This window comes from Actinoplanes sp. NPDC024001 (assembly GCF_040638955.1).
Lineage (GTDB): Bacteria > Actinomycetota > Actinomycetes > Mycobacteriales > Micromonosporaceae > Actinoplanes.
This window is the reverse complement of record NZ_JBEZZB010000079.1, coordinates 1-46728: the sequence shown is the minus strand read 5'-3', so window position 1 is coordinate 46728 and position 46728 is coordinate 1. Positions and strand designations below refer to the sequence as shown.

The following is a 46728-nucleotide window of genomic DNA, read 5'->3' as shown; positions in this document are numbered from 1 at the left end:
CCGACCCGCCCGGCCGCCGCAGCCCGGCGCGCCGGGCTTCGCCTCACGGACCAGGCCCGCCGACCCGCCCGGCCGCCGCAGGCCGGCGCGCCGGGCATCGCCTCACGGACCAGGACCGCCGATCCGCCCGGCCGCCGCAGGCGCGCGAAAGCGCTGCAGGCGTTGCCTTGCGGGCCGGGCCGGGCCGGGCCGGGGCGGCCGGTCTGTTTGCGTGGCTACTTCTTCAGCGTGCCGAGGGTGACCTGGACGGTGCGGACCTCGCCGCCGCGGTTCACCACGATGTTGGCGGTTTGGCCCGGTTCGACAGCGCGCAGGGCGGCATAGAGGTCGCCGACGCCGGTCACCGGCCGGTCGCCGAAGCGGACGATCACGTCGCCGGTCTGCGCGGTCGCGGTGGCGGCCGGCCCGCCGGCCTGCACCTGCCGGATCAGTGCGCCCGAGTTCACCTTCGCCCCGAGCGCCTGCGCGACACCGGCGGTCAGCGAGGTGACGGAGACACCGAGGTACGGATGGGTCGCCGACCCGCTCGTCAGCAACTGATCGGCCACGTCGACGACGGTGCTCGCGGGGATCGCGAAGCCCAGCGACACGGCCCCGGCGGCGGGCGGGATGTAGGCCTCGCTGATCCCGACCAGCCGCCCCTGCCGGTCGATCAGCGCGCCGCCGGAGTTGCCCGGTGAGATCGCCGCGTCCGTCTGGATCAGGTCGACCAGCGGGCGGCCACCGGTCGTGGAGAGCGGAATCTGCCGTCCCACGCCGGAGATGATGCCGAGCGTGACCGTGTTCTCGAAGCCCAGCGGGCTGCCGATCACCAGCGCGGTCTCCCCCGTACGCGGCAGGTCCGTGCGCACCGTGATCGTCGGCAGGCCGGTCCGCTGTACCTTCACCACGGCCAGGTCGGTGATCGGATCGGCGCCGGTCACCTGCCCGGCGACCCGGCTGCCGTCGGCGAACGCGACGGTGACGCTGCGGGCGGCGCGGACCACGTGCTCGTTGGTGACGATGACACCGTCGGCCCGGTAGACGACGCCGCTGCCGATGCCGCCCTCACTGGTGTGGATGGTCACCACGGAGGGTTCGGTACGGGCGACGACCTCGGCCATCGGCGCGGTCGTCACGGCCGCGGGTGGGGCCGGCGCGGGTTTCTGCGGCGGCCGGCCGGCCGTCCAGACGCCGGACACCATCGCTGCCACGATCACTCCGGCCAGCGGCCACCCCGCACTACGCATCCGATTACTCCCCCATGAGCGACTAATCCCGACAGGGAGAACATAACGACACGTCAACGACCGCCGTGGCCACTCGTCGTCACACTCATCACTCTGAGTGATTGAGGCGGCCAAGGAATGCGGAGCGATCGAGGTGGCCGGGGAAGGTGGAGCGATCGAGGTGGCCGCGGAAGGCGGAGCGATCGAGGCCGCCGGGGAATGCCGAGTGATTCAGGTGGCCGGGGAATGCGGAGTGATTGAGGCGGCCAGGGAATGGATTCGCGCCCAGGCCGGGGACGACGCTTCGGCCGTCAGCGCGGCCAAGCGGCTGATCGCCGGGTCCGCAGGCAGCTCGGCCTCGACGCTGTCGTCGCGCCCGGCATACCAGCGGCGGGTGCGGGCGGCCAGCTCCGGCAGGCGCGGGTCGTCCGGCGACCAGTCGAAGGCGGCGTCGTAGTCGAGGTACAGCGCGCGAAACTCGGGGTCGGCGATGGCGGCCACCTTGTCCGCGGCCCACGCGGCCGCCTGCTCGGGGGCGACGGCCTGCAGCAGGATCCACAGGTCGCGTTCGAAGCGGACGGTCCGCTCGCTGACCCCGATCTCGCGCAGCCGGGTCAGATAGCCGGCGACCTGCTCGGAGACGAACAACCGGTCGCCGCCGTGCAGCTGGGCGATCCGCTCCCGGACCCGGCGGATCTCGGCGGCCCGCTCCCGCAGGTTCCGGTCGATCTCGTCGATCGCGGCGCCGAACCGCTCCGGGCCGGCGGCGAGCAGCTCCCGGATCCGGGCCAGCGGCACCCCGGCCTGCACCAGGGTCCTGATCTTGACGAGCTGGGTGGCGTGCTCCGCCCCGTACCGTCGATAGCCGGAAGCATCGCGCGGCGGCTCGGGCAGCAGGCCGCGGTCGTGGTAGGTCCGGACTGCCTTGATGGTGACGCCGGCGTAGCCGGCGAGCTGACCGATGGTCAGCAGATGCCGCCCACCGGCCGGCGCGTCAGTCATGGCCCGCATCGTGTCAGACCGATGCGCGGCGGGTCACCCGGCCACCGGAGCTTCGGTACGCACCCCCACCGTGGTACGACACCAGGTAGTGCGGCGGCAGCCCGTCGAGCGGCACACCGGCCGGGGCGAACAGGTTCCGGCCGACCGGCACGTACCGCATCGGCGGGACGCTGAACTCGCCGCCCACGAAACCGGTGAAGATCCGCTCCTGGGACTCGTCGGCCGGCTCGTAGGTGACCAGCTCCTCCAGCTCGCCGTCGACGACCCGGACCTCGACGCGGAGCTGGTTCGACCGGTAGACGCCCGCGTACTGATCGAGGTCGGTCTCCCGCGGTGTGTAGACCGGCGCCGGGACTTCTCCGGCCAGCCAGTGCAGCACCTCGTCGTGCAGGGCCAGCGCCTGCGGGTCGTTGCCGTAGGCGGCGAGAACCAGGTCGCGCTCCGGCAGGACCGCCAGGACCGCCACGCCGCCGGGTGACGCCCCGGACATGGTGAGCACCGTTGTACCCCCGAGGTTCTGCACCAGCCAGCCCAGGCCGACCGGCGAGGTGTTCGGCGTACCCATGTCGTGGTTGACGGTCCGCATGAGGGCGACCGAGGTCTCGGAGAGGACCCGCGCGCCGGAAGGCGCGAGGCCGGCGCCGAGATGGACGCGGCCGAAGGCCAGCAGGTCTTCGACGGTGCCGATCGGCGTGCCGCCGGCCGGCGCCCAGGTCGGCGGCAGCGTGAACATGCCGGTGGGGCGGGCGCCGGCCGGGCCCGGGAAATGGCCGATCGCGGTGGGGTGCAGGATGGCCTGCTCGGCGGAGGTGCAGGCGCGGGCCATGCCGGTGGTGGCGAAGAGGTCGCGTTCGAGCAGGTCGTGGTAGGACAGGCCGGTCACGACCTCGAGCAACCGGCCGGCGACGATCATGCCGCCGTTGGAGTAGCTGACCCGCTCGCCCGGCTCGAAGAGGACACCGCACTCGTGGCCCAGCCGCTCCACATAGCGCCGCAGCGCGTCGCGGCCGGCGTCGTCCGGGAAGAACAGGTCCGCGTCGATCCCGCTGGTGTGCGTGAGCAGGTGCCGCACCCGGATCTTCTCGGCCGCGCCCGGCACGGCCAGCCGGAACTCCGGCAGATGATCGACGACTCGCGCATCCAGGTCGAGGGCGCCGCGCTCGACCTGCCGCATGACCAGCGTGGTCGTCATGATCTTGGTGATCGAGCCGAAGAGGAAGCCGGTGCCGGGGAGCATCGGCGCGGCGGTGGTGAGGTTCGCCGTGCCGTGCGCGGTGACGGCCTGCTCGCCGGCGCGGTAGACGCCGGCGACGAAGCCGGGAACCCCGGTGGTCTCGCAGAACTCGGCGGCCCGCTTGCTGATGTGTGCGATCTCGTTCATGCCGTCGATCGTCGAACCTTGCCCCAGGGGCAAGGTCAAGCCCCGATCGCGGCTTCTCCCACGGGCAGGTTCTCCCCGCGGGTGAGCAGACCGGAAATGGTCACCGCGAGGGTCTGCCGCGTGTCGATCGCCGCCGGGCGGGGCTGACCTACGCGGCCGCCGCCGGGGCGGTCTCGGCCGCCACGACCCGGCCGGTCGCCCGAGTGCAGGCGCGCACCCCCAGCACCACCAGCGGCACGAACATCACGGCGAGGACCGTGGTGGGGATCCAGCCGACCGGCGGCGTCAGGAAGAAGCCCACGGTCGCCACCGCGTACAGGGCGGGGGCCCACCAGCCCAGCACGCCGGCCCGGGCGAAACCGATCAGCATCACCAGCAGGGCCGGGAACAGTAGGAACCCGGTCACCACCCAGGCGGCGGTGCCGCCGAGCCCGTCGGCGCTCTCGAAGATCCGCACCGCGTCGGCCACCGGCAGGCCCCGGTGCAGGGCGATCTTGTAGAAGTCCGAGTACACCTGCCCGGACACGGCGATCATGCCGAGGGCGGCCGGTACCGCGCCGGCCATCGCCAGGACGGCGCCGCGCGGGCCGCGCAGCAGCGACAGCGAGCCGGCGACACCGAGCGCGAGCAGGGCCCAGCCGAAACCGAGCAGGATCGCGGACAGTTGCGCCCGGCCGGGATCGCCGCCGAGGGCGGCCAGATAGGTCGCGCTCTCCAGGTCGGCCTGCGGTGGGACGGTGGCCCAGCCGGCCACTTCGACCAGTACGCCGGCCAGCAGGGCGAGACCGGCCAGGAACCGGCGGCGATCAGCGATGGGATCCAGCATCAACGACACTCCAGGTGGTGGCGCCGCCAGGTCGCGGCGAACAGGCAGGACCGTACGAACCGGCCGCCTCGCCGGGCCTCCGCCGTGGTGCGGAACGTCGCCTCCGCCGCACGACGGAGGCGCTGGTCGTGCCCGGTGCCGTATCGTCCGACGGCCGATGCCGCACCCCGCGGCGCGGGCGGGAAGGGTGAGCTGATGCGCGGTGCCGACAGGTGGGCCGCCCCGGCGCTCGGTCTGCTCCTCGGCCTGGCCGGCTGCTACGAGGCGTACGCGGACGACCTCTGGCGGGACCAGCGCACGGCCGCGGTCGGCGCCGCCGTGGCGTACGGTCTCGCCGTCGCCCTGGCCGGTTACCGGCCGTTACCGGCGCTGGTGCTGATCACCGTGCTCTACCCGGGCTCCAAGCTGGTCGGGCTGACCGACCTCGGCGGCGCCGGACTGGTCGCCATGCTGGCCGTGGTCGGCTGGGCGGCGGCCCGTGCCACCTCGGTCAGGTGGGCCGCCGGGCTGACCGCGGCGCTGGTCGCGGCGTTCGGGATGACCACGGTCAGTGAGGGCGCACCGGCCTGGGATCCGGTGTTCTTCGCGCTCGCCGCGGGCGCGGCCTGGGGCGCGGGCAGCCTGGTGCGGCGCGAGACCGCGCGCTCGGCGGAGCTGGCCGCGCTGGCCGCGCAGCTCGCCGAGGAGCGTGAGCTGCGGACCCGGCAGGCGGTAGCGGCCGAACGGACCCGCATCGCCCGGGAGCTGCACGACGCGGTCGCGCACTCGGTGAGCGTCATGGTCCTGCAGGTCGGCGTGGCCCGCCGTCTCTACGGCCGGCCGGAGGCGGAGCAGCTGCTCGACGAGGTGGAGCGGCTCGGCCGGGAGTCGGTCACCGAGCTGCACCGTACGGTCGGGATCCTGCGCGACGGTGACGAACCGGACGAGCACGCCCCGCAGCCGTCGCTGCGCACGCTGGACACGCTGGCCGAGCAGATCACCACGGCCGGCAGCCCGGTGCGGACGCACGTCGACGGGGAGCCGGTGCCGCTGCCGCCCGGGCTGGAGCTGTCGGCGTACCGGATCGTGCAGGAGGCGCTGACCAACGTGCTGCGCCACGCGCCGGGAGCGTCCGCCGAGGTCCGCCTGACCTACACGCGGGACGCGCTGACCGTGCAGATCACCAACGACGCCCCACCGGCGGCCGGCCCGGCGTCGACGGGCGGCGGTCACGGGCACCTCGGCATGCGCGAACGCGTCACCCTCTACGACGGCGAGCTGCGGATCGGCCCGCGGCCCGGCGGTGGATACCGGGTCACCGCCACGTTCCCGATCGGAAGGCGGCAGCCGTGACCGTCCGTGTGCTCCTCGCCGACGACGAGGCCCTGGTCCGGGCCGGCCTGCGGCTGCTGGTCGACAACGAGCCCGACCTGACCGTGGTCGGCGAGGCCGCGGACGGCGCCGAGGCGGTGGTGCTGGCCGAGCGGACGGATCCGGACGTGATCCTGATGGACATCCGGATGCCCGGGATCGACGGCATCGAGGCGGCCCGGCGGATCATCGCCGCCCGCCCGGGCTGCCGGATCGTCGTGCTGACCACCTTCCGCGAGGACCGCTACCTGCACGAGGCCCTGCGCTCGGGGGTGAGCGGCTTCCTGCTCAAGGTGTCCCCGCCGCAGCAGATGCTCGACGCGATCCGAATCGTCGCCGACGGCGGCGGGCTGATCGACCCGTCGGTCACGCTGCGGGTCATCGAGTCGTTCGCCGGCCTCAGCGCCCGCACCAGCCGCGCCGCGGACCTCGGCCGGCTCTCGCCGCGCGAGCTCGACGTGCTCACGCTGGTGGCGCGCGGCCTGTCGAACGCCGAGATCGCCGCCCGGCTGTTCATCGGCGAGGCGACGGTGAAGACGCACGTGGCGAACTTCCTGGCGAAGCTGGACCTGCGCGACCGGGTGCAGGCGGTGGCGTTCGCCTACGAGAGCGGGCTGATCCGTCCCGGCGAGTGACCGCCGCGCTCACAGCGACAGCAGTTCGGAGACCTGCGGCGAGTAGGTCATGTGCAGCACCAGCGCGGCCGCGCCGACCACGGCCGCGTCCGGGCCCAGCGGGGAGAGCTCGACCTGCACGGTACGGATCCGGCGCGCGAGCGGGCGGGTCGCCAGGGCTTGTTGCACCGCACCACGAAACCGTTCCTCCACGTGCCGGATCCCGTGCCCGCCGAGGACCACCAGATCGACGTCGACGATGTTGACGACGTTGACCACCGCGGTCGCCAGCCAGCCGGCCGCCTCGTCGATGACCGCGGCCGCCAGGGGGTCGCCGGCCGCCGCGGCGAGACGGATGGCGTGGTGGTCCGGCGCGACGAGCGTGGTTCCGGCGTGGTCGCCCGCGGCCAGCCGGCGCCGCGCCTCGGCCTCCAGCGCCGGCGGGTTGATCAGGCTCTCCAGGCAGCCCACGTTGCCGCAGTAGCAGTGCGGCCCGTCCGGGCGCACCGAGGTGTGCCCGAACTCGGCCGCGTTCATCGACCCACCCCGATAGACCTGGTGGCCGAGGATCAGGCCGCCGCCGATGCCCGCGCCGAAGAAGAAGTAGGCGAAATCGGCCACGCCCCGGCCTGCGCCGGCCCAGCGCTCCCCGATCGCCGCGGCGGTCGCGTCGTTGTCCAGGGTCACCGGCAGCCCGGTCGCCCCGGCCAGCATCTCCTTGATCGGCACCCGGCTCCAGCCGGGGAGCTGGGGCGGGTCGACCAGGATGCCCAGGGACTGGTCGATCGGCCCGGGCGTGGCCAGCCCCAGCCCGAGCACCTGGTCGCGCTGCACCCCGGCGGCGGTGAGCACCTCGTCGACCAGCCGGGCGACGGCCTCGGTGATCTCTTCCGGACCGGCCTGGGCGGGGGTCGGCCGCTGCACGGTGACCAGGGGCTGCCCGAGCAGGTCGACGACGACGCAGGACAACTCGTACGGATCGAAGTGGACGCCGATCGCCAGGCCGGCGCCGGCGTTGACGCGCAACCGGGTGCGCGGCTTGCCGCCGTTGGAGGCGCCCGCGCCGTCCTCGCGCACGATGCCCTCGTCGATCAGCCGGCGCACGATGCCGGACACGGTCTGCGGGGTGAGACCGGTGAGCTGCGCTATCTCGATCCGGCTGATGCCGTCGGCGAGCTGGATCTGGTCGAGCACCACGGCCCGGTTGTACTGGCCGACCTTCGGCAGGTTGGTCCCTGTTCGTCGCACGTGCTGAGTCTCCCTGACGGCTCGCAGATCTCGATGTCGCATCAGCGTTGACTTATTAAAACAATTGGATTTACAGTTCCGAAACATCGATCCCGGCCGCCCCTGGAGGCAACATGGGCAGCGCTGCGCCGTTGCTGGAGATGCGATCCATCACGAAGGAGTTCCCCGGCGTCCGGGCACTCTCGGACGTCAACCTGGTGGTCCGGCCCGGCGAGATCCACGCGATCTGCGGGGAGAACGGGGCCGGCAAGTCGACCCTGATGAAGGTGCTCAGCGGGGTGCATCCGCACGGCACCTACACCGGGTCGATCATCTATCAGGGCAGTGAGACCCGGTTCGGTGACATCCGTGCCAGCGAGCAGGCCGGCATCGTGATCATCCATCAGGAACTCGCCCTGGTCCCGGGCATGTCGATCACCGAGAACATCTTCCTCGGCAACGAGCCGCGCCGCTTCGGCCGCATCGACTGGAAGGCCGCCAACCACCGGGCCCTCGAGCTGATGGCGCTGGTCGGGCTCAACGAGGGCCCGGACACCCTGGTCAAGGACATCGGCGTCGGCAAGCAGCAACTGGTCGAGATCGCCAAGGCGTTCGCCAAGGACGTCCGGCTGCTGATCCTCGACGAGCCGACCGCCGCGCTGAACGAGACCGACTCGCGGCACCTGCTCGACCTGCTGCGCGGCTTCAAGGAGCGCGGCATCACCTCCATCATGATCTCGCACAAGCTGAACGAGATCGAGGCGATCGCCGACTCGATCACCATCCTGCGCGACGGCCGGACCATCGAGACCATCGACGTGCACACGGACGGCGCCGACGAGGACCGCATCGTGCGCGGCATGGTCGGCCGCGACCTGGAGAGCCGCTTCCCGGACCACACGCCGACCATCGGCGAGGTCTTCTTCGAGGTGCGCGACTGGACGGTCCGGCACCCGATCTCCACCGAGCGCCTGGTCTGCAAGAACTCCAGCTTCACGGTGCGCCGTGGGGAGATCGTCGGCTTCGCCGGGCTGATGGGCGCCGGCCGCACCGAGCTCGCGATGAGCCTGTTCGGCCGCTCGTACGGGGTGTACCTCAGCGGCCGGGTCATGAAGGACGGCCGGGAGATCGAGCTGAAGTCGGTGGCCGACGCGATCCGGCACGGGCTGGCCTACGTCAGCGAGGACCGCAAGGCGATCGGGCTCAACCTGCTCGACGACATCAAGACCTCGGTGGTCGCGGCCAAGCTGTCGAAGATCACCCGCAACGGGGTGCTGGACGAGGCGGCCGAGTACCACGAGGCCGAGCGGTACCGCCGAAGCCTGCGGATCAAGACGCCGACCGTCGACGAGGGCGTCACCAAGCTCTCCGGCGGCAACCAGCAGAAGGTCGTCCTGGCGAAGTGGATGTTCACCGACCCCGACCTGCTGATCCTCGACGAGCCGACCCGCGGGATCGACGTCGGCGCCAAGTACGAGATCTACGGCATCATCCAGAAACTCGCCGACGAGGGTAAGGGCGTCATCGTCATCTCCTCGGAGCTGCCCGAGCTGATCGGTCTCTGCGACCGCATCTACACCGTCTTCGAAGGCACCATCACCGGCGAGATCGCTCGCCGCGACGCCGACCCGGAACTCCTCATGAAGCAGATGACCTCGATGAAGAAGATGCCGACACGATGAGCCGACTCAAAGACCTACAGAAGAACCTGTTCGGGGGGACCACCTCCAACGCCCGCCAATTCGGCATGATCTTCACGCTGCTGGCGGTCATCCTGTACTTCCAGATCCGGACCGACGGGCTCGCCCTCACCTCCGGCAACCTGATCGCGCTGACCCAGCAGTACGCGTACATCTCGATCCTGTCCATCGGCATGCTGATGGTCATCGTCGCCGGCCACATCGACCTGTCGGTCGGCTCGGTGGCCGCCTTCGTCGGCATCGTGGTGGCCAAGGCGATCACCGAGCACGACGTGCCGTGGCTGCTCGGCATCCTGCTCGGCCTGGTCGTGGGCGCGCTGATCGGCGCCTGGCAGGGGTTCTGGGTCGCCTACGTCGGCATCCCGGCCTTCATCGTCACGCTCGCCGGCATGCTGCTGTTCCGCGGCGGGAACCAGTACATCGGCAACGCCGACACCGTCCCGGTGCCCGAGGGCTTCCGCGAGATCGGCGCCGGTTACCTGCCCGAGTTCGGGCCGAACACCGGTTACAACAACGCCACCCTGCTGCTCGGCCTGGTCGTCTGCCTCGCCGTCATCTGGCGCGAGCTGCGCGCCCGGCAGGTCCGCCAGCAGATGGAGGGCGCCGAGCCGTCACCGCTGTGGATCTCGGTCCTGCGCATCGCGGTGATGGTCGGCGTGATCGTCTTCGCCACGCTGCGGTTCGCCGGCGGCCGGGTCGGCACGAGCTTCCCGATCTCCGGGCTGATCCTCGCCTTCCTGGTGATCATTTACTCCTTCTACACACGCAACACCGCCGGTGGCCGGCACATCTACGCGGTCGGCGGCAACGCCCGCGCCGCGGAGCTGTCCGGCGTCAAACTCCGGCGGGTCAACTTCCTGGTCATGATGAACATGTCGATCCTCGCCGCGCTGGCCGGCATGATCTTCGTGGCCCGGTCCGCGGCCTCCGGCCCGCAGGACGGCCTGAACTGGGAGCTGGACGCCATCGCCGCGGTCTTCATCGGCGGCGCGGCGGTCTCCGGTGGTCTCGGCACGATCGGCGGCGCCATCGTCGGCGGTCTGGTGATGGCCGTGCTCAGCAACGGCCTGCAGCTGATCGGCACCGGCTCCGACATGGTGCAGATCATCAAGGGCCTGTTCCTGCTCGGCGCGGTCGCCCTCGACGTCTACAACAAGAAGCAGGGGCGTTTCTCGATCATCGGATCGCTGATGCGCCCGTTCCGCCGCGACGTTCCGGCCGACCCCGTGGCGCTCGCCGAGGCGAGCCGCGAGGACGACAAGACCCCGGCCGCGCGCTGACCTCTCCCTCCATCGTGCACAGAAGGGTTCCTCAACCATGCGCAAATTACTAGCCGCCGGCGCCGCCGCACTCCTCGCCCTGAGCGTGAGCGCCTGCGGATCCTCCGAGCGTGAAGGCGACAACAGCGGCGGTGACGCCGCCGCGGCCAAGGGCTTCGCCGCGGACGCGCTGATCGGTGTGGCGCTGCCGTCGAAGACCTCGGAGAACTGGGTGCTCGCCGGTGACCTGTTCACCAACGGCCTCAAGGAGGCCGGTTTCCAGGGCGACGTCCAGTACGCCGGCGCGTCGACCACGGTCGCCGACCAGCAGGCCCAGATCACCGCCATGATCACCAAGGGCGCCAAGGTCATCGTGATCGGCGCGACCGACGCCGCCCAGCTCTCCACCCAGGTGGCGCAGGCCAAGCAGTCCGGCGCGATCGTGGTCGCCTACGACCGGCTGATCACCAACACCAAGGACGTCGACTACTACATCGCGTTCGACAACTTCAAGGTCGGCCAGCTGCAGGGCCAGGCCCTGCTGGACGGCATGAAGGCGAAGAAGGCGACCGGCCCGTGGACGATCGAGCTGTTCTCCGGCTCGCCGGACGACAACAACTCCAAGGTCTTCTTCGACGGCGCGATGGACGTCCTCAAGCCGATGATCGACAAGGGTGAGGTCGTCGTCGGCTCCAAGCAGACCGACATCAAGCAGACCGCCACCCAGGGCTGGAAGGCGGAGAACGCCCAGAGCCGGATGGACTCGCTGCTCAACTCCACCTACACCGGCGACAAGACCATCGACGGCGTGCTCTCGCCGAACGACACCCTGGCCCGGGCGATCATCACCTCGGTCAAGGGCGCCGGCAAGCCGATCCCGGTCGTCACCGGCCAGGACTCGGAGGTCGAGTCGGTCAAGTCGATCATGGCGGGTGAGCAGTACTCCACCATCAACAAGGACACCCGCAAGCTGGTCTCCGAGACCATCAACATGGTCAAGACGCTGCAGGCGGGCAACGACCCCAAGGTCAACGACACCAAGTCGTACGACAACGGCGTCAAGGTCGTGCCGGCGTACCTGCTGGAGCCGGTCATCGTGACCAAGGCGAACGCCGCCGAGGCCTACGCCGACGACCCGAAGCTGTCGCCCCTCACCAAGTAGATCCCGGCCGCACACGGGTGTCCCCATCACCGTCCGGGTGGGGGCACCCGGTCGTCCCCAGCGAGCGGAGGACCACGTCGTGGCCATTTCGCCACAGGAGGCGATCCACCGGCGGAACCTCGGCGCGCTGCTGCGCTACGTCCACCTGCGCGGCGCCGCCTCCCGTGCCGAGCTGACCGCCGGCCTCGGCCTGAACCGCAGCACCATCGGCGCGCTCGCCGCCCGGCTCGCCGAGGCCGGCCTGGTCCGCGAGGAGACCCCGCCGTCCGGCGGCCGGGCCGGGCGCCCGTCGCTGATGGTCCGCCCCGATCCCACCAACTTCCACGCGTACGCGCTGAGCGTCGAGGTGGACCGGCTGCGTGCCGCGCGGATCGGTCTCGGCGGCGAGATCCTCGACATCCGTACGGCAGAGCTCGCACCCGGGGCCGACTGCGCCGCCGCCCTCGACCGCCTCGCCGCACTGGTGGACCTGCTGCGGCCCGGGACACCGGCGGGTGGCACCGCCATCGGTGTCGGCGTGGCGCTGGCCGGTGAGACCCGCGGCGCCGACGGCACGATCCGGTTCCGCCCCGCGGGCGCCTGGACGAGCGAGACCGTCAGCGCGGCACTCGGGCTGGACCGCCCCTGCCGGGTCGGCAACCTCGCCGACCTGGCCGCCCGCGCGGAACACGCCCGGGGGTCGGCCCGCGGCCTCGACGACGTCGTCTACCTGCACGGCGACGCCGGCATCAGCGCCGGAATCATCACGAGCGGCCTCGCCGGCACCGGGCGCGGCATCGGCGGCCAGGTCGGGCACATGGTCGTCAACCCGGCCGGCCGGGCCTGCCGGTGCGGATCCCGCGGCTGCTGGGAGACCGAGATCGGCGAACCGGCCGTGGGCGACCGCGCCGGAGTCCTCGCCCTGGTGGCGGCCGCCCGGGCCGGCGAGCCCGCGGCCCGCGACGCGGTGCGGCGCACCGGCGAGTGGCTGGGCCACGGCGTCGCGAACCTGGTGAACATCCTCAACCCGGAGGCCGTCGTCTTCGGCGGCACCCTGCGCGAGATCTACCGGGCCGCGGCCGGGCACGTCCGGGGCCGGCTGCTCGACATGGCGCTGCCGGCCTTCCGGGAACGGCTGCGCCTGAGCGTGCCGGTCCTCGGCGACGACGCCGCGCTGGTGGGCGCCGCCGAACTCGCCTTCGAACAGCTGCTCAACGACCCGCTGAACACGCCGCCGCTCAACGACCCGCTGAACGCGCCGCCGCTCGCCGACCCGCAGAACGCGCCGCCGCTCACCGGCCCGCTGAACGCGCCGCGCGCAACGACTCCCTGAACACCCCGCCGCTCACCGGCCCGCTGAACGCGCCGCGCGCAACGACTCCCTGAACACCCCGCCGCTCAGCGCCCCGCGGAACTCGCCGCCAGCATGAGGTAGCCGCTCGCGGTCCAGGTGTAGGCCCGGTCACGAAGCCCGGCGCCGGTCTCGGCGTCGAAGTTCTCCGCGAAGCCGGACTTCTCGCACAGGGCCAGGAAGCGCGCCCGGATCGTGTCGGCGAGATCCACGTGACCGGCGCGGCGCAGCCCGTCCTCGACGAGGACGGTGGCCGGCGCCCAGATCGGCCCGCGCCAGTAGCCGTCGGCGGTGTACTCCGGCGAGCCGACCGGCTCGGTGGCCAGGCCGTGATCGGTGAGGTGGCCGGCGATGCGGGCGGCGAGTGCCGCGCTGATCCCGGCGGGCAGGTCCTCGCCGAGCACGATCGGCATCAGATCGAGCAGGCTGCCGCTGGGCCGCAACCGTCCGGAGGCCGCCGCCCGGGAGACGAACCGGGAACCGTCCCAGAGTTCGAGCAGGGCGTCCCGCACGGTGCCGGCGGTCTCCCGCCAGTGCCGGGTCTCACCGGGCCGGTCCAGCTCATCGGCGAGATCGGCCAGCTCCCGCAACTGCAGGACCAGGAAGGCGGCCAGGTCGGCGGTCTCGATCACCCGGTCGCCGTCGAAGGTGGTGGCGTTGTCCCAGCCGCTGTCGTTGCCGTGCTGGTAGTGCGGCAGGTCGTGACCGGGGACGCGGCGGTGGTCCAGCCAGAACCGGGTCCAGGCGGCCAGTCGTGCGTACGCCTCACTGAGCTGCGACGTGCTCAGCGTGAGCGACGTGCGCAGCCGGCGCAGGGCCCAGCCGTGGATGGGTGGTTTGACGAAGTTGTACAGCACCTCGGAGTGGGTGATCGAGTCCGGCAGCGCGCCGGCCGGGTCCTGATGGTCGAACGGCAGCTGGAACTGGTCCCAGGCCAGGCCGGGTTCGCCGGCGGCGAGCGCGAGGGCGTTGAAGCAGTGGTCCCAGCTCCAGATCTTGTCCATCCAGTGCTTGGACATCAGCACGCCGGGCCGGACGAGGAAACCGGCCGGGTCCACGGTGGCCGACCAGAGCACGTAGGCGGCCAGTTCGGCGGCCGGGGTCGCCGCGCCGCGCCACGGGGCGATCGCGGCGGCGAAGGCGGCGAACCGGTCCGCGGTCGCGGACGCGGCCCCGTCGAACGAGGGCCCGGTGAACGGCGCGCGCCCGGTCTCGTACTCCTCGATCGCGATCTCCCAGCCCGGCTCGGCGGAGAGGGTGAGGTGGCGATCGGCGCTGCCGAGCGCCTCCACCCCGTCCACGCCGATGAGCGTGCCGGTCAGCACGGTGATCCGGTAGCGGCGGCCGGTCTCGTAGGAGGTCAGCACGTGGGCGTCCGTGACGGGGTCGCGGTAGAGATAGCCGCCGCTGAACGGGGTGAGGCTGGTCGCGGCGACGGCCACTCGCAGGCCGAGGCCGCTGCCGCGGACCCGGACGGTGTCGGCGCTCTGATAGGCGAGTTCGATGCGGCCCGCGTCGTGCTGCCAGGTGAGCAGCGACGGGGTGGCGACGATGCCGGTGTGCGCGCGCCGGCCGTCGTGCAGGGGCACGAACCGCAGGACAGGGTGCATGCCGGTCTGATGGGACACCAGGTGCAGGTCGTCGGCGTGGGTCTTCTCGCCGATGACCTGCGAGATCCCGAACCACGATCCACGGTGGGAGAACGGGATCTCGCGAATGGGGAAGGCGGGCACGCAGAAGATCGTATGTCGCCGCCCGGCTGCCGGGCCGCCGCCGGATCGCGGCGGCCCGGAACCGGACGCCGGTCAGGCGGCTCGCCGGCCCGCGGCCGGCTGGGCGAAGCGTTCCAGTTGGGCCAGGTCGACGGCGCCGGCCATGGCCAGGAAGCCGGCCCGGTTGGGGTGCAGGTGGTCACCCGCGCCGCCGGCACTCGTGTTGGTGTCGTAGGCCGGGAGCAGGTGACCCGGGTTGGCCGGGTCCTCGGTCACGGCGGAGAAGTCGGCGACCCCGTCGAACAGGCCGCTGGTACGGATGAAGTCGTTGATCACCCGGCGCTTGGCGTCGGTCTCCGGGGTGCCGTAGAGGCCGAACTCGGTGCCGGCCGACGGGGTCAGCGTGGCCCCGATGATCTTGATGCCGCGGGCGTGCACCCGGCGGATGATCTCGCGGTAGCCGGCGATCACCTGCTCGGCGGTGGCTCCGCCGCCGCCCAGATCGTTGATGCCCTCCAGCAGGATGACGACGCGCACGCCGGGCCGGTCGAGGACGTCGCGGTCCAGCCGGTCGAGCGCGGGCGGGCCGTCACACGGGGTGCAGCCACCGGGCGGGCGGCCGATCCGGGTGACCATGTTGCCGCCGATCGCCTCGGTGACGACGGAGATCGGGCGTGAATCCGGCCGGCGCGCGTCCAGCCGGCGCTGGAGCACGTCGGGCCACCGGTCGTCGCCGTTGAGGGTCGCGAAGAATCCGTCGGTGATGGAGTCGCCGAACGCCACCACCGTGGCGGCGTCCCGGCGCTGGACCTGGACCTCGGAGACGAAGAACCACGAGGTGGTGGAGTGCGGGAAGGCCGTGTCGGCCACGTCCGCGGTGTGGTCGCCGGCGTTCTGGTCGGAGAGGTAGGAGGTCATGAACGCGGCCGCGTGCCAGGTCATCGGCCCGCTCGCGCCGGCGACGTGCAGGCTGACCGCCAGGCGCTGCGACTGCGCGTCGGTCACCCTGATCCGCACCGGGTCGCTCAGCACGGTCCGGCCGGCCGGGACGGTGACCGAACCCCGGCCGCCGAAGCTGAGCGCCCGGTTGGTGCCGGGTTCGAGGTTGCCCCCGCTGGACTGCAGACCGGCGTACGCCCGGCCGAAGGTCACCGGCCGGGCGCCGAACTCGTTGGTCAGCCGGATCCGCCAGCTCGTGCCCTCGACGCTCGGGTCGACGATCATGCGCAGCGTCTGGTTCCGCGCCTGGTTGTCCGGGAACGCGGCGGTCAGCAGCGGCGCCGTGTTGCCGGGACCGGCCGGCCCCGGCGGCCCGGGCTGGGCGACCGAGTATCCGACGGGGTAGACGCCCTGCGCCGACCCGGTCCAGGCGGCGGCCCAGGAGACCGGCGAGCCCCCGGCGTTGCTGATCGGCTCCTGCGCGACGGCGGCCACCGGCGTGAGAACCACACACGCGAAGGCGGCGACAACAGCTCTGCTCGGACGGGTAATACGCATGGCACTCCCTCGGGAACGTCGAGTCACGGCCAGCTATCGACGTCCATCGTTACCACGGGAGCTTCGCCCCAGCCAGACCCCGCGCCCGCCACCCGCGCGGGCCGGCCGTCAGCTCTCGTGCAGGTGGGCCAGATCCCGGCACAGCGCGGTGGCGCGGTGCACGACCGCTCCGCCGTCGCGACGGCTGACGACCAAACCGGCCTCGCGCAGTGCGGACAGATGCTCCGACGACGACGACACGCTGATACCGACCTGCCGGGCGATCGACGAGGTGGTGTGCCGGCCGGGCCGGGTGGTCTGGATCAGCACCGCGGCGCGGGTCCGGCCGAACAGGCCGCTCAGCGGGTCCACCGGCGGCCGGCGGTCCGGCACGGTCGCCGGCTCGACGGGATAGACCACCAGAGCCGGCCAGCCCGGCAGCACCATCACCCGGGGACGGGGCCCGGCGAACGGTGACGGCAGCAGCATCAGGCCGTGCCCGCCGAGTCGCGCCTCACCGTCCTGCCAGGTGTCGATCTCCAGCACCGGCTCCCGCCACCGGATCGCCCGGTGCAGCCCGGCGAGCAGGCCGTCGGCACCGGCCATCGCGTAACGGTTGGCGGCCTCGCGGACGACCTCACGGTGGGTGCGGTTCAGGGCCGGCCAGTCCGGCGCCAGCACCTGATGAAAGTACGACCGCATCGCCGTGACCAGCGTGTCCAGCACCTCCGGGTCCCCGGCGGCGAACAGGCGGCGTGCGGCACTGGCCGTGGTGTGGGCGTAGGCCGCGGACACCTCGGCCCGGACCCGGCTGGCCGGCGTCGAGCGGATCGCGGCCAGCCCGTCCTCGATGGACGCCAGGCCCTCCCAGGGGGTCATGAAGTCCGGCACGAATCCCTTCACCGGCATCAGATGGTGCAGCGGCCGCACCGCCGGGGCGGACACGGCGACCCGGCGCGCGAGGGTCGGCAGCGAGGCGGCCACGGTCGGCTGCCGCAGGGCCTGGCTGGCGAGGAGCACGGTGCCGGACGGATGCAGCCGGTCGGCGAACCGGATCCGCGTCAGGTCCGCGGGGGTCAGCCACAGACGCAACATCCCGACAGCTTGCCACGCCTTTCGGCACTGGCCGAAACCGTTGCCCGGCCCGGTGCGGTGACCGAGCCTCCTGACGTGGCGGGCGACGGAGACGGGGGACGAGCGGTGCGGCGTACGATCATGGTCTTGGTTCTGGCCTGCGCCATGCTGGCCGGATGCGGCGAGGACGAGCCGGCGGCTCCGGCGCAGCGGCCCGCCGCGGGCGACCACAAACTCACGCTCGAGGTCGGCGGCAAGCAACGCACCTTCGTTCTGCACGCTCCGCCCGGCTACACCGGCGACAAGCCGGTGCCGCTCGTCGTCGGCCTGCACTTCTTCCCCGGGTCCGGCGAGGACCTGAAGAAGATGATCGAGATGGACGCCAAGGCGGACGAGCACGGTTTCCTGGTCGCCTACCCGGACGGGATCTCCGGCGGGTTCAACGCGCTGATCTGCTGCGGCGCGGAGGACGACGTCGCCTTCCTGAAGGCGCTGACCGACCGGCTCATCGCCGACTGGCGGGTGGACCCCGCCCGGGTCTACGCCACCGGCATCTCCAACGGCGGCGACATGAGTTTCCGGGCCGCGGTCGAAGCGACCGGTGTGTTCGCGGCGATCGGGGTGGTCAGCGGCGGGCTCGGCGGTCCCCGGGTGGAGTCACCCGACTTCGTGCCGACGAAGCCGGTCTCCGTGGTGAGCATCATCGGCGGGGCAGACCAGTACTACGACGTCTTCGAGGCCGGTCTGAACACCTGGCGCCAGCGGCTGAAGTGCGAGCCGGTCACCACCCCGCCGAGCGGGAAGGCGAACGTCAAGCGGTCCAGCGCCAGGTGTGCGGACGGCTCGGATGTCGAGGTGTACGTGGTCACCGACATGGGGCATTCCTGGCCGGGAGCGAAGAGCGGGGCGATGGCCGTCCCGGACGCGCCGATCGTGGCGACCGACATCCTCTGGGACTTCTTCGCCGCGCATCCCCGCCTCGGCTGAGCCGCCTATCCCCGCCTCCCCGCCTCGGCTGAGCCGCCCATTCCCGCATCCCCGCCTCGGCTGACCGGTCAGACGACGCGGAAGGTGGCGTCCTGGCGGTCGGTCGCGCTCGAGCCCGCGCTGAGCGGGTCGATGCGCAGCACGTAGCCGGAGTGCCGCAGGTAGCGGTCGGGGAAGTTGTACGACCGGAACGACGACCAGGCGGAGTCGGCCAGGCCGGCGACCCGGGTGAAGGTGGCGTCCGCGCGGAAGGCGGCGGTGTTGTCGTTGGCGTCGAGGCGGATCGCGTAGTTGCTGTGCCGCAGGTAGCGGCCCGGATAGTTGATCGACTCGAAGGACACGCCGGCGGCGTCGGCCAGGCCGGGCACCATGCGCCAGAGCTGGTCCTGGTGCGGGTCGAACGGGTACGCGTCGATGCGGCCGATGCTGTCGGCGTGGCGCACGTACCGGTCGGGGAAGTTGTAGGACTTGAGCCGCACCCAGGCGGGCAGGCTCCAGCGGGCGACCATGCCGTCGTACTCCGCGGCGGTGATGCCGACGATCGAGCCGTGCTTGGCGTTCAGCGGCGGGGTGTAGTCGCGCTGGTTGAGCAGCGTCCAGGCGTTGGCGCCCACGGTGGACGTCGACCAGGCGTAGTAGTCGTTGTTGACCGGGCTGAACGAGTCGCCCCACAGCCGCCAGCCGCTGCCGGTGTTGTTCTTGATCAGCAGCGGGGCCTCGATGGCGTTGCCCTGCCGCAGGCCACCGGTGTAGTTGCTGTAGCTGTTCGCGGCGCCGGTGGACGAGCGGGCCCCGTAGATCAGGCCGTCGGAGAGGTTCTTGTAGTACATGTAGAACGTCGACCCGTCGGCCACGATGTCCGCGTCCAGCACCGGGTAACCCGGGCTGAAGTAGACCTCGTTGGCGCTCACCGTCCGGAAGTCCGAGGTGTAGTTGACCATGAAGACGTCGTTGCCGTTGTTGGCCGAGTAGACGATCGCGTACTGGTTGCGCGACGGCACCCAGAACGCCGTCGGCGCCCACGTGTGGGTGGCCAGCCCGTGCATCCGGATCCGGCGGTAACCGGTGAAGCTGCGCAGGTCGGTGGAGTCCCACACGTGCAGGTACTGGTTGTTCTCGGTGAAGATCCGGCCGCGCAGGTCGGTGGCGAGCACGACGAACGTGCCGTCCTGCTTGCGCAGGATGAACGGGTCGCGCAGGCCGAGGGTGCCGGCGGTCGGGGTGGCCACCGGGTTGTTCTGGTTCAGCGGCCGCCAGTTCAGGCCGTCGGTGCTGACCGCCAGGTGCAGGGCGTAGCTGTCGCCGCTCTGGTTCGGCGTCTCCTTGAAGTAGCCGAAGACGTACGCGGTGTTGGCCGCCGCGGCGGCGCCCGGGGCGGCGGCCACCGCGGCCGCGGAGAGGACGGGGATCATCGCGAACGTTCTGCGGGTCATTGCCATGATGAGCGCTTCCTCCCCTGTCAGGCCGGCGTGAGGCGCCAGAGGTTGTCGGCCGTGCCGTTGTCGGACTCCTGGACGGCGAAGGCGCCCTGGGTGGTGGCGTTGCCGGCGACAGCGAGAAGCTTGCCGCTGTTGACGTTGCGGATCTTGTACGTGCCGTTGCCCTGGTCGAGCAGCTGCCAGCGGTGGTCCGCGGTGCCGTTGTCGTCCCACTGCAGCACGCGGGCGTTGTCGGCGGTCGACATGCCGTCCACGCCGAGGACCTTGCCGCTGTTGAGGTTGCGGAAGCGGACGGCGTTGCCGTCGGCGATCCGGATCCAGCGGTGGTCGGCGGTGCCGGTGTCGCCCCAGATCAGCGCGAGGCCACCGTTGGCCGTCGACATGTCCTGGATGCCGAGGACCAGTCCGGAGGCGGCGTTGACCAGCTTGTACGTCTGGGAGGTGGCCCAGTAGACGGTGTAGTTCATGCCGTGCGCGTCATGGAACGGCACCAGGTTGACGGTGGCGCCGTTGGCTGTGGCGCTGGTCCGGGTGACCGACGCGACGTTGAGCGCGGGCAGCGCGCTCAGCGCGGTGTTGCCGTAGTTGCCGGCCAGCACCATCGGACCGTAGGTGATCGCCTGCACGCCCGGGTTGTCCGGCGTGGGCCGCAGGACCACGCGCATCGGCAGGCGCACGGTGATGGTGTCCCCCGCCGCCCAGGTGCGGGTGACCGTGGCGTAGCCGCCCGCCGCCGGCGACGAGACGACCGACCCGTTGACGCTGATCGTGGCCCCGGAGGTCCAGGACGGGATGCGCACCCGGATGCTCCACGACCCGCTCATCGTCCCGGACAGGGTCAGCGTGCTGGTGTCGCCCGCCGGGAACGTGGTGGCCTGGGTGACCGTGATGCCGCGCTGGGTCCAGTTGAGCGTCGACGGGACGAACAGGTTCACCGTCAGCGTGGTGCCGTTGCGGAAGTAGATCGCCTCCATCAGCCGGGTGTTGACCTCCACGCCGGTGCCCTGACAGCACCAGAAGGTGGTGTAGTCGGTGCTCCAGGTGCCGCCGCCCCAGGCCGGGCCGACGCCGCGGCGGCCGCCGGGGCGCAGCGGGGTGAAGTAGGTGACGTGGCCGTGGCTGTCGGCCGGGTTCTGCGCGCCGATCACGTGGTTGAGCAGCGCCTGCTCGTAGAAGTCGAAGTAGGCGGCCCGGTTCGGGTCGATCAGCCACAGCTCCTGGGTGAGCCGCAGCATGTTGACCGTGTTGCAGTGCTCGCAGGTGTCGTTGGTCAGGTAGGCGGCGATCGCGTTCGGCGGCCGGAAGTGCTCGGCCTGGCTGTTGCCGCCGATCGCGTAGGTGTGCGCGCCCACGGTGATGTTCCAGGCGTTGGCGGCGATGTCGCGGTAGCGGGTGGTGCCGGTCGCCTTGTACTCCCGGGCCGCGCCGATCCACTTGGGCACCTGCGTGTTGGCGTGCAGCCCGTTGAGCCGGTCCTGGTTGGCGGCGAGCGGGTCGAAGACGGTGGCGTGGTCGAAGCGCTGGGCGACGGTCAGCCAGCGCGCGTCGCCGGTCTGCTGGTAGATGTCGGCGAGCACGGCGTTCATGCCGCCGAACTCGGTGCCGAGCATGGCCTGCATCTGCGCCGTGCTGAGCCGGGAGGTCCGGGTGTCCACCCACCCGGCCAGCCGGAGCAGCACGTCGCGGGCCTGGGTGGTGCCGATGTAGCGCCACACGTCGAGCAGTCCGGCGAGCGTCTTGTGGATGCAGTAGTAGGGCACGTTGCCGTTGCTGAGCGTGCGGTTCTCCACCGCGGTGATGTCCGACTCCGGGAAGCCGGAGAGGTAACCGTTCGACGCCTGGCATTTCGCCAGTTCCGCGACCATGTGGTTGGCCTTGTCCCGGCAGACGGTGTCGCCCAGCACCGCCCACGCCTGCGCCCACGCGGTGAGGAAGTGCCCCTGCACGTGGGAGCGGAACGGGAAGGTCGGCGCGTCCCAGCCACCGTTGGCCGCGGCGCCGCCGGTGGACTGGCCGTGGTTGGCCCGGAAGACGTAGAGCAGCCGGTTCACGTCGACGAAGCGCAGGTAGTTGAGGGTGCGGTTCTGGTTGTCCAGGAGACGGCCGGCGGTCAGGCGGACCTGGCCGAGGTCGAAGGCGTAGGCGGCGACGCCCAGGTCGGGACGGACGGGCGGGAGGACCGCGGCGGCGGCGGGGGCGGCGCGCAGGAGGGTGGAACCGGCAGCGGAGGCGAGGGCGGCGCCGAGGATGCTGCGGCGGGTGACGGGAAGCGGGGACATGCCGAACCTCTTCTTGTTATCGATCACAGGACGGGGATCACGCCCGGGGGACGACGGGCGTGGAGATCGGAAGAAGCAGTGTTATCGCTCACATGCTGGCCGACGCCGACGTGACTGTCAACGCATCGATCGAGTCGAGTGGACGAGTTATATTTGTTTGACGTGGCAAGTTTATGGAGGCGGTCATGGCGCAGCGGACGACGGTGACGGTGATCGGCGCGGGCCAGGCCGGGCTCTCCGCCGCCTACCACCTGCAGCGCCGCGGCCTCGGGGACTCGTTCGTGGTGCTCGACGCGGACGCCCGGCCCGGCGGCGCGTGGCAGCACCGCTGGGCGGCCCTGCGGATGGAGACCGTCAACGGCATCTTCGACCTGCCCGGCATGCCACAGCCGGCCGTCGACCCGCGGGAATCGAGCAGTTCCGCCGTACCCCGGTATTTCGCCGCCTATGAGCGCGCCCTCGCGCTGCCGGTGCTGCGGCCGGTGCGCGTGCGCGCCGTGCGGCGCGCCGGTGAGGATCTGCTGGTGGAGACCGACCGGGGTGACTGGCTGACCCGGGCGGTGATCAACGCGACCGGCACCTGGACCAACCCGGTGCTGCCGCGGTATCCGGGCGCGGCGAGCTTCCGGGGCCGCCAGCTGCACACCCGGGACTACGTCGACGCCGCCGAGTTCGCCGGGCAGCGGGTCGCTGTCGTCGGCGGCGGGATCTCCGCGGTGCAGCAGCTGGAGGAGATCTCCCGGGTCGCCACCACGTTCTGGTACACCCGCCGGGAACCGGTGTTCATCGACGAGTTCCGCCCCGAGCACGAGGGCCGCGCCACCATCGCGAAGGTGATCGCCGACGTCGAGGCCGGGCGGCCCACCGGCAGCGTGGTCTCCTACACCGGCCTGGGCTGGACCGGTTACGCGCGCGCCGCGCAGCAGCGCGGCGCGCTGCGGCGGCGACCGATGTTCACCGCGATCGAGCCCTTCGGCGTACGGGAGGCGGACGGCACCCGCACCGAGGTGGACGTCATCCTGTGGGCCACCGGGTTCAAGGCCGCCCTGGCCCACCTGGAGCCGCTGGGGTTGCGCGGCCCACTGGGCGGCATCCCGATGCGGGGCACCCAGGTCGCCGCGGAACCCCGGATCCACCTGATCGGTTACGGCCCGTCGCAGTCCACGGTCGGCGCCAACCGGGCCGGCCGCGAGGCCGTCGCCGCGCTGCAGCGGACGGTTCTGCGGCCGGACCGGGCACCGGTTCAGCCGGTGGCGCCCCGCGCCCGTGCCAGCAGCCGCAGCACGTAGAGCAGCAGGAGCGCCAGCACCACCTCGATGCCGAGGCCGGTGCCGACCGCCAGCGCCTGCGTGAGCGAGAAGTTGTCGAAGTGTGTGACGTGAAAGACGAAGTGTGTGCCGGCGTAGATCAGATATCCGGTGAGCGCCGCCCGGGCGACCTTCTCGTCGAACCGCACGGCGGCCATCACCAGCACCGCGGTCAGCGCCAGCCCGAGGCCGCCGACGTCCGTCACCAGATGCTCGTTGTACGGCGGGTCCAGCCGCACCGTCGGGAAGTCGTCGTAGAACGAGCGCGGGAAGAGGTACTGCCAGGCGGAGACGAACGCCTGCAACGTGGCCAGGACGAACAGGCCGGCCCGCGCCTGCTTGCGGAGCCCGAGCACGGCGGCGTCGGTGGATGTCGGTGTCATACGTCAAGGACGAGCACGCGGTCCGAATCGTGACAGCGACGGCCGTCACAATTATCCGATTTAACCTATATGCCGATGTAACCGGCGATAGCTTTTGCATCCGCACCCCGACCGCTCACCCAGAGAAAGTCGCTCCGTTGCACCTGCTGTTCGCTGCCCCCGCCAACCCGATCACCGTCGTCGCCGTCGGCCTCGTGCTCTGCGCGGTGACCGCCGCGCTGCTCCGCCGCAAGGTCCGGCCCGTGGTCGAGGCAGCCGGCCGGGCCGCGCTGACCCGGCTGCGGCCGTACCTGCCGGCCCGGCTGCGCAACCTGGCCCGCCGGTGCCGCGACCGGATCGACCCGACCGCCGCCCGCTCGGCGCTGGTGACCGGGGTCGCCGCCGCGATCGCCTGGTCCGCGGCCGAGACGCTGAACCTGGCAGGCTCGGTCATCGCGGCCATCTCCGCGACGCTGTCGGTGCAGCTCAGCTCGCACGCCTCGGTACGGGAAGGCACCCAGCGGCTGGTCGGCACCCTCGCCGGGATCGCCGTCGCGGTCGTCGTGTGGCGGGCGTTCGGCATCACCCCCTGGACGATCGCGGTGATCGCCGGGTTCGGCCTCGCCGCCGGCCGGATGCTGCGCCTCGGCGACAGCTCGGTCACCGTGCCGGCCACCTCGCTCGGCATCCTGGTCGCCGGCAGCGCGGTCACCGAGGCCTTCGTCTGGCAGCGCGTGGTGGCGACCGGCCTCGGCATCGTCGTCGGTGTGATCCTGTCCCCGCTGGTCGGCGGCATGACCCCGATCGAACGGGCCCGGCACCGGCTCGCCCAGCTGTCGATCGAGATCGCCCGGCTGCTCGGCGACCTCGGCGCCGGCGTGAACAGCGGCTACGACCGGGAGCGGGCCGCGCAGTGGCTGGCCCGCTCACGCGAACTCAGCCAGGACATCGACGAGGCCGCCGAGGCGGTCGACGAGGCGGCCCGGCAGGCCCGCTGGTCGCTGACCACACCGGTCCGGCAGGTGACCCCGCTGGGCCAGACGCTGCGGGCCCTCGAACACGGGGTGCACCAGGTCAACTCGGTGGCCCGGTCGATGTTCGACGCGACGACGCCGCACTCCCCCGCCGTACCGCAGCAGATCGGCCCGGTGCTGTCGGCCGCCTCGCAGGCCTTCGTCGTGCACGCCTCGCTGGTGGCGGACCCGCACGCGGACGCCACGAACGACGCCGGGCACCTGCACGAGTTGCTCGACGGCCTGCGCGAGGCGCGGCAGCGGACGCTGCGGAAGGTCCGCACCGAGATCGACGACACCGGCGTCCTGGTGCTGACCGGGTCGATCATCACCGACATCGACCGGATGGCCGGCACCCTGGAGCGCTCCGCGCCGGCGCTGGCCGTCGGCGAGCGCGAGCCGGGCCCGGGCATCCCGGCGGTCTCCGAGGTGCTGCCCGCCGTCCGGCTGATCTGGGAGAAGGCGGTGACCACAAGGGCCGGTCGCTGACCGGCTCTCCACACCGAACAATTCGAGATCGAGCACCGCAGGGCCGTCGACACCGAGCTGGCCGCGGTGGACGGCATCATCGAGGCGCTGGACCGGATCACCACGCCGACCTGCGTCGCGTCCAGCGGGAGCCACGAGAAGATGCGCCACACCCTGGGCCGCACCGACCTCTACGAGCGGTTCGCTGGGCGGATCTTCAGCGCCACCGAGGTGGCGCGGGGTAAACCCGCACCCGACCTCTTCCTGCACGCCGCGGCCAGGATGGGCGTGCCACCGGAGGCCTGCGTCGTGGTCGAGGACAGCCAGTACGGCGCGCAGGCCGCCCGCGCCGCCGGAATGCGGTGCCTGGGTTACGCGGGTGGGCTCACCCCTGCCGAGCGGCTCGACGGACCGGGGACCGTGGTCTTCCGGGACATGCGCGACCTTCCGGCTCTGCTGGGCATCCCCCGGGCCGAGTACGCGGAGTAGCGACCCGAACATGCCGCACGTCACCCTCGCCGCACGGTGAGGGAGCCGCCCATGGCCGGTACGGTCGAACGCATGCCCTTCGACTTGTCGCGTGCCCTGCCACGGTGGGTGTGGGCGATCGTCGGCGAGCGCCGGCCGGAGCGCGCGCAGCCGCATGCCGAAGCCGTCGAGGCGAAACGTTATGCCGACGAGCTCTCCGTGGCCGCCGTCCGGGCCGGTGAGGCCGCCGAGCGCTGGCGGGCGCACTGGCAGCAGGCCGACCAGCACGCCGCCGAGGCCTGGCAGGCCTGGCAGGACGCCGAGCAGCGGCTGGCCCGCACCCGCGCCGCCGCGGCGTTCCGGCCGGCGCACAGTTTCCGCACCCCGGCGGAGTTTGCGGACCGCGAGCGCTTCCTGCCCCGCGCGCTCGCGGCCGCCGTCGCCCGCGGGGATCTGCCGGCCACCGTGCTGGGCGACCTGGCCGCCGGCGCCGGCGGCTGGAATCCGCGGCTGCACCCGGTGGAGCAGGAGCTGGTGGTGCACCGGGCCGTCGCCGCGGTCCGCCACCACTGGTTCCAGCAGGCCGTCGCCGCCGAGCAGGCCGCCTGGCACGACGCTCAGCTCGCCGCCACGGCCCGCGACAGCCTGCGCCGGGAGGCGTGGGCCGCCGCCGAGCGGGCCGCCGCGCTGCACCGGCACGCGCCGGGCCGGGAGAGCCGGGTCGCCGCGGCCCGTCGCCCGAGCTGGGTCCAGCAGACCGCCTGAGCCTCAGCGCGCGGCGCGGACAGCAGCCCCACGACGCGATAGGGCGCGTAGCAGACCGTCCGAGCCTCAGCGCACCGCACGGACCGCGGCCACCAGCAACCCCAGGATGCGATAGAGCGCGTAACACACCCACACCCCGAACAGCCCGGCCGCGCCGAAGATCAGTACGGGTCCGACGAACGACGTGGTCTCCACGATCGCGCCGCCGGCGAGGGCGACGGTGGCCACGACGACGAGCCAGGCGACGACACGGCCGGCCGCGGTCAGTGCCAGCCACAGGTCGCCCGCCGATGCGTCACCGATCTCCGGGGCGGCGAGCGGCGCCTGCACCGACAACTCGTCGAGTTGCCGGCCGACGGCCCGGTCGGACTCGGCGGGCGACTCGCGCAGCACCGCGGCCAGGGTCCGCAGACCGCCGGCGTTGCGCAGCCGGCCGGTGCGGGGATCGCCGAGCAGCAGCCACGGCTCAGGGTCTGCGAGCAGCCACGCCTTGCCGTACCCGCGTTTCGATCGGGGCGGCAGCAGGGCGACCGTGCCGGAATGCAGGCTGGTTCGCCGGCTCACGCTGCCGTGCCAGGTGACCAGGTCGGCGCCGTCCAGGGTGGCGGTGCGATCGGCCAGGCTCCGGCAGCCGCTGAAGATCCCGCCCAGGTTCAGTCCGGCCGCGGCGACCGCGATCAGTCCGGCGATCAGCACGACCGCGCCGAGCACCTCGTGCACCCGCGCGGCGAGGATCACCAGGGCCAGCGCGGGCAGCAGCACGAGCAGGTACCACCCGGCGAGCAGCAGCGCGTTGCGCCGGTTCAGCCAGCGCCGCAGCCGGATGTGGTCCGCCGCGCTGGAGAGCGGGTCCAGCACGATCTCGCCGGCCGGCCGGTTCAGGACGGCACACCGGTTGTCCAGCCGGTCGCCGGCCAGGACGGCCAGCTCACGGACGAGCCGGGTCTCGTCGTAGTCCACCTCGCTGAGCTGGAACAACTCCACGGCGGGGCGCCCGTCCACGGACGTCGGCGTCTTCAGCTCGACCCCGGGCACCGGCACCACGAGCACGCGGGGACTCGTCTCGCGCCGCCCGGCCCGCTCCGACTCCTTGGTGATCACCAGCGCGGCGATCTCCTCCCAGCGCAGGTGGCGGCGCAGGTCGGGGGTCCGGACGTCCCACCCGAGACGGTCGACGGTGATCCGGAACGGCAGCAGCGCGTACCGCAGGAACGCGACGCTCAACGCGGCCAGCAGCAGGGCGACGACGGCGCCGATCCACCGGTCGCCCGGCCCGCCGGGCAGGGTGACCATCCGCACCGCGCCGGCGGCCGGCAGGACACCGAGAACCCCCAGGATCAAACGATCAGCGTACGGCCGCCGCAGGATCATCCGTCCATCATCGATCACTGTGGCCACCCTGGTTAGATGGCGGTTGTGGGTTTGTTCGACGGGTTCAGCGGGGTCGCGCGCATCGGGCTGGGTCTGGCCGCCGTCGGCCGCCCCGGATACATCAACCTGGGGCGCAGCCGCGATCTGCCGCCCGAGCGCACCGTCGACGCGATGCGCGAACGCGCCCACGCGCTGCTCGACCAGGCGTACGCGGCCGGCGTCCGCTATTTCGACGTGGCCCGTTCCTACGGCCGGGCCGAGGAGTTCCTCGCCGGGTGGCTGCCGGGCCACGACGACGCGCTGGCCGGCAGCAAGTGGGGTTACACCTACACCGCGGACTGGCAGGTCACGGCCGACGTGCACGAGGTGAAGGACCACAGCGCGGCCACCTTCGAGCGGCAGCTCGGCGAGTCCCGGGCGCTGCTGGGTGGTCGCCTCGGGCTCTACCAGATCCACTCGGTCACCCCGGACAGCCCCGCGCTCACCGACAAGACTTTGCATCGCCGGCTGGCCGCGCAGGGCGCCGTGGTCGGCCTCTCGACCAGCGGGCCACGGCAGGCCGAAGCGATCCGGGCCGCCCTCGACATCGAGGTGGACGGGGTGCCGCTGTTCCGCAGCGTCCAGGCCACCTGGAACCTGCTCGAACCCGGCGCCGGAGCCGCCCTCGCCGACGCGCACGCTCGCGGCCGTACGGTGATCGTCAAGGAAGCCATGGCCAACGGCCGGCTGGCCGGCCGTGCCGAGCTGGGGCCGGAGCCGGACGGCGTGGCGCTCGCCGCCGCGCTGCACCAGCCGTGGGCGACCATCGTGCTGTCCGGCGCGGCCACCGGCGCTCAGCTCGCGTCGAACCTGCGCGCCGCGACGCTCACGCTGACGGCCGCCGAGCTGGACCGGCTGGCCGGGCTGGCCGAGCCGAGCGACCGTTACTGGCGGACCCGCTCCGAGCTGCCCTGGACCTGATCGGTTCCGGCCGTCACTGGGTCTCGAGCATCGGCGCCAGGAACCTGCGGGCGACCTCGCGCAGCTGCTCGGTGTCGTCGAGGTCGACGACCTGACTGGGCGTGACCAGGAACGAGCAGCAGAGCCGGGTCATCAGCTCGGCCACCAGCTCCACGTCCACGCCGGCGGAGATCGTGCCGGCCTGCTGCTCCTGGCGCAGCTGACCGGCGACGAACCGCTGCACGGTGGCGAGGGTGACGCCGCCGTCGCCGATCATCGACGGGATCAGCACGTCGGGCTCGACGCTCATCAGACCGCCGATCAGCGGGTTGCGCCGGATCGCCTGCAGTGAGCTGACGAAGCCCAGCACCACCCGGTCGGCGGCGGTCCGCGCCTGCTGGATCTCCACCTGGAACTGGTCGAAGTAGCGCCGGAACTCGCGCCGGACCACGTGCTCGACCAGCGCGTTCTTGGTCGGGAAGCGGCGGTAGGCGGTGATCCGCGAGATGCCGGCCCGGCGGGCGACGTCGGCCATGGTGGAGCGCCGGATGCCGATGCGGCAGAACTGGTCGTGCGCCGCGTCGAGGATGCGCGCGGTGACCTCGTCGTCGTCGGTGATCTCATCGTCGCGGTCAGCGCGTTCGAGCGCGCCGGCGAGCGCCCGGCCCAGCAGCGAGCCGGCGCCCGGGTCCGCCCAGGGTGCCGCGGGAACGGTCCAGGTCATGGTCGTCCTCCCCGCGAGATACATGGACGGAACTTTGTATCACCTTACCGACCGCCGCAAGCGAATGCCCATCGACAATCATCACCGTAACTCTTGTGAACTCCGCCACTGCGTGCTGTCATGGCTGATACATCAGGCCTCGATGTGTTTCACCGTATCAGCCAGCTTTCGGCCTCGACGGAGGAGGAACGAAGCATGGAACCTCTCACCAGGCGAAACATGTTGAAGACAGGCGGCGCGCTGGGAGCGCTCGGTGCGCTGAGCGTGGCCGCACCGGCGAAGGCGTGGACCTGGTCGGCCAAGGGTTCGGTGGCCGGCACGGGGGCGGGCATCGACCCACGGTGGGTGTGGGACGAGGAGGCCGACCCGCTGGTCGCCTCGCTCATCGACCGCGGCGACGTCCCCATGGTCAACCAGCTCCTGCGCACCTGGACCAAGAACGGTCAGGCGCTGCCCGCCGGGCTGCCGGCCGACCTGCGCGACTTCATGGAGCACGCCCGGCAGCTGCCGTCGTGGGCCGACCCGGCCAAACTCGACCTCGCCTTCGACTTCAACGAGAAACGCGGCCTCTACCTCGGCGTCCTCTACGGACTCGCGAGCGGCATGATGAGCACGGTCATCCCGAAAGAGGCCCTCGCCGTCTACTACTCGCAGGGCGGCGCGGACATGAAGGACCGCATCTCCAAGACCGCCAAACTCGGGTACGACATCGGCGCCGCCAACGCCTACAAGCCCAACGGCGAAATGATCGTGACGGCCGTCAAGACCCGTCTCGTGCACGCCGCGGTGCGCTACCTGCTCCCCCAGTCACCGCACTGGACGCAGGTCGCCGACGAGGACATCCCGATCAGCCAGGCCGACATCATGGTCACCTGGCACAGCCTGCCGACCACGGTCATGCAGAAGCTGACCGCGTGGAAGGTGCCGATCCCGGCCGCCGAGTCCACCGCGTTCCTGCACTCCTGGCAGGTCGGCGCCCACATGCTCGGCGTCAAGGACGAATACATCCCGGCGTCGTGGAGCGAGGCCAACGCGCAGGCCGAGCAGGTGCTGACGCCGATCCTGGCGCCCACCCCGGAAGGCATCAAACTCGCCGACATCCTGCTCAAGCTCGGCACCCCGATCGACGCCGGGCTGCTCAGCAAACCGATCCTCGGCGCGTTCACCCGCTTCATGCTCGGTGACGAGATCGCCGGCTGGCTCAAGATTCCCCGCGAGCCGGTCTGGGACCCGCTGTTGCGCACGGCCTGGGGGCCGTTCGTCGCCGTACGCGAAGGGCTGCTGCCGTTCCCGCTCGCGCCGAAGGCCTACTGGCTCTTCGACGAGTTCCTGCGCAAGGCGGCGCTGCTGTTCCTGTCCGAGGCCCGGCCGATCAGCATCGAGATCCCGGTGACCAACCGCCCCGACTACTCGAAGGGAACCACCCATGGCTGAGCTCAGCCGGCGTGCGCTGCTGCTCTCCGGCGGGGCGCTCGGCGCCTTCGGCAGCCTCGGGATCGCCAACCCGGCCTGGTCGCGGGAGGTGTCCCCGTGGACCTGGTCGCCGACCGGATCGATCGCCGGCAGCGGCACCGGCGCCGATCCCCGGCAGGTGTTCGACACCCTGGCCGACCCGGTCTCGGCCCGGCTGCTCGACACCGGCGCCGTGCCCGAGGTGAACCGGCTGCTGTGGGACTGGACCCGCAACGACCAGCCGCTCCCCGCCGGGTTGCCCGGTTATCTGGTCGACTTCATCGAGCAGGCCCGGGTGCTGCCGGCGTGGGCGGACCGCACCAAACTCGAACGGGCCGCCGAGTTCAACAAGTCGCGCGGGCTCTACCTCAACCTGCTCAACGGGGTCGGCGGCGGCATGCTGAGCACGGCCATCCCCAAGGAGGCGTGGGCGGTCTACTACTCCAAGGGCGGCGCCGACATGGAGGACCGGGTCGCCAAGACGAGCCTGCTCGGGTTCGCCGTCGGGGCGCTCAACGCGTACCGGCCGGACGGCGACTGCATCGTCAACGCGGTCAAGACCCGGCTGGTGCACGCCGCGGTGCGCCACCTGCTGCCGCAGTCGCCGCACTGGAAGTGGGGCCCGCCGATCAGCCAGGAGGACATGCTGGTCACCTGGCACACCCTGCCGACCTACGCGATGCGCAGGATGCGCGAGTGGAAGGTGCCGATCAGCGCCGCGGACTCGCAGGCCTACCTGCACGTCTGGCAGGTCACCGCGCACCTGCTCGGGATCCGCGACGAATACATCCCGGCCACCTGGGCCGCCGCCAACGCCCAGTCCGACCAGGTGCTGCCACCGAACATGGGACCGACCCGCGAGGGCGTCGAACTCACCGACATCCTGCTCGGCCAGCTCGCCGAGCAGACCAGCCCGGGCAGCATCAGCCGGCCCCTGGTCAACGCGCTCGCCCGCTACCTGGTCGGCGATCAGGTCGCGGACTGGGACGGCATCAAGCGCGAACCGGTGTGGGGGCCGCTGATCGCCACCGCCTGGTCGGCCCTGGTGCGGTTCCGCGAGGGCCTGATCCCGCTGCCGCTGGTGCCCGAGGTCGCCTGGGTCATCGACGAGGCGGCCCGGCAGTACATCCTCTTCTACCTGACCAAGGGGAAAGAGACCAAGATCGAGATCCCGACCATCAACCGGCCCGAGTGAGCGATGGCCGCACCCGTCGCACGACGCCGCTTCCTCGGGTACGTCCTGGCCGCCCCGATCCTGGTGACCGCCGCCGACCTGCTCAACCCCGGCCCGGCCGCCGCCGAGCTGACCGAACTGCTCGACCTGAACGACATCATGACCGCGGCCGCGCTGCCGACGTCCGGGCTGATCTCGGTGGAGGTCAACCCGGACGGCACGGTGTCGTTCGCCCTGCCCCGGGCCGAGGTGGGGCAGGGCATCACCACGTCGACCGCCATGCTGATCGCCGAGGAACTGGCCGTGCCGCTGCACCGGGTCCGGGTCACGCTCGCCGACGCGCGGCCGGAACTGCTGTTCAACCAGCTCACCGGCGCGTCGAACACCACGATTTCGACGTACACGCCGATCCGGGTCGCGGCGGCGGTGGCCCGGCAGCGGCTGCTCCAGGCCGCGGCAGCCGAACTCGGCACGGCGGTCGGCGCGCTGCGGCTCGACGACGGGGCGGTCACCGGCCCGGACGGGCGGCGCCTCGGCATCGGCGAGCTCGCGGCGAAAGCGGCCAGCCCGAAAACCCTGTCCATGCCGGTGGAGCTCGCCCCGAGGGAGAGCTTCACCGTCATCGGCAAACCGCACAACCGCATCGACGCGCTCGACGCGGTGACCGGGCGCAAGAAGTTCGCGATGGACCTCGACGTCGCCGGGGCGAAACCGACCATGCTGTGCCGGCCGCCGACCATCAACGGCAAGGTCGGCACGGTCGACAACCTCGCCGACGTACGGGCCATGCCGGGCGTCACCGACGTGGTGCCGGTCTCGGCCGGCGTGGCAGTGCGGGCCGAGACGTTCGGCCAGTGCATCGATGCGGTGCGCGCGCTGCGGGTGAACTGGCGGGCCGGCACCGTCGAGGGCAAATCCGACGAGAGCGTGCTGCGGGAGCTGGCCGCCGCGGAACTGCCGCTCGGGCCGCGTCCGCTCACCCCGGTCGTGGAAGGACGGTTCACGTTCTACTTCCGCAGCAACAGCGCGCTGGAGACGAATTGCGCGATCGCGGACGTCCGCGCCGACCGGGCGGAGATCTGGTCGGCGCTGAAATCACCGATCGTCGCCAAGCAGACCATCGCGGCACGGCTCGGGCTGCCACCCGGCAAAGTCACCGTGCACGTGACCGAAGGAGGCGGGTCGTTCGGGCGCAAGCTGTTCTTCGACGCCGCGCTGGAAGCCGCCGAGGTGTCGCAGAAGATCGGCAAGCCGGTGAAGCTGATGTGGCACCGCGCGGACGACTCGCGGCAAGGGCGCACCCACCCGATGGCGACGTCGCGGGTGCGCATCGCGTACGCGGGAGACGTCGTGCTCGGCTATGAGCAGCGGCATACCAGCGTCACCACCGACCTCGGGCACGGGCTGGGCGAGCTGTTCACGGCCATGGCGGCGAAACTGCCGATCGGGGACGCGGCGTTCGCGCAGACGTTCTTCCAGTTCAGTCACACGTCGCCGTACCGGTTCGGGGTGCACAGCCGGCTGCTCAACGAGACCGGCAAAGGGTTCAACACCGGCAGCATGCGCAACGTCTACTCCCCCGACACCACGTGCGCCCGGGAACTGATGGTGGACCGGCTGGCGGCGCGGACGGGCCGGGATCCGTACCGGATGCGGCTCGATCTCCTGCGTGACTCGCGGGCGCGTGCCGTACTGAAAAAGGTCGGTGACGTGGGCGGCTGGGGCCGCGCGATGCCGGCCGGCACCGCGCAGGGGATCGCGTTCCACTCCGAGTACAAGGCGGCCAGCGCCGCCCTGGTGGAGATCGACTGCCGGCCGGAGACGGTGGGGCGGCAGATCCGCGACGGGGTGGGCGGGCCGCGCGTCACGCGGGTGGTCTTCGCGGTGGACGTGGGGCTGGCGGTCAACCCGCGCGGGCTGCAGGCGCAGATGATGGGCTGCGTCATGGACGGCATCGCGCTGGCGCTGACCTCCAGCCTGCACCTGCGGGACGGGTACTTCCTGGAGGCCAGCTGGGACAACTACTTCTACACGCGGCAGTGGAACACGCCACCGGAACTGGAGATCATCGTCATGCCGAGCAGCTCCGACCAGCCGGGTGGCGCCGGCGAACTCGGCGTGGCGGCGGCGATGGCGGCGGTGGCGTGCGCCTACGGGCGGGCCACCGGGACCATGCCGACCAGCTTTCCGATCAACCACGGGACGTTGTCGTTCACGCCGAAACCGACCGTGCCGCCGATCCCCGCCTCGCCGATGGACGGAGTTGCCGGTGCCTGAACACACCTTCCGGGTCAACGGTGAGCAGGTGACCGTGGACGTCGCCGACGATGTTCGCCTGCTGTGGGTGTTGCGCGACATCCTCGGGGTGACCGGTCCCAAGTACGGGTGCGGCATCGCTGTGTGCCGGGCGTGCACCAGCCACCTGAACGGGCGGGCGGTGACGCCGTGCGCGATCCCGGTGAAGGACCTGCGGCCGGACGACGAGGTGGTGACCATCGAAGGGCTGCCGGCGACGGCCGGCGCCGCACTGCACCCGATGCAGCAGGCCTGGCTCGATCACGATGTGGTCCAGTGCGGATACTGCCAGCCGGGGCAGATCATGGCGGCGGTGGCGCTGGTCCGGCGGGTCGCGGCCGAGGGCCGGGAGATCACCGACGCCGACCTGGACAGCCTGCGCAACGTGTGCCGCTGCGGCACCTATCCCCGTATCCGCGCGGCGATCCGCGCGGCCGCCAAGAACATGTGACCCGCCGGCGGCCGGCGACCCGCTCGCCGGCCGCCGCCGATCGCGCCGTGGCATGCCTGGTCGGCGGAACTCAGTGGCCTGTTCTTGTTGATCAACCTATGGTTGACGAATGCCGGTGGTGAGGTCGCGCTCGCTCGCCGTCACCGTGGTGGCGGCTGTTCGTGCTGCCTGCACGACGTCCGCACCGGCTCAGCCGGATCTCAAGCCGGCCGACCGTGGCCCGCCGGCGGACGCACCTACTCCCGACTGACCGCCAGGGCGAAGCTGATGAGCTTCGGCCCTTTTTTCTTATCCGGCACCGCAGGAAAGAGGATCACTGTGACCGCTCCTTTCGTTTCGACCGTTCCCGCCCGTTCGGCCGCCGCTCTCGCCGTTGACCTCGGCAGTTGCACCGCTGGTGTCTGGGCTACGCACCAGGGAGCGGTCAGTGGGCCGAGCGGTGACGGCGGCGCGCTGGTCAGGCGCGGACGGGTCGTCGACTTCGACGGGTGTGTCGAGCTGTTGACCCAGTTGGCGCAGCGCTACCCGCAGCCGGTGCCCGCCGCCGCGGTCGCCGTCATCTGCCGGCCGGTGCTGGCCACCGACTCCGAACAGGCCGACATGCGCCGCGTCGTGGACGCCGCCTTCGCGCCTCGCCGGACCCTGTTCATCGACACCGTGCGTGCCGCCGCGATCGGTTCCGGGGCCGCCACCGGCTCGCTGCTGGTCGCCGACGTGGGCGCGCAGCTCACCGAGGTCGCGCTGCTGAAGCGCGGCCGCGTCACCGAGGCCCGCCGCCGCGACATCGGCACCCGCGATCTCGGCTCGGGCGCCACCATCGATCTGATCACCGACGTCGTCGCCCAGCACCTCGACGACCTGCGGGCCGCCTGCCCCGCCTCCGACATGCAGCAGGCCACCGCCCGCGGGCTTCTCCTGGTCGGCGACGGCGCCACCCATCCCGACCTGTCGTCAGCCCTGGCCGGCACGCTGAAGCTGCGCGTGCACCGAGCCGCAGCGCCCCGCACCGCAGCCCTCGACGGCGCCGGCATCGCCGCCACATCGGCCCTGCGCCACCCCGCCCTAGCCTGACCCGCATCAGGCCGCACGCCGAGCCGCTTCGACCGACCGCCCACCCGGCGGCACGCCGAGGCAAGCCGCATCGATGCGGCTGGGCGGCCCACCGGCAGCATCCAGGACAGGGTCAAGCCGATGCCGCCCGCTTGGCTGACCGTCAGTGTCGGCTCAGGCCGGTCGAAGCTGCTCTCGGGGCAGCCGGAAGAACCGGCTGGTCGCCAGGGCTGTGTGGGCGCGCTCGGGACAGCACTGAGAGCCAGCTGACCAAGATCGGCGTGCGTTCACGACCCACGCGCACCCGCCGGAGGCAAACCCAGCCGGTGTCGCCTTGCGGGCCGATCGGTGGGTGGGGCGTTCAAGGAGGTTGAGGCACTTGAGTTCGCTATGGGTGTCGTTCGCCGGTGACTCCGATCGGGCGGTTGTCCGGGAGTCGGCTCGCCGGTTCCTCGACGGCTGGCTCACGCCGGGGCTCGTCGAGGAGACACTGACGGTGATCGGTGAGCTCGTCACCGATGTGCTTCGGCATGCGGGCAGCGGGGAGCTGGTGCTGAGCCGCCGGGACAGCACGGTGCTCGTGGAGGTTCTCGACCGCTTCAGCGCCGGCGACGGCCGGCCGCCGGTGGTGCCGGCGCACGCCTGCGGCTGGGGCGCGCATCCCGCCGGCGCCGGCCAGGTGGTCTGGGTGGAGATGCCGCTCGCCGAGCCGGGGCGGCAGCAGGGTGACGGAGTGGGGGTCGGGTCAGGCGGATGAGGGCGCGCTCGTGGAGGAGCCGGGTCGGCCGCAGTCGGAGCTGAGCGCCTCGTCCTGATCGACGGTCCAGTCACCGGTGGTAAGGCGGGGTGCGCATCGCGAGGTTGACCATGCGGAGGCCGACGTCGATGTCCAGCACCACGGGGGTACGACATCCCGCACTGACAGATCTCCGCCGGATCGGTTCCGCGGGGCCGTCGGGAGTGGCAGCTTGGTCACGATGGCTTCTCAGGGCGAGCGGCGTCTCAGGCGGCTGCGGTGGGCCGCCGGCGCGGCACTGGTGCTCGCCGTCGCGGCGATCATCGTCGTCTACGTCACCGTGGAGATCTGTGACCAGCAGCTGAGCTCCACCGGCGCGGTGGTCGACGTCTGCCGGCACCCGCGGGTCACCGATCCGCCCGTGCTGGCTCTCGGCGTGATGATCCTGGCTTGCCTCGGGGCCTACTTCTCCAAGGCTTCCGCCTACGGCATCGCCCTGGAACGCGCCGTCGAGGACGCCAAACGGACCGCGGAGGAGGCCGCCCGCGAGGTGCGGCAGACCCATGAGCGGGTCCGGGAGACCGCTGCGGACCTCGGCGAGGGTGTGCGCCAAGCGCTGCGTCAGACGCCGGCCGGGACGGACGCGGATCCGATCCGGCAGCTGGCCGCCCGCTACAACGAGTGCCGCTGGACGTTGCCCGGTGGACCGGCCCGGACCGAGAAGATGACCGCGCTGGCGTACGAGATGATCGCCGTGCTGCGCCGCCGGCCGGACTTCGATGTCGGCGCCCACCTGCGCTGTCCCGACCGGGGCATGCGCCTGGCGGCCGCCGCCTGTCTTTACGCGAACCCGGATCCGGCGTGGGCCGGCCGGCTGGCGCAGGCGGCCGTCGCCGAGGACAAGCCGTTCAACGAGTACTGGGCGCTGCGGGCGCTGAGCAAGGTGCTGGAGGGTCACCCCGGGGCGCTGGACGACACGGCCCGGACCCTGCTGCGCCAGCGCCGGGCCCTGCTGAACTCGGGGACCGACCGCACCCGCCTCATCGACCAGCTGCTGCGCGACTCTCCGTGACCGGCACGTGCTGCTCGAGGAAGCGCAGGATGCGGGTGGAGACCGACGGGTAGTCGGGGTGGCCGGGGTTGAGGAACTGGCCGTGCCCGGCCCCGCGGACCACGACGAACTCCTTCTGCCAGGGCGCCGCCCGGTACGCCGCCCGCCCGGCGCTGATCGGCACCACCGGGTCCTCGTCGCCGTGCAGGAACAGCATCGGGGCGCCGGGCCCGGCGAACGCGGTCGGCGGCCGGCGCCCGGAGACCGACACGGCAGCGCGAAGCGCCGGTGAGTGACCGTCCCGGAACAGGCCGAGGGTGGTGGTGCCGCCGGCCGAGAAGCCGACCGCCGCGACCCGGTCCAGGTCCAGGTGGGCGGCGAGGTCACCGGCAGCCAGCTGCTTCAGCACGTACGCCGCGTCGGCGGGCTGGCGCCGGATGTCGCTCGCGTCGACCTTGACCCGGCCGTTGGTCCGCGGATAGGTCGGCGCGGCGACCACGTAACCCGCCTTCGCCCACGTCTCGGCGAGCGGAGCGAACTGTTCGGGCAGTCCACCGAGCCCGTGGCTGAACAACACGATCGGGTGTCGCCCGGCGAGCTCACCTTCGTACCAGATCGTGGTGGGCAACGGCCGGTCCGTGCCGCGCGCGAGGTGGATGACACGCGTGACCACCGCCGGTGCCGCGGCGGCCTGCGCCCGCGGTCCGGTGCCGCACCCCGCCACCAGCAGCAACAGAGCCGCCACCATCGCCACGATCCGCACGCCGTGACTGTATGGAGATGCGCCAACCCGTGACGACCGCGTTGCAGGCGGTGTAATGCCCCCTTTCGGCTGGGTGAGGTCACCGATCGGTCACCGGAGCTGGCCGGCCGCCAGACCGCTCTGCACCTGCCGGTGGAACAGCAGGTAGCCGGCGATGACGGGCAGCATCGCGATGGTCATCCCGGCGAACAGGCCGCTGAAGTCGCCGCGGTATCCCTCGTTCACGGCGAGGGCGGTCAGGCCCTGCGCCAGCACCCACTTCTTCTCGGCGCCCTCGCCCTGCATCAGCACGATGGGCAGGACGTACTGGTTCCACTGGAACAGGAAGTTGAAGATGCCGACGCTGACCAGCCCGGGGCGGGCCATCGGCAGCATCACCCGGAAGAACAACCCGAAGTGGCCGCAGCCGTCGACCATCGCGGCCTCGGCGACCGAGGTGGGCAGGGTCCGGAAGAACGCGGTCAGGAAGAACACCGTGAACGGCAGCGAATAGGCGGCGTAGACCAGGGTGAGGCCGGGCAGGGTGCCGAGCAGGCCGAGGTTGCGCACCACGAAGAAGAGCGGCACGAGAGCCAGGAAGACCGGGAACATCATGCCGCCGACGAACGCGTAGTAGACGACCCGGTTGCCGCGGAACCGGTAGCGGGCCAGGACGTACGCGGCCATCGCGCCGAACAGCATGGTGAGGATCAGCGCCCCGGTCACCACGATGGCGCTGTTCAGGAAGTAACGGCCGATGTGCGCCTCGTTCCAGGCGCGGCCCCAGTTCTCCCAGCGCAGCTCGGACGGCAGGCTCCACGGGTCGGTGAGGATCTCGGTGTCGCTCTTGAACGAGCTGAGCACCGCCCACACCAGCGGCAGGGTGGTGACCAGCGCCCAGACGGTCAGGAACAGGTGCGAGAGGACCGGCGGCCGGGTGCGGGCGGGCGGCGCGGCGACCGGCGGCGACTCACGGCGAGTCTCCAAGAGAAGGGCCATCAGAGCTCCACCCGCTCACGCCTGGTGACCTGCAGGAACATGGTGGCCACGGTGAGCGTCAGGAAGAACATCGCCACCCCGATCGCGGAGGCGTAGCCGAACTGCCCGTCGCCGAACGCGGTCTTGTAGAGGCGCAGGCCGACCACGTCCGACGACGAGCTGGGCCCGCCGTCGGTGATGATCTGCACGACGGCGAACCCGTCGATCGCGATGATCGCCAGGTACACCCAGGCCACCTGGATGGTGTCCCAGACCAGCGGCACGGTGATCCGGACCAGCGTGGTGATCCGGCTGGCGCCGTCGAGCAGCGCCGCCTCGTAGAGGTCGCGGGGAATGGACTGCATGGCCGCGCTGAACAGGACCACGTAGAAGCCGACGTTCATCCAGATCAGCACGACCATGACGCACCAGAAGGAGAACCGGGGGTCGCCCAGCCAGGCCATCGCCAGCCCGTCCAGGCCGACCGCCCGCAGCGCGCCGTTGATCATGCCGGTGTGCGGGGCGTACATCTCCTTCCAGAGCACGCCGATGATGGCGACCGACAGCACCTGCGGGAAGAAGTAGACGACCCGGTAGAAGCCGGCGCCGCGCACGCCGTGCACGCCGACCCGGTCGGCCCGGCCACCCACGCTGATCATCGAGGCGAAGAAGAGCCCGAGCAGGATCGTCACCACCGGCAGCAGCAGGAGCAGCAGGCCGTTGTGGCGCAGCGCGTTCCAGAAATAGCCGTCGTCGAACAGGCGCCGGAAGTTGTCCAGGCCGATGAACTCGTACGTCGGCGACAGCCCACTCCAGTCGGTGCCGGAGATCTGGAACGCCTGCGCGTACGGCGAGACGACGAAGATGCCGTAGAGCAGCAGCGGCGGGATCAGGAAGACGGCGATGAACAGCCGCTTGCCTCCCACGTCAGGCCCGCTTGTACTTCTTGATCGCGGGGTCCTTGGCGAACTCGTCGGCGGACTGCTGCACCTTGTCGCACCACTGCGCGGCGGTGATCCGCTTGGCGAACAGCTCGGCGCACGCCGCATCCACCCGCTCGCGCTCCAGCTTGCGGTAGTACGAGTTGTACAGCCAGGTGAACGCGGTCCCGTGGGAGGCCTCGATCAGCCTGGTCACCGAGGTGAGGCCGGGGCCGAGTTCGATGCCGGCGCTGGAGCCCTGCACCGCGGTGAGGCTGCTGACCTTGCGGGTGAAGTCGGAGGCGCCCTTCTGCGAGAGCATCACCCGCAGGTATTCCAGGCCGCCACGGACGTTCTTGCCCTTGGCCGGGACGATGAACGGCTCGCTGCCGGTGCCGCGGAACGCCTCGTACGGCATCTTGTCGCTGGTGGTGAGGCTGGGCGTGGGCGCGACGGCCATCCGGAAGTCCGGCGGGGTGACCGCTTTCTGCTCGTTCTCCAGCCAGGATCCGCAGGACAGGAACGCGGCCTTGCCCCGGCACCACTCGGTCTGCGACTGGATGTGGTCCATGCCCGCCGCGCCGGGCTGCAGGTATCCGTCGACGGCGAGCTGGTAGTACGCCTCCGCGGCGGCCTTGACCGCCTCGTGCCTCCAGGCGTTCGGCTCCAGGTTGTCGATCGCCTTGAGCACGTCGAGGCCGCCCATCTTGCCGGCGGCGGCGAGGATCGGCCAGCTCATGTAACGGGAGTGCTTGCCCGGGTAGGTCCACGGCGCGATGCCGGCCGCCTTGATCGTCTTGCAGAGGGCGATCATCTCGTCCCAGGTCTTCGGGTACTCCCAGCCCTTGGCCTCGAACAGCTTCTGCGAGTACCAGATGCCGTAGGCAGAGTAGGCGTAGTTGAGCGAGAGGAACTTGCCGTCGTAGGAGCCGACGTCGACGATGCCGGGCAACAGCGTGTCGCGGACCTTCTTGTTCGGGTCGTCCAGGCTCGGGGCGTCGAGCAGCTCACCGAGGTCGGCGAGCGCGCCCTGCGAGACCAGGCCGTTGAAGTCGATCTGGCTGCCGCCGGAGTTGTTCACCACGTCCGGCGGGTCACCGGCGACGAACCGGGGCTGCAGCGTCTCGGCGATCTGCTGGGTCGCCGAGTGCTTGATCTGCGCCTTCGGGTAACGCTCGGTGTACATGGCCTCGTGGGCCTTGGCGTACTCCTCACCGAAGCCGCCGTTGAAGATGACCACCTCCAGCGGCGCGTCCTCCTTGACGCCGAGCGGGTTGGCCGAGCTGGCCTCGCCCTTGGCGGCGTCCGGGGAGTCGTCGCCGCCCATGGCGCAGCCGCCCAGCGTGCCGGCCGCGGCGACACCGGCCGCACCCTGCAGCAGCACGCGCCGACTGATTCTGTATGTCATGTCCCGACTCCCGTCTCTACTTCGGTGAAGGGGTCCAGCCGTCGGCGGCGAGCGCAGTCGTGCCGTCGACGAGAATCGCTCCGGGCTCGATCACCCGGACGCGGTCGATGAGGACGCCGCGGCCCTGCGAGGCGGCGTCGGTGCGGTAGGTGAACCGCAGCTGGGTCGTCCCGGCCGGCACCCCGGCGGTGGCCACCCACCAGTGGCGGCCGCCGAAGCCGGTGAACGTGCCGTCGCCGGCCACCACCGAGCGGCCGGAGCGCAGCGTGGACGGCAGCGGCGCCCAGGTCACCCCGTCCGGCGACGACTCGACCGCGGCGACGTCGAGACGGGGCTCGGTGTCGTACCAGATCAGGAAGGAAGCCCGCGCCTGCGCGCCTGCCGCGCGCCGCAGCGGCGCCGTCAGGGTCATCACGGCGCTGTCGCGCCGCTCGGTCCGCCAGGGTTCGGCGCCGGGCGGCAGGTGGATGCGGTGGGCAGCGGCAAAGGTACGGGCGAGAGCACGCCGCGCGACGTTGTTGCTGCCCCACGCGCGGTCCGGGTGCACCCGGTTGCTGAGCAGGATCAGGAACGAGTGGTCGAGCGGGTCGATCACGATCGAGGTGCCGGTGAAGCCGGTGTGCCCGAAAGTGACCGGCGAGGTCATCCCGTCCATGTACCAGTGCTTGGCGAGTTCGAAGCCGAGGCCGCGGGCGCTCTCCGGGTATTGCGGGAGCAGGTCGGCGTTGTAGTTGACCAGCGCCTGGCGGACCATCGCGGTGGACAGGATCCGCCGGCCGCGGTAACTGCCGCCGTTGAGCAGCGTCTGGCACAGGATCGCCAGGTCGTCGGCGGTGGAGAAGATCCCGGCGTGCCCGACGACGCCGCCGAGCGACCACGCGTTCTCGTCGTGCACCTGGCCCCAGACGACGCCGCGGCCGACGTACGGCTGGTATTCGGTCGCGGCGGTCTGCTCGCGCAGCTCCGGGGCCGGGTTGTAGCCGGTGTCGCGCATGCGCAGCGGCCCGGTGACGCCGTCGCGGACCGCGTCGGCCAGGTTCTTGCCGGTGACCCGCTCGATCAGCACGCCGAGCGCGATCAGCCCGATGTCGGAGTAGACGTATTGCGCACCGGGCGTGGTGCCGGCGGTGACCGGGGTGGTCAGGGCGGCGGCGAGACGCTGCTCGGCGGTGGGGTAGAGCGAGTAGAACGCCCGGAACGCCGGCAGCCCGGAGGTATGGGTGAGCAGGTGCCGGACGGTCACCGTCTCCTTGCCACCGGCGGCGAACTCCGGCACGTAGCCGGCGACCGGGGCGTCGAGCGCGACCCGGCCGGCCTCCACCTGCTGGAGCACCACGATCGTGGTGAACAGTTTGGAGATCGAGGCGAGGTCCCAGCGGGTGCCGGTGCGGGCCGGGACGCGCTGCTCCGGTGGCAGCTCGACGATGCCGGTGGCGTCCGCGCCGTAGCGGACCGCGTCACCGACCGCGAAGCGGGACACCACGATGCCGTGGTGCGCGGCGAGCACGGTGGCGCCGGCGTACGTCGGGCGGCCCGGATGGTCCGGTGTGGGTTGCAGATAGGACGCGGCGATGCCGGGCAGCTCGGCGACCCGATCCGGCAGCAGACCGGCCTGCCGTGCGGTGCCGTGGCGCAACGTGTCGTGACGGCTGTGCAGCTTGTCCTGACGGAAGTGCAGGTCAGCGGGGGTGACGGCCGGCGTCGGAGCGGGCGCGGCGGCCACCGGCGAGCCGACGACGAGACAGGCGATCACGCAGAGCGGAAGTACGGACCATAGCTTGATCATCAACGCCCCTCAATACGTCGATTCGTAGAGGATGGATGTTTCCTTCGTGAGTTGCAAGAGGGGCGAAGGTTATTGCCAGGACCGGCCGGCGAGGCTACCTTCCGAGACCATGCGAATGCGTTCGGTCGCTCTCCTCGCTCTCGCCGCCCTGGGCGCCACGATTCCGGCCGCCCCGGCCTCCGCATCGTCACCCATCGATTCCATCCTGGCCCGGATGACCCTGCCGCAGAAGGTCGGTCAGTTGTTCACCACCTACGCCTACGGGAACGACGCAACCACACCGTCGGCCGAGAACCGCCGTCTTTACGGGGTGGATACCCCGGCCGAGGTCGTCGCGAAGTACCACCTCGGCGGCGTCATCTACTTCGCCTGGACGAACAGCCTGCAGAACCCGCGGCAGATCGCCACGCTCAGCAACGGCCTGCAGGCCGCCGCCACCGGCGTCCCGCTGAGCATCTCCACCGACCAGGAACACGGCGTGGTCACCCGGCTCCCGGCGCCGGCCACGCAATTCCCCGGCGGCATGGCGCTCGGGGCCGGCCGCAACCCGGTCGACGCCTACCGCACCGGGCAGATCACCGGCAGAGAGCTGCGAGCCGTCGGCATCAACCAGGCCTGGGCGCCGGTCGCCGACGTCAACGTGAACCCGGCCAACCCGGTGATCGGGGTGCGCTCGTTCAGCAGCGACCCGCACCTGGCGGCCACGATGACCGCCGCCCAGGTCCTCGGCCTGCAGGCCGGGGCGAACACCGCGGCGTCGGCCAAGCACTTCCCCGGGCACGGCGACACGGCGACCGACAGCCACACCGGGCTACCGGTCATCAACCACACCCGCGAACAGTGGCAGCGCATCGACGCGCCGCCGTTCCGGGCGGCGATCGCGGCCGGCGTGGACACCATCATGAGCGCGCACATCGTGGTGCCGGCGCTCGACCCGTCCGGCGACCCGGCCACCCTGTCGCGGCCGATCATCACCGGGCTGCTACGCGGCGAGCTCGGCTACCGCGGGGTGATCGTCACCGACTCGCTGGAAATGGCGGCGGTCCGGCAGAAGTACGGCGACGACCGGGTGCCGGTGCTGGCCCTCAAAGCCGGAGTCGACATGCTGCTGATGCCGCCGAACATGCAGGTCGCGTTCGACGCGGTGCTCGGTGCGGTGGCCTCCGGCGAGCTGACCGAGGCGCGTATCGACGAGTCGGTGCGGCGGATCCTGACGCTCAAGCAGAAGCGCGGGCTGCTCAGCGGGAAACCGGTCGACCCGGCGGCCGCTGAGCGGGTGGTCGGGGCGCCCGCCCACCTGCGCGTCGCGCAGGCCGTCACCGACCGCACCGTGACCGCGGTGCGCAACGACGCGGGGCTGCTCCCGTACCCGCGGGACGGGAAGTCGGTGCTGGTCACCGGGTGGAACTCCAGTGCCTACAACAACGTGGCGGCGCTGGCGGGGGCGCTGGACGCCACCGCGCTGGTCACCAACCTGCCGAACGACGCCAAGATCGCTGAGGCCGTTGCCGCGGCCCAGGGGCACGATCTGACCGTGGTGCTCACCAGCAGGGCGTGGGACACCACGGTCGCTGATCCGGGTGGACGACAGCAGGCGCTGGTCAAAGCGCTGGTGGCGACTGGTAAGCCGGTCGTGGTGGTGGCGGTGCGCGACCCCTACGACATCGCGCATCTGCCGGGGGTGACCACCTATCTGACCACCTACAGCTTCACCGGAGTCGCCATGGAGTCGCTCGCGAAGGTTCTGCTCGGCACCACGGCGCCGCGCGGGAGACTGCCGGTCGAGATCCCGGGGCTCTATCCGTACGGTCATGGGCTGACCTGGAGCGCGCGGTGAAGCGCCGGGGCGTGCTGACCGCCGGCCTGGCCGGCGCAGCCGCCGGTCTGACTGCCGCCACGCCGGCGGCCGCTAAGCCCGGCCTGCTCCCCCGCCTGCCGGTGCGGACCGGCATGGACCGGCTGGCCGCGTCCGGCTGGGACAAGGTGCGCGGCGAGCGGATCGGCATCGTCTCCAACCCGACCGGTGTGGACCGCGAGTACCGGCACCTGGTCGACCGGATGCACGCCGACGGGGTGACCATCGGCGGTGTCTTCGGCCCCGAGCACGGTTTCCGCGGCTCGGCGCAGGCCGGCGGCAGCGAGGGCACCGGCACCGACGCCCGCACCGGGCTGACCGTCTACGACGCCTACCTCGCCTCGCAGGACAAGTGGGTCGCGATGTTCACCGCGGCCGGGGTGCGCACGGTGGTCTTCGACATCCAGGACGTCGGCGCCCGGTTCTACACCTACATCTACACGCTGTACGACTCGATGGCCGCCGCCGCCCGGCTGGGTCTGCGCTATGTGGTGCTGGACCGGCCCAACCCGATCGGCGGGCGCGCCTACGGGCCGATGATGACCGACGGTTTCACGTCCGGGGTGGGCCGGCTGAAGATCGTGCAGCAGCACGGGATGACCGTCGGTGAGCTGGCCCGGTTCTACAACGGGGAGTTCCTGTCCGGTGCGGTGAACCTGGAGGTGATCACCTGCACGGGCTGGACCGGGCGGCTGCGCGCCGGCGACACCGACCTGCCGTGGGTGCTGCCCAGCCCGAACATGCCCACCCAGGACACCGCGATCGTCTATCCCGGCACCGGCATGTTCGAGGGGGTGTCGTCGCTGTCCGAGGGGCGCGGCACCACCCGGCCGTTCGAGCTGATCGGCGGGCCGGGGTTCGACTACCACTGGTGTGACCGGGTGGTCGCGCTGAACCTGCCGGGCGTGGAGTTCCGGGAGGCGTACTTCACGCCGACGTTCAACAAGTTCACCGGGGTGCTGTGCGCCGGGATCGAGGTGAAGGTGACCGACCAGGCCGCCTTCGACCCGATCCGTACGGCGGTGGGCATGCTGGTCGAGGCCCGGAAGGTTCCGGCGTTCGCGTGGCGGGTGGACGGTGGCACGAGGTACTGGATCGACCTGCTCACCGGGTCCACGCGGTTGCGCACGATGATCGACGCGGGCGCGAGCGTCGACGAGGTGACCGGGGCGTGGGCCGCGGAGCTGGCCGCGTTCGAGCGTCAGCGGCGGCCGTACCTGCTCTACTCACGGCTCGGCTCGTGAGCACTGCCCGCGAAAGGTTTGGTCAGGCGGGCGTGCACCACCGGCGGCACGGGGGCGCCGGTGAGCCGGGGCGTCGTCCACAACCGGGGCGTGACGGTCTCGCCGTACCCGCCGGCGGGCACCCCGGTGAGCATCGTGACGTC

At 71.6% G+C, this 46728-nt stretch carries 38 protein-coding genes and 1 pseudogene; 21 read left to right on the top strand and 18 right to left on the bottom strand.

Going from position 1 to position 46728, the window contains the following annotated elements:
• Positions 1-215: 215 nt before the first annotated feature.
• The 4 genes from AB0F81_RS28205 to AB0F81_RS28190 all read right to left on the bottom strand — a co-directional run bounded on the left by AB0F81_RS28205 (position 216) and on the right by AB0F81_RS28190 (position 4417).
• The gene (locus tag AB0F81_RS28205) at positions 216-1229 is read right to left on the bottom strand and encodes a trypsin-like peptidase domain-containing protein (protein ID WP_360201993.1); all 1014 of its coding nucleotides are present in this window, start codon (positions 1227-1229) and stop codon (positions 216-218) included.
• 210 nt (positions 1230-1439) lie between these two features.
• Positions 1440-2210: a MerR family transcriptional regulator gene (locus AB0F81_RS28200; protein ID WP_360201991.1), complete on the bottom strand. Its 771-nt coding sequence runs from the start codon at positions 2208-2210 to the stop codon at positions 1440-1442.
• 13 nt (positions 2211-2223) lie between these two features.
• Positions 2224-3591, bottom strand: a complete 1368-nt coding sequence (locus tag AB0F81_RS28195; RefSeq protein WP_360201989.1) for a serine hydrolase domain-containing protein — start codon at positions 3589-3591, stop codon at positions 2224-2226.
• 148 nt (positions 3592-3739) lie between these two features.
• On the bottom strand, positions 3740-4417 hold the full coding sequence (locus AB0F81_RS28190) for a hypothetical protein (RefSeq protein WP_360201988.1): 678 nt from the start codon (positions 4415-4417) through the stop codon (positions 3740-3742).
• Between the two features lie 195 nt (positions 4418-4612).
• Between AB0F81_RS28190 and AB0F81_RS28185 the strand changes: the two genes are divergently transcribed.
• Together AB0F81_RS28185 and AB0F81_RS28180 are read left to right on the top strand one after the other, a co-directional pair.
• Positions 4613-5749, top strand: a complete 1137-nt coding sequence (locus AB0F81_RS28185; RefSeq protein ID WP_360201987.1) for a sensor histidine kinase — start codon at positions 4613-4615, stop codon at positions 5747-5749.
• A complete protein-coding gene (locus AB0F81_RS28180) occupies positions 5746-6402 on the top strand; it encodes a response regulator transcription factor (protein ID WP_360201985.1) in 657 nt (218 codons plus the stop codon). The genes AB0F81_RS28185 and AB0F81_RS28180 overlap by 4 nt, the downstream gene beginning before the upstream one ends.
• A gap of 9 nt (positions 6403-6411) precedes the next feature.
• Here AB0F81_RS28180 and AB0F81_RS28175 read toward each other — a convergent pair whose 3' ends face one another.
• Positions 6412-7629, bottom strand: a complete 1218-nt coding sequence (locus AB0F81_RS28175) for an ROK family transcriptional regulator (RefSeq protein ID WP_360201984.1) — start codon at positions 7627-7629, stop codon at positions 6412-6414.
• 113 nt (positions 7630-7742) lie between these two features.
• On the opposite strand from AB0F81_RS28175, the gene mmsA reads away from it, so the two are divergent.
• The 4 genes from mmsA to AB0F81_RS28155 all read left to right on the top strand — a co-directional run bounded on the left by mmsA (position 7743) and on the right by AB0F81_RS28155 (position 13041).
• On the top strand, positions 7743-9290 hold the full coding sequence (gene mmsA / locus AB0F81_RS28170) for a multiple monosaccharide ABC transporter ATP-binding protein (RefSeq protein ID WP_360201982.1): 1548 nt from the start codon (positions 7743-7745) through the stop codon (positions 9288-9290).
• The gene (gene mmsB, locus AB0F81_RS28165; protein ID WP_360201980.1) at positions 9287-10588 is read left to right on the top strand and encodes a multiple monosaccharide ABC transporter permease; all 1302 of its coding nucleotides are present in this window, start codon (positions 9287-9289) and stop codon (positions 10586-10588) included. The genes mmsA and mmsB overlap by 4 nt, the downstream gene beginning before the upstream one ends.
• Positions 10589-10625: 37 nt before the next feature.
• Positions 10626-11729 carry a sugar-binding protein gene (locus AB0F81_RS28160; RefSeq protein ID WP_360201978.1) on the top strand — a complete coding sequence of 368 codons (1104 nt, stop codon included), beginning with the start codon at positions 10626-10628 and terminating at the stop codon, positions 11727-11729.
• A gap of 79 nt (positions 11730-11808) precedes the next feature.
• The gene (locus tag AB0F81_RS28155; RefSeq protein WP_360201976.1) at positions 11809-13041 is read left to right on the top strand and encodes an ROK family transcriptional regulator; all 1233 of its coding nucleotides are present in this window, start codon (positions 11809-11811) and stop codon (positions 13039-13041) included.
• Positions 13042-13106: 65 nt separating this feature from the next.
• Here AB0F81_RS28155 and AB0F81_RS28150 read toward each other — a convergent pair whose 3' ends face one another.
• From AB0F81_RS28150 to AB0F81_RS28140, 3 genes are all read right to left on the bottom strand, one after another.
• Positions 13107-14792 carry a glycogen debranching protein gene (locus tag AB0F81_RS28150; RefSeq protein ID WP_360201974.1) on the bottom strand — a complete coding sequence of 562 codons (1686 nt, stop codon included), beginning with the start codon at positions 14790-14792 and terminating at the stop codon, positions 13107-13109.
• A gap of 72 nt (positions 14793-14864) precedes the next feature.
• On the bottom strand, positions 14865-16268 hold the full coding sequence (locus AB0F81_RS28145; protein ID WP_360201972.1) for an SGNH/GDSL hydrolase family protein: 1404 nt from the start codon (positions 16266-16268) through the stop codon (positions 14865-14867).
• 108 nt (positions 16269-16376) lie between these two features.
• Positions 16377-17342, bottom strand: coding sequence for a DUF5937 family protein (locus tag AB0F81_RS28140; RefSeq protein WP_360201970.1), 966 nt, complete (start codon positions 17340-17342; stop codon positions 16377-16379).
• Between the two features lie 120 nt (positions 17343-17462).
• On the opposite strand from AB0F81_RS28140, the gene AB0F81_RS28135 reads away from it, so the two are divergent.
• Positions 17463-18308: a PHB depolymerase family esterase gene (locus AB0F81_RS28135; protein WP_360201968.1), complete on the top strand. Its 846-nt coding sequence runs from the start codon at positions 17463-17465 to the stop codon at positions 18306-18308.
• Between the two features lie 68 nt (positions 18309-18376).
• Here AB0F81_RS28135 and AB0F81_RS28130 read toward each other — a convergent pair whose 3' ends face one another.
• Both AB0F81_RS28130 and AB0F81_RS28125 read right to left on the bottom strand, forming a co-directional pair.
• The gene (locus AB0F81_RS28130) at positions 18377-19741 is read right to left on the bottom strand and encodes a glycoside hydrolase family 43 protein (protein ID WP_360201966.1); all 1365 of its coding nucleotides are present in this window, start codon (positions 19739-19741) and stop codon (positions 18377-18379) included.
• Between the two features lie 26 nt (positions 19742-19767).
• Positions 19768-22026, bottom strand: coding sequence for a beta-L-arabinofuranosidase domain-containing protein (locus AB0F81_RS28125; protein ID WP_360201965.1), 2259 nt, complete (start codon positions 22024-22026; stop codon positions 19768-19770).
• Positions 22027-22211: 185 nt separating this feature from the next.
• Here AB0F81_RS28125 and AB0F81_RS28120 point away from each other — a divergent pair, with 185 nt between their 5' ends.
• On the top strand, positions 22212-23315 hold the full coding sequence (locus AB0F81_RS28120) for an FAD-dependent oxidoreductase (protein WP_360201963.1): 1104 nt from the start codon (positions 22212-22214) through the stop codon (positions 23313-23315).
• On the opposite strand, the gene AB0F81_RS28115 is transcribed toward AB0F81_RS28120, so the two are convergent.
• A complete protein-coding gene (locus tag AB0F81_RS28115) occupies positions 23270-23716 on the bottom strand; it encodes a hypothetical protein (RefSeq protein ID WP_360201961.1) in 447 nt (148 codons plus the stop codon). The genes AB0F81_RS28120 and AB0F81_RS28115 overlap by 46 nt on opposite strands.
• A 137-nt stretch (positions 23717-23853) precedes the next feature.
• On the opposite strand from AB0F81_RS28115, the gene AB0F81_RS28110 reads away from it, so the two are divergent.
• The 3 genes and pseudogenes from AB0F81_RS28110 (at position 23854) to AB0F81_RS28100 (ending at position 26409) form a co-directional block, all read left to right on the top strand.
• Positions 23854-25197, top strand: coding sequence for an aromatic acid exporter family protein (locus AB0F81_RS28110; protein WP_360201959.1), 1344 nt, complete (start codon positions 23854-23856; stop codon positions 25195-25197).
• A 15-nt stretch (positions 25198-25212) separates the two neighbouring features.
• Positions 25213-25665, top strand: a pseudogene (locus tag AB0F81_RS28105) (HAD-IA family hydrolase); the annotation flags it as partial.
• A gap of 72 nt (positions 25666-25737) precedes the next feature.
• The gene (locus AB0F81_RS28100) at positions 25738-26409 is read left to right on the top strand and encodes a hypothetical protein (protein WP_360201958.1); all 672 of its coding nucleotides are present in this window, start codon (positions 25738-25740) and stop codon (positions 26407-26409) included.
• A 66-nt stretch (positions 26410-26475) separates the two neighbouring features.
• Here AB0F81_RS28100 and AB0F81_RS28095 read toward each other — a convergent pair whose 3' ends face one another.
• Entirely contained in the window at positions 26476-27780 is a 1305-nt protein-coding gene (locus AB0F81_RS28095) for a hypothetical protein (RefSeq protein WP_360201956.1), read from the bottom strand.
• A 36-nt stretch (positions 27781-27816) separates the two neighbouring features.
• Here AB0F81_RS28095 and AB0F81_RS28090 point away from each other — a divergent pair, with 36 nt between their 5' ends.
• Positions 27817-28740: an aldo/keto reductase gene (locus tag AB0F81_RS28090; RefSeq protein WP_360201954.1), complete on the top strand. Its 924-nt coding sequence runs from the start codon at positions 27817-27819 to the stop codon at positions 28738-28740.
• 13 nt (positions 28741-28753) lie between these two features.
• On the opposite strand, the gene AB0F81_RS28085 is transcribed toward AB0F81_RS28090, so the two are convergent.
• Entirely contained in the window at positions 28754-29443 is a 690-nt protein-coding gene (locus AB0F81_RS28085; protein ID WP_360201952.1) for a helix-turn-helix domain-containing protein, read from the bottom strand.
• Between the two features lie 219 nt (positions 29444-29662).
• On the opposite strand from AB0F81_RS28085, the gene AB0F81_RS28080 reads away from it, so the two are divergent.
• The 7 genes from AB0F81_RS28080 (at position 29663) to AB0F81_RS28050 (ending at position 37673) form a co-directional block, all read left to right on the top strand.
• Positions 29663-30877: an oxygenase MpaB family protein gene (locus AB0F81_RS28080; RefSeq protein ID WP_360201950.1), complete on the top strand. Its 1215-nt coding sequence runs from the start codon at positions 29663-29665 to the stop codon at positions 30875-30877.
• On the top strand, positions 30870-32090 hold the full coding sequence (locus AB0F81_RS28075) for an oxygenase MpaB family protein (protein ID WP_360201948.1): 1221 nt from the start codon (positions 30870-30872) through the stop codon (positions 32088-32090). Before AB0F81_RS28080 ends, AB0F81_RS28075 begins: the two co-directional genes overlap by 8 nt.
• Positions 32091-32093: 3 nt before the next feature.
• Entirely contained in the window at positions 32094-34346 is a 2253-nt protein-coding gene (locus AB0F81_RS28070; RefSeq protein ID WP_360201946.1) for a molybdopterin cofactor-binding domain-containing protein, read from the top strand.
• Positions 34339-34815, top strand: a complete 477-nt coding sequence (locus tag AB0F81_RS28065; RefSeq protein ID WP_360201944.1) for a (2Fe-2S)-binding protein — start codon at positions 34339-34341, stop codon at positions 34813-34815. The genes AB0F81_RS28070 and AB0F81_RS28065 overlap by 8 nt, the downstream gene beginning before the upstream one ends.
• Before the next feature lie 318 nt (positions 34816-35133).
• Positions 35134-35886 (top strand): rod shape-determining protein, encoded by a 753-nt coding sequence (locus AB0F81_RS28060; RefSeq protein WP_360201942.1) that lies wholly within the window; start codon positions 35134-35136, stop codon positions 35884-35886.
• A 358-nt stretch (positions 35887-36244) separates the two neighbouring features.
• Positions 36245-36622, top strand: coding sequence for a hypothetical protein (locus tag AB0F81_RS28055; protein WP_360201940.1), 378 nt, complete (start codon positions 36245-36247; stop codon positions 36620-36622).
• A 220-nt stretch (positions 36623-36842) separates the two neighbouring features.
• Positions 36843-37673: a hypothetical protein gene (locus tag AB0F81_RS28050; protein ID WP_360201938.1), complete on the top strand. Its 831-nt coding sequence runs from the start codon at positions 36843-36845 to the stop codon at positions 37671-37673.
• Here AB0F81_RS28050 and AB0F81_RS28045 read toward each other — a convergent pair.
• The 5 genes from AB0F81_RS28045 to AB0F81_RS28025 form a co-directional block, all read right to left on the bottom strand.
• Positions 37642-38415, bottom strand: a complete 774-nt coding sequence (locus AB0F81_RS28045) for a dienelactone hydrolase family protein (RefSeq protein WP_360201936.1) — start codon at positions 38413-38415, stop codon at positions 37642-37644. The genes AB0F81_RS28050 and AB0F81_RS28045 overlap by 32 nt on opposite strands.
• 90 nt (positions 38416-38505) lie before the next feature.
• Positions 38506-39393, bottom strand: coding sequence for a carbohydrate ABC transporter permease (locus AB0F81_RS28040; protein WP_360201935.1), 888 nt, complete (start codon positions 39391-39393; stop codon positions 38506-38508).
• Positions 39393-40298 (bottom strand): sugar ABC transporter permease, encoded by a 906-nt coding sequence (locus tag AB0F81_RS28035; RefSeq protein WP_360201933.1) that lies wholly within the window; start codon positions 40296-40298, stop codon positions 39393-39395. Before AB0F81_RS28035 ends, AB0F81_RS28040 begins: the two co-directional genes overlap by 1 nt.
• A gap of 1 nt (position 40299) precedes the next feature.
• Positions 40300-41700 (bottom strand): N-acetylglucosamine/diacetylchitobiose ABC transporter substrate-binding protein, encoded by a 1401-nt coding sequence (gene ngcE, locus AB0F81_RS28030; RefSeq protein ID WP_360201931.1) that lies wholly within the window; start codon positions 41698-41700, stop codon positions 40300-40302.
• A gap of 16 nt (positions 41701-41716) precedes the next feature.
• A complete protein-coding gene (locus tag AB0F81_RS28025) occupies positions 41717-43486 on the bottom strand; it encodes a serine hydrolase domain-containing protein (RefSeq protein WP_360201929.1) in 1770 nt (589 codons plus the stop codon).
• 109 nt (positions 43487-43595) lie between these two features.
• On the opposite strand from AB0F81_RS28025, the gene AB0F81_RS28020 reads away from it, so the two are divergent.
• Both AB0F81_RS28020 and AB0F81_RS28015 read left to right on the top strand, forming a co-directional pair.
• Positions 43596-45323: a glycoside hydrolase family 3 N-terminal domain-containing protein gene (locus AB0F81_RS28020; RefSeq protein WP_360201927.1), complete on the top strand. Its 1728-nt coding sequence runs from the start codon at positions 43596-43598 to the stop codon at positions 45321-45323.
• Positions 45320-46585: a DUF1343 domain-containing protein gene (locus AB0F81_RS28015; RefSeq protein ID WP_360201925.1), complete on the top strand. Its 1266-nt coding sequence runs from the start codon at positions 45320-45322 to the stop codon at positions 46583-46585. The genes AB0F81_RS28020 and AB0F81_RS28015 overlap by 4 nt, the downstream gene beginning before the upstream one ends.
• Positions 46586-46728 lie beyond the last annotated feature (143 nt).

What these genes read in the sequence shown, in the direction of transcription:
- AB0F81_RS28205 (WP_360201993.1), bottom strand. Translation starts at nt 1,229, where the DNA reads ATGCGTAGTGCGGGGTGGCCGCTGGCCGGAGTGATCGTGGCAGCGATG.
- AB0F81_RS28200 (WP_360201991.1), bottom strand. Translation starts at nt 2,210, where the DNA reads ATGACTGACGCGCCGGCCGGTGGGCGGCATCTGCTGACCATCGGTCAG.
- AB0F81_RS28195 (WP_360201989.1), bottom strand. Translation starts at nt 3,591, where the DNA reads ATGAACGAGATCGCACACATCAGCAAGCGGGCCGCCGAGTTCTGCGAG.
- AB0F81_RS28190 (WP_360201988.1), bottom strand. Translation starts at nt 4,417, where the DNA reads ATGCTGGATCCCATCGCTGATCGCCGCCGGTTCCTGGCCGGTCTCGCC.
- AB0F81_RS28185 (WP_360201987.1), top strand. Translation starts at nt 4,613, where the DNA reads ATGCGCGGTGCCGACAGGTGGGCCGCCCCGGCGCTCGGTCTGCTCCTC.
- mmsA (WP_360201982.1), top strand. Translation starts at nt 7,743, where the DNA reads ATGGGCAGCGCTGCGCCGTTGCTGGAGATGCGATCCATCACGAAGGAG.
- mmsB (WP_360201980.1), top strand. Translation starts at nt 9,287, where the DNA reads ATGAGCCGACTCAAAGACCTACAGAAGAACCTGTTCGGGGGGACCACC.
- AB0F81_RS28160 (WP_360201978.1), top strand. Translation starts at nt 10,626, where the DNA reads ATGCGCAAATTACTAGCCGCCGGCGCCGCCGCACTCCTCGCCCTGAGC.
- AB0F81_RS28145 (WP_360201972.1), bottom strand. Translation starts at nt 16,268, where the DNA reads ATGCGTATTACCCGTCCGAGCAGAGCTGTTGTCGCCGCCTTCGCGTGT.
- AB0F81_RS28140 (WP_360201970.1), bottom strand. Translation starts at nt 17,342, where the DNA reads ATGTTGCGTCTGTGGCTGACCCCCGCGGACCTGACGCGGATCCGGTTC.
- AB0F81_RS28135 (WP_360201968.1), top strand. Translation starts at nt 17,463, where the DNA reads ATGGTCTTGGTTCTGGCCTGCGCCATGCTGGCCGGATGCGGCGAGGAC.
- AB0F81_RS28130 (WP_360201966.1), bottom strand. Translation starts at nt 19,741, where the DNA reads ATGACCCGCAGAACGTTCGCGATGATCCCCGTCCTCTCCGCGGCCGCG.
- AB0F81_RS28125 (WP_360201965.1), bottom strand. Translation starts at nt 22,026, where the DNA reads ATGTCCCCGCTTCCCGTCACCCGCCGCAGCATCCTCGGCGCCGCCCTC.
- AB0F81_RS28120 (WP_360201963.1), top strand. Translation starts at nt 22,212, where the DNA reads ATGGCGCAGCGGACGACGGTGACGGTGATCGGCGCGGGCCAGGCCGGG.
- AB0F81_RS28115 (WP_360201961.1), bottom strand. Translation starts at nt 23,716, where the DNA reads ATGACACCGACATCCACCGACGCCGCCGTGCTCGGGCTCCGCAAGCAG.
- AB0F81_RS28100 (WP_360201958.1), top strand. Translation starts at nt 25,738, where the DNA reads ATGCCCTTCGACTTGTCGCGTGCCCTGCCACGGTGGGTGTGGGCGATC.
- AB0F81_RS28095 (WP_360201956.1), bottom strand. Translation starts at nt 27,780, where the DNA reads ATGATCCTGCGGCGGCCGTACGCTGATCGTTTGATCCTGGGGGTTCTC.
- AB0F81_RS28090 (WP_360201954.1), top strand. Translation starts at nt 27,817, where the DNA reads ATGGCGGTTGTGGGTTTGTTCGACGGGTTCAGCGGGGTCGCGCGCATC.
- AB0F81_RS28085 (WP_360201952.1), bottom strand. Translation starts at nt 29,443, where the DNA reads ATGACCTGGACCGTTCCCGCGGCACCCTGGGCGGACCCGGGCGCCGGC.
- AB0F81_RS28080 (WP_360201950.1), top strand. Translation starts at nt 29,663, where the DNA reads ATGTTGAAGACAGGCGGCGCGCTGGGAGCGCTCGGTGCGCTGAGCGTG.
- AB0F81_RS28075 (WP_360201948.1), top strand. Translation starts at nt 30,870, where the DNA reads ATGGCTGAGCTCAGCCGGCGTGCGCTGCTGCTCTCCGGCGGGGCGCTC.
- AB0F81_RS28070 (WP_360201946.1), top strand. Translation starts at nt 32,094, where the DNA reads ATGGCCGCACCCGTCGCACGACGCCGCTTCCTCGGGTACGTCCTGGCC.
- AB0F81_RS28050 (WP_360201938.1), top strand. Translation starts at nt 36,843, where the DNA reads ATGGCTTCTCAGGGCGAGCGGCGTCTCAGGCGGCTGCGGTGGGCCGCC.
- AB0F81_RS28040 (WP_360201935.1), bottom strand. Translation starts at nt 39,393, where the DNA reads ATGGCCCTTCTCTTGGAGACTCGCCGTGAGTCGCCGCCGGTCGCCGCG.
- ngcE (WP_360201931.1), bottom strand. Translation starts at nt 41,700, where the DNA reads ATGACATACAGAATCAGTCGGCGCGTGCTGCTGCAGGGTGCGGCCGGT.
- AB0F81_RS28025 (WP_360201929.1), bottom strand. Translation starts at nt 43,486, where the DNA reads ATGATCAAGCTATGGTCCGTACTTCCGCTCTGCGTGATCGCCTGTCTC.
- AB0F81_RS28020 (WP_360201927.1), top strand. Translation starts at nt 43,596, where the DNA reads ATGCGAATGCGTTCGGTCGCTCTCCTCGCTCTCGCCGCCCTGGGCGCC.